Annotated in this window: 56 protein-coding genes, 2 tRNA genes and 1 riboswitch (1 of these 59 running past the window's edge); of the genes, 28 read left to right on the top strand and 30 right to left on the bottom strand. The window is 62.7% G+C overall.

All coding sequences use genetic code 11. The features are described 5' to 3' along the window. The 4 genes from IVA95_RS20970 to IVA95_RS20955 all read left to right on the top strand — a co-directional run. Nucleotides 1-2179 carry the 3' portion of an EAL domain-containing protein gene (locus IVA95_RS20970; protein WP_247512188.1) on the top strand. 527 nt of this gene lie to the left of the window's left edge, so the window shows 2179 of its 2706 coding nt (coding positions 528-2706); its start codon lies beyond the left edge, outside the window; its stop codon occupies nt 2177-2179. Nucleotides 2180-2585: 406 nt separating this feature from the next. Next, nucleotides 2586-4112, top strand: coding sequence for an ABC-F family ATP-binding cassette domain-containing protein (locus IVA95_RS20965; protein ID WP_247512187.1), 1527 nt, complete (start codon nt 2586-2588; stop codon nt 4110-4112). Nucleotides 4113-4227: 115 nt separating this feature from the next. Continuing rightward, nucleotides 4228-5688: a glycerol-3-phosphate dehydrogenase gene (locus IVA95_RS20960; RefSeq protein ID WP_247512186.1), complete on the top strand. Its 1461-nt coding sequence runs from the start codon at nt 4228-4230 to the stop codon at nt 5686-5688. Nucleotides 5689-5702: 14 nt separating this feature from the next. Further along, nucleotides 5703-6719 carry an adenylate/guanylate cyclase domain-containing protein gene (locus IVA95_RS20955; RefSeq protein WP_247512185.1) on the top strand — a complete coding sequence of 339 codons (1017 nt, stop codon included), beginning with the start codon at nt 5703-5705 and terminating at the stop codon, nt 6717-6719. Between the two features lie 23 nt (nt 6720-6742). Here IVA95_RS20955 and IVA95_RS20950 read toward each other — a convergent pair whose 3' ends face one another. After that, nucleotides 6743-8053 carry a tetratricopeptide repeat protein gene (locus tag IVA95_RS20950; protein ID WP_247512184.1) on the bottom strand — a complete coding sequence of 437 codons (1311 nt, stop codon included), beginning with the start codon at nt 8051-8053 and terminating at the stop codon, nt 6743-6745. Between the two features lie 175 nt (nt 8054-8228). Between IVA95_RS20950 and IVA95_RS20945 the strand changes: the two genes are divergently transcribed. From IVA95_RS20945 to IVA95_RS20935, 3 genes are read left to right on the top strand one after another with little or no spacing between them, the layout of a single operon-like run. Then, a complete protein-coding gene (locus IVA95_RS20945) occupies nt 8229-9380 on the top strand; it encodes an ABC transporter ATP-binding protein (protein ID WP_247512232.1) in 1152 nt (383 codons plus the stop codon). Beyond that, on the top strand, nt 9377-10291 hold the full coding sequence (locus IVA95_RS20940) for an ABC transporter permease subunit (protein ID WP_247512183.1): 915 nt from the start codon (nt 9377-9379) through the stop codon (nt 10289-10291). Before IVA95_RS20945 ends, IVA95_RS20940 begins: the two co-directional genes overlap by 4 nt. Further along, complete coding sequence (locus IVA95_RS20935; protein WP_247512182.1) at nt 10288-11106, top strand: ABC transporter permease; 819 nt, start codon at nt 10288-10290, stop codon at nt 11104-11106. The genes IVA95_RS20940 and IVA95_RS20935 overlap by 4 nt, the downstream gene beginning before the upstream one ends. Nucleotides 11107-11111: 5 nt before the next feature. On the opposite strand, the gene IVA95_RS20930 is transcribed toward IVA95_RS20935, so the two are convergent. The 8 genes from IVA95_RS20930 to IVA95_RS20895 form a co-directional block, all read right to left on the bottom strand. Then, nucleotides 11112-11963 (bottom strand): carbohydrate ABC transporter permease, encoded by an 852-nt coding sequence (locus IVA95_RS20930; protein ID WP_247512181.1) that lies wholly within the window; start codon nt 11961-11963, stop codon nt 11112-11114. Continuing rightward, nucleotides 11960-12832, bottom strand: coding sequence for a sugar ABC transporter permease (locus IVA95_RS20925; protein ID WP_247512180.1), 873 nt, complete (start codon nt 12830-12832; stop codon nt 11960-11962). The genes IVA95_RS20930 and IVA95_RS20925 overlap by 4 nt, the downstream gene beginning before the upstream one ends. Before the next feature lie 212 nt (nt 12833-13044). After that, complete coding sequence (locus IVA95_RS20920; RefSeq protein WP_247512231.1) at nt 13045-14421, bottom strand: ABC transporter substrate-binding protein; 1377 nt, start codon at nt 14419-14421, stop codon at nt 13045-13047. Between the two features lie 361 nt (nt 14422-14782). Next, on the bottom strand, nt 14783-15259 hold the full coding sequence (locus IVA95_RS20915; RefSeq protein WP_247512179.1) for a DUF2269 domain-containing protein: 477 nt from the start codon (nt 15257-15259) through the stop codon (nt 14783-14785). Then, a complete protein-coding gene (locus tag IVA95_RS20910; protein ID WP_247512178.1) occupies nt 15259-16512 on the bottom strand; it encodes an SDR family oxidoreductase in 1254 nt (417 codons plus the stop codon). The genes IVA95_RS20915 and IVA95_RS20910 overlap by 1 nt, the downstream gene beginning before the upstream one ends. A gap of 20 nt (nt 16513-16532) precedes the next feature. After that, nucleotides 16533-17027 (bottom strand): hypothetical protein, encoded by a 495-nt coding sequence (locus IVA95_RS20905; RefSeq protein ID WP_247512177.1) that lies wholly within the window; start codon nt 17025-17027, stop codon nt 16533-16535. An 88-nt stretch (nt 17028-17115) separates the two neighbouring features. After that, complete coding sequence (locus IVA95_RS20900) at nt 17116-17277, bottom strand: DUF2934 domain-containing protein (RefSeq protein ID WP_213253301.1); 162 nt, start codon at nt 17275-17277, stop codon at nt 17116-17118. Between the two features lie 303 nt (nt 17278-17580). Further along, entirely contained in the window at nt 17581-17760 is a 180-nt protein-coding gene (locus IVA95_RS20895) for a DUF3072 domain-containing protein (protein ID WP_247512176.1), read from the bottom strand. Nucleotides 17761-17977: 217 nt separating this feature from the next. Between IVA95_RS20895 and IVA95_RS20890 the strand changes: the two genes are divergently transcribed. From IVA95_RS20890 to IVA95_RS20875, 3 genes are all read left to right on the top strand, one after another. Beyond that, nucleotides 17978-18142: a hypothetical protein gene (locus IVA95_RS20890; protein WP_247512175.1), complete on the top strand. Its 165-nt coding sequence runs from the start codon at nt 17978-17980 to the stop codon at nt 18140-18142. After that, entirely contained in the window at nt 18132-18344 is a 213-nt protein-coding gene (locus tag IVA95_RS20885; protein ID WP_247512237.1) for a hypothetical protein, read from the top strand. Before IVA95_RS20890 ends, IVA95_RS20885 begins: the two co-directional genes overlap by 11 nt. 194 nt (nt 18345-18538) lie before the next feature. Continuing rightward, nucleotides 18539-19024: a hypothetical protein gene (locus IVA95_RS20875; protein ID WP_247512173.1), complete on the top strand. Its 486-nt coding sequence runs from the start codon at nt 18539-18541 to the stop codon at nt 19022-19024. A gap of 59 nt (nt 19025-19083) precedes the next feature. Here IVA95_RS20875 and IVA95_RS20870 read toward each other — a convergent pair whose 3' ends face one another. Next, on the bottom strand, nt 19084-21027 hold the full coding sequence (locus tag IVA95_RS20870; protein WP_247512230.1) for an AsmA family protein: 1944 nt from the start codon (nt 21025-21027) through the stop codon (nt 19084-19086). 265 nt (nt 21028-21292) lie between these two features. On the opposite strand from IVA95_RS20870, the gene IVA95_RS20865 reads away from it, so the two are divergent. Genes IVA95_RS20865 through IVA95_RS20855 form a run of 3 tightly spaced genes read left to right on the top strand, consistent with a single transcriptional unit; the run spans nt 21293 to nt 23338 of the window. Beyond that, on the top strand, nt 21293-22030 hold the full coding sequence (locus tag IVA95_RS20865) for a CoA transferase subunit A (protein ID WP_213253304.1): 738 nt from the start codon (nt 21293-21295) through the stop codon (nt 22028-22030). Then, nucleotides 22030-22680, top strand: coding sequence for a CoA transferase subunit B (locus tag IVA95_RS20860; RefSeq protein WP_247512172.1), 651 nt, complete (start codon nt 22030-22032; stop codon nt 22678-22680). The genes IVA95_RS20865 and IVA95_RS20860 overlap by 1 nt, the downstream gene beginning before the upstream one ends. Before the next feature lie 7 nt (nt 22681-22687). After that, on the top strand, nt 22688-23338 hold the full coding sequence (locus IVA95_RS20855; RefSeq protein ID WP_247512171.1) for a GNAT family N-acetyltransferase: 651 nt from the start codon (nt 22688-22690) through the stop codon (nt 23336-23338). A 205-nt stretch (nt 23339-23543) separates the two neighbouring features. Here IVA95_RS20855 and IVA95_RS20850 read toward each other — a convergent pair whose 3' ends face one another. The 3 genes from IVA95_RS20850 to IVA95_RS20840 form a co-directional block, all read right to left on the bottom strand. Beyond that, a complete protein-coding gene (locus tag IVA95_RS20850; protein ID WP_247512170.1) occupies nt 23544-25190 on the bottom strand; it encodes an iron ABC transporter permease in 1647 nt (548 codons plus the stop codon). A 194-nt stretch (nt 25191-25384) separates the two neighbouring features. Continuing rightward, nucleotides 25385-26410, bottom strand: coding sequence for a Fe(3+) ABC transporter substrate-binding protein (locus IVA95_RS20845; RefSeq protein WP_247512169.1), 1026 nt, complete (start codon nt 26408-26410; stop codon nt 25385-25387). Between the two features lie 182 nt (nt 26411-26592). Next, entirely contained in the window at nt 26593-27558 is a 966-nt protein-coding gene (locus IVA95_RS20840) for a threonine/serine dehydratase (protein WP_247512168.1), read from the bottom strand. Nucleotides 27559-27612: 54 nt separating this feature from the next. Here IVA95_RS20840 and IVA95_RS20835 point away from each other — a divergent pair, with 54 nt between their 5' ends. Beyond that, nucleotides 27613-27930, top strand: coding sequence for a metalloregulator ArsR/SmtB family transcription factor (locus IVA95_RS20835; RefSeq protein WP_247512167.1), 318 nt, complete (start codon nt 27613-27615; stop codon nt 27928-27930). 128 nt (nt 27931-28058) lie between these two features. Further along, entirely contained in the window at nt 28059-28544 is a 486-nt protein-coding gene (locus tag IVA95_RS20830; protein WP_247512166.1) for a cyclic nucleotide-binding domain-containing protein, read from the top strand. On the opposite strand, the gene IVA95_RS20825 is transcribed toward IVA95_RS20830, so the two are convergent. Next, the gene (locus IVA95_RS20825; protein WP_247512229.1) at nt 28483-29310 is read right to left on the bottom strand and encodes a metallophosphoesterase; all 828 of its coding nucleotides are present in this window, start codon (nt 29308-29310) and stop codon (nt 28483-28485) included. The two genes, IVA95_RS20830 and IVA95_RS20825, sit on opposite strands and share 62 nt — an antisense overlap. Before the next feature lie 297 nt (nt 29311-29607). Beyond that, nucleotides 29608-29670: riboswitch (Fluoride riboswitch) on the top strand. A gap of 28 nt (nt 29671-29698) precedes the next feature. On the opposite strand from IVA95_RS20825, the gene crcB reads away from it, so the two are divergent. Continuing rightward, nucleotides 29699-30082, top strand: coding sequence for a fluoride efflux transporter CrcB (gene crcB / locus IVA95_RS20820; protein WP_247512165.1), 384 nt, complete (start codon nt 29699-29701; stop codon nt 30080-30082). A 2-nt stretch (nt 30083-30084) separates the two neighbouring features. Then, complete coding sequence (locus tag IVA95_RS20815) at nt 30085-30522, top strand: EamA family transporter (RefSeq protein WP_247512164.1); 438 nt, start codon at nt 30085-30087, stop codon at nt 30520-30522. Nucleotides 30523-30655: 133 nt separating this feature from the next. Here the strand turns inward: IVA95_RS20815 and IVA95_RS20810 are convergent, their stop codons facing one another. Continuing rightward, entirely contained in the window at nt 30656-30979 is a 324-nt protein-coding gene (locus tag IVA95_RS20810; protein WP_247512163.1) for a YnfA family protein, read from the bottom strand. A gap of 60 nt (nt 30980-31039) precedes the next feature. Further along, nucleotides 31040-31759: a hypothetical protein gene (locus tag IVA95_RS20805; RefSeq protein ID WP_247512162.1), complete on the bottom strand. Its 720-nt coding sequence runs from the start codon at nt 31757-31759 to the stop codon at nt 31040-31042. Nucleotides 31760-31861: 102 nt separating this feature from the next. On the opposite strand from IVA95_RS20805, the gene IVA95_RS20800 reads away from it, so the two are divergent. Next, a complete protein-coding gene (locus IVA95_RS20800; RefSeq protein ID WP_247512161.1) occupies nt 31862-32329 on the top strand; it encodes a helix-turn-helix domain-containing protein in 468 nt (155 codons plus the stop codon). 173 nt (nt 32330-32502) lie between these two features. Here the strand turns inward: IVA95_RS20800 and IVA95_RS20795 are convergent, their stop codons facing one another. Genes IVA95_RS20795 through IVA95_RS20785 form a run of 3 tightly spaced genes read right to left on the bottom strand, consistent with a single transcriptional unit; the run spans nt 32503 to nt 35467 of the window. Then, nucleotides 32503-34002, bottom strand: a complete 1500-nt coding sequence (locus tag IVA95_RS20795; RefSeq protein ID WP_247512160.1) for a tripartite tricarboxylate transporter permease — start codon at nt 34000-34002, stop codon at nt 32503-32505. Further along, nucleotides 34002-34502, bottom strand: coding sequence for a tripartite tricarboxylate transporter TctB family protein (locus tag IVA95_RS20790; protein WP_247512159.1), 501 nt, complete (start codon nt 34500-34502; stop codon nt 34002-34004). Before IVA95_RS20790 ends, IVA95_RS20795 begins: the two co-directional genes overlap by 1 nt. Beyond that, nucleotides 34499-35467 (bottom strand): tripartite tricarboxylate transporter substrate-binding protein, encoded by a 969-nt coding sequence (locus tag IVA95_RS20785; protein WP_247512158.1) that lies wholly within the window; start codon nt 35465-35467, stop codon nt 34499-34501. The genes IVA95_RS20790 and IVA95_RS20785 overlap by 4 nt, the downstream gene beginning before the upstream one ends. 298 nt (nt 35468-35765) lie before the next feature. On the opposite strand from IVA95_RS20785, the gene IVA95_RS20780 reads away from it, so the two are divergent. Continuing rightward, nucleotides 35766-36485 (top strand): glutathione S-transferase family protein, encoded by a 720-nt coding sequence (locus tag IVA95_RS20780; RefSeq protein WP_247512157.1) that lies wholly within the window; start codon nt 35766-35768, stop codon nt 36483-36485. Between the two features lie 35 nt (nt 36486-36520). Here IVA95_RS20780 and IVA95_RS20775 read toward each other — a convergent pair whose 3' ends face one another. Then, the gene (locus tag IVA95_RS20775; RefSeq protein WP_247512228.1) at nt 36521-39562 is read right to left on the bottom strand and encodes a PAS domain S-box protein; all 3042 of its coding nucleotides are present in this window, start codon (nt 39560-39562) and stop codon (nt 36521-36523) included. Between the two features lie 299 nt (nt 39563-39861). On the opposite strand from IVA95_RS20775, the gene IVA95_RS20770 reads away from it, so the two are divergent. From IVA95_RS20770 to IVA95_RS20745, 6 genes are all read left to right on the top strand, one after another. Continuing rightward, the gene (locus IVA95_RS20770) at nt 39862-40245 is read left to right on the top strand and encodes a phasin family protein (RefSeq protein WP_213254155.1); all 384 of its coding nucleotides are present in this window, start codon (nt 39862-39864) and stop codon (nt 40243-40245) included. A gap of 258 nt (nt 40246-40503) precedes the next feature. Next, nucleotides 40504-40938, top strand: a complete 435-nt coding sequence (locus tag IVA95_RS20765; protein WP_247512156.1) for a phasin — start codon at nt 40504-40506, stop codon at nt 40936-40938. Nucleotides 40939-41166: 228 nt separating this feature from the next. Further along, nucleotides 41167-41243 (top strand) — tRNA-His (locus IVA95_RS20760). 130 nt (nt 41244-41373) lie between these two features. After that, entirely contained in the window at nt 41374-41730 is a 357-nt protein-coding gene (locus IVA95_RS20755) for a hypothetical protein (RefSeq protein WP_247512155.1), read from the top strand. Between the two features lie 97 nt (nt 41731-41827). Continuing rightward, a complete protein-coding gene (locus tag IVA95_RS20750) occupies nt 41828-42163 on the top strand; it encodes a hypothetical protein (RefSeq protein ID WP_213254151.1) in 336 nt (111 codons plus the stop codon). Between the two features lie 174 nt (nt 42164-42337). Further along, on the top strand, nt 42338-43018 hold the full coding sequence (locus IVA95_RS20745) for a ParA family protein (RefSeq protein WP_065743187.1): 681 nt from the start codon (nt 42338-42340) through the stop codon (nt 43016-43018). A 263-nt stretch (nt 43019-43281) separates the two neighbouring features. Here the strand turns inward: IVA95_RS20745 and IVA95_RS38820 are convergent, their stop codons facing one another. Beyond that, nucleotides 43282-43413 carry a hypothetical protein gene (locus IVA95_RS38820; RefSeq protein ID WP_256470245.1) on the bottom strand — a complete coding sequence of 44 codons (132 nt, stop codon included), beginning with the start codon at nt 43411-43413 and terminating at the stop codon, nt 43282-43284. Nucleotides 43414-43644: 231 nt separating this feature from the next. On the opposite strand from IVA95_RS38820, the gene IVA95_RS20740 reads away from it, so the two are divergent. After that, nucleotides 43645-43785, top strand: coding sequence for a hypothetical protein (locus tag IVA95_RS20740; protein WP_247512154.1), 141 nt, complete (start codon nt 43645-43647; stop codon nt 43783-43785). Between the two features lie 49 nt (nt 43786-43834). On the opposite strand, the gene dapA is transcribed toward IVA95_RS20740, so the two are convergent. The 3 genes from dapA to trxB all read right to left on the bottom strand — a co-directional run bounded on the left by dapA (nt 43835) and on the right by trxB (nt 47142). Further along, nucleotides 43835-44767 (bottom strand): 4-hydroxy-tetrahydrodipicolinate synthase, encoded by a 933-nt coding sequence (gene dapA / locus IVA95_RS20735; protein WP_247512153.1) that lies wholly within the window; start codon nt 44765-44767, stop codon nt 43835-43837. A 486-nt stretch (nt 44768-45253) separates the two neighbouring features. Beyond that, nucleotides 45254-46174, bottom strand: coding sequence for a LysR family transcriptional regulator (locus IVA95_RS20730; protein ID WP_213254147.1), 921 nt, complete (start codon nt 46172-46174; stop codon nt 45254-45256). 2 nt (nt 46175-46176) lie between these two features. Beyond that, on the bottom strand, nt 46177-47142 hold the full coding sequence (gene trxB / locus IVA95_RS20725) for a thioredoxin-disulfide reductase (protein ID WP_247512152.1): 966 nt from the start codon (nt 47140-47142) through the stop codon (nt 46177-46179). A gap of 276 nt (nt 47143-47418) precedes the next feature. Between trxB and IVA95_RS20720 the strand changes: the two genes are divergently transcribed. Next, the gene (locus IVA95_RS20720) at nt 47419-47898 is read left to right on the top strand and encodes an Lrp/AsnC family transcriptional regulator (RefSeq protein ID WP_028350193.1); all 480 of its coding nucleotides are present in this window, start codon (nt 47419-47421) and stop codon (nt 47896-47898) included. A gap of 180 nt (nt 47899-48078) precedes the next feature. Here the strand turns inward: IVA95_RS20720 and IVA95_RS20715 are convergent, their stop codons facing one another. From IVA95_RS20715 to IVA95_RS20695, 5 genes are all read right to left on the bottom strand, one after another. Beyond that, nucleotides 48079-48489 (bottom strand): DoxX family protein, encoded by a 411-nt coding sequence (locus tag IVA95_RS20715; protein ID WP_247512227.1) that lies wholly within the window; start codon nt 48487-48489, stop codon nt 48079-48081. Nucleotides 48490-49022: 533 nt separating this feature from the next. Then, nucleotides 49023-49496, bottom strand: coding sequence for a transcription elongation factor GreA (greA, locus tag IVA95_RS20710; protein WP_247512151.1), 474 nt, complete (start codon nt 49494-49496; stop codon nt 49023-49025). A gap of 220 nt (nt 49497-49716) precedes the next feature. Further along, nucleotides 49717-53181 (bottom strand): carbamoyl-phosphate synthase large subunit, encoded by a 3465-nt coding sequence (carB, locus tag IVA95_RS20705; RefSeq protein ID WP_247512150.1) that lies wholly within the window; start codon nt 53179-53181, stop codon nt 49717-49719. Nucleotides 53182-53484: 303 nt separating this feature from the next. Continuing rightward, nucleotides 53485-53560 (bottom strand) — tRNA-OTHER (locus IVA95_RS20700). 79 nt (nt 53561-53639) lie between these two features. Next, entirely contained in the window at nt 53640-54344 is a 705-nt protein-coding gene (locus IVA95_RS20695) for a class I SAM-dependent methyltransferase (RefSeq protein ID WP_247512226.1), read from the bottom strand. A gap of 123 nt (nt 54345-54467) precedes the next feature. Here IVA95_RS20695 and IVA95_RS20690 point away from each other — a divergent pair, with 123 nt between their 5' ends. Continuing rightward, nucleotides 54468-55001: a DNA starvation/stationary phase protection protein gene (locus IVA95_RS20690; RefSeq protein ID WP_247512149.1), complete on the top strand. Its 534-nt coding sequence runs from the start codon at nt 54468-54470 to the stop codon at nt 54999-55001. A 165-nt stretch (nt 55002-55166) separates the two neighbouring features. Here IVA95_RS20690 and IVA95_RS20685 read toward each other — a convergent pair whose 3' ends face one another. Then, the gene (locus tag IVA95_RS20685; RefSeq protein ID WP_247512148.1) at nt 55167-55700 is read right to left on the bottom strand and encodes a hypothetical protein; all 534 of its coding nucleotides are present in this window, start codon (nt 55698-55700) and stop codon (nt 55167-55169) included. Nucleotides 55701-55841: the final 141 nt, after the last annotated feature.

Below are 55841 nucleotides of genomic sequence, written 5' to 3'. Positions count from 1 at the left end.
ATCGGTATTGTCGAAGATCTTCCGCCTGCCCCATGGCGGGACGATCGGAACGCATGAGGATTGCACCGAGCAGCGCCAGTTGTCGCGCAAACTGGCATCGACCACCAAGTTTCTTGAATCGGTGCTCGATAACGTTCCGGTCTGCGTCGCCGCGAAAAATATCGAGGACGGCCGTTATATCTTCGCCAACCGCGCCTTCGAGCGATTCTCGCGCTTCTCCCGCGATCACATCATCGGCAAGCGCGCCGACGAGATCTTCAGCCCCGAAACCGCAAAGAGCATCGAGGCGGCGGACCAGGCGGCGCTGACCGCGCCGGAAGGCTATCAGCGCAGCGAATACGTCGTCGAACGTGGTGATGACAAACGCGTCCTCTCCTCCAACCGCGTAGTCGCGCGTAACGAGAACAACAAGCCGGAATTCCTGATCGCGCTGTTCGACGACGTCACCGACCGCCGGTCGCTGTCGCGCGAACTCGAAAACACCAAGAAATTCCTCGAGCTGGTGGTCGACAACATTCCGGTGTCGCTGATCGTGGAGCGCGTCAGCGATGGACGGTACCTGCTCGCCAACCGCAGCGCCGAGACCATTCTCAATCGCCGCCGCGAGGATGCCACCGGCCTGACCGCCGCCGACATCTTCAATGCGCGCGAAGCCAAGCTGATCATCGCGCGCGACGAGGCCGCGATCAAGAAACGCGGCCTGCTCACCGAAGAGCACCCGATATCCACCAAGGACGGGCTGCGGCTGTTCCTGACCCGCCGCATGACGGTGCTCGACGAGGCCGGCGAGCCGCAATATCTGATCAAGACTCATGAGGATGTCACCGATCGCCGCCAGACCGAGTCGCGAATGGCGCACATGGCCTATCATGATGGCCTGACGGATCTGCCGAACCGCGCCGCCTTCCTGCAGGCACTGGCCCAGATGATCGAGGCCTGCGCCGGCACGGACGAGGAATTCGCGGTGCTGTGCGTCGACCTCGATGGCCTGAAGGAAATCAATGACGTGTTCGGCCACGCAACGGGCGACAAGCTCCTGATCGCGGTTGCGGGCCGCATGCAGGCCTGCGCCCGGGGTGGCGTGGTGGCCCGGCTTTCCGGCGACGAGTTCGGCCTGATCATCGACGGCAAGCAGCCGGAGGCGGGCAAGGCGCTCGCCGAGAAACTCGCGCAAACGCTGTCGGACGAATTCGTGATCGACGGCAAGTCGGTGCGGACCGGGGTGACGACCGGCATCTCGGTATTTCCGCATAATGGTTCGGATGCGGCTTCGCTGCTGGCCAATTCCGGCGCGGCGTTGTTCCGCGCCAAGCAGAAGTCGCGTGGCTCGATCAGCATTTTCGAACCGGAGATGGACCAGCAGATCCGCGACCGCCGCGTGTTGCACCAGGATCTCTCGATGGCGATCAGGAACGGCGAATTGTCGCTGTATTACCAGCCGCAGGCCGCGGCGGGCGCGACGGTTGCCACCAGCAAGGTCATCGGTTTCGAGGCTCTGGCGCGCTGGATCCATCCGGTGCGCGGCTTCGTGTCACCAGGCGATTTCATTCCGCTTGCCGAAGAAAGCGGCCTGATCGTCGAAATGGGCGTCTGGATCCTGCGCGAAGCCTGCCGGGAGGCTGCCTCCTGGCCGGTGCCGATGCAGATCGCCGTCAACCTGTCGCCGGCGCAGTTCATGCATGGCGACGTGGTCAGCCTGGTGCATTCGATCCTGCTCGAGACGGGCCTCGCGCCCGACCGGCTCGAGCTCGAAATCACCGAAGGCGTGCTGATCGAGGATTTTGATCGCGGTCTGGCACTGCTACGGCGGCTGAAGGCGCTCGGCGTACGCATCTCGATGGACGATTTCGGTTCCGGCTATTCCTCGCTGAGCTATCTGCAGGCCTTCCCGTTCGACAAGATCAAGATCGACCGCACCTTCGTCATGAATCTCGGGCGCAATCCGCAATCGGCGGCGATCGTGCGCGCCGTCATCGATCTCGGCCATGGCCTCGAAATGTCGATCGTTGCCGAAGGCGTGGAGACCCAGGATCAGCTCGGCTTCCTCGCCGATGAGGGCTGCGATGCGGTGCAGGGCTACTTCCTCGGCAAGCCCCAGCCGATCGGGCACTACGCCGTCCTGGTCGGCCGCAGTGCCGCAAACGACGTCGAAACTGCGCGCAAGCTCGCCAGCGCCTGATACAGCGAAATCGCGCCGCGCTACATCGCGGCAGCAAGGCCCAGAGATGCGATGGCACGCGTGACCTCTCGGGCTCTTCGCGATCTGATTTCGACGAGACCCTGGCTTGCCTTCCCTCGAACGCCCGGCTATTTTTTTGCGATCGGGAAAGGGAGGGCTGTGCGGTGACGACATTTTTCCGGCACTATCGCCAGCGTGGCCCTGTCAATGCCCTGCAAATGCGTTTGCAGGGCTGACCAGAGACCCTTCGCAAATCTCTTCCTGGTCTGCCCCCGTGGCAAATGCGGCGTCGAACGTCTGATCGTTCGCGCCCGCATTTCAGTAGCTCGCCGCGCTCCAGCACGAACATCCGCTGATGGCTGCATGCCCCGGACATCGTGTCGGCCGGTAAGACCAGGGCACGATCATGACACTTATCAATATTCGTAATCTTGGCGTGATGCTGAACGCTCCGCTGTTTTCCCGGCTGGATCTTTCCATCAATGCCGGTGACCGCATCGGGCTCGTCGCAGCCAATGGACGCGGCAAGTCAACGTTACTTCGCTGCATTGCCGGCATTTCCGAACCAAGCGAAGGCGAGATCACCAGATCGCGAGGGCTGACCATCGGCTATGTCGAGCAGGATGTGCCGTCCGCGCTTGCGGATACGCCGTTCCATGCGGCGGTGCTCGACATGCTTCCCGTTGAACGACAGGCAAGCGAAAGCTGGCGGGTCGATGTTGCCCTGGAATCGCTGGAGGTGCCCGAGGCGCTGCGGGAGAGGCCACTCAAGCAACTGAGCGGCGGCTGGCAGCGGCTTGCGATGCTTGCCCGCATCGTGGTGGCCGAGGCAGATGTGCTGTTGCTGGACGAGCCGACCAACCACCTCGACCTCGCCAGGATTTGTCAGCTCGAAGCCTGGCTGAACGCGCTGCCCCGGGATATGCCGGTCATGATATCGAGCCATGACCGCGCCTTTCTCGACGCAACCACAAACCGCACGGTATTCTTGCGGCCCGAGCGGTCGCAGATATTTTCGTTGCCCTATACGCGGGCGCGCGCCGCCCTCAGCGAGGCGGATGCCTCGGATGAACGGCGCTACCGGCGTGACCTGAAGGCTGCCGAGCAGCTTCGTCAGCACGCTGCAAAGCTCAACAATTTCGGCGTCAATTCCGGTAGCGATCTTCTGTTGCAGAAGACGAAGCAACTGAAGCAGCGGGCCGAGAAGCTGGAAGATGCGGCAAAGCCCGCGCACCTGGAACGATCCGCGGGGACGATCAAGCTGGCCAACCGCGGAACGCACGCCAAAGTCCTGGTTACGCTGGATGAGGCCACTGTCTCGGCACCGGATGGCAGGTTGCTGTTCAAGACCGGAAAGCAGTTCATCTGCAGGGAAGACCGTATCGTGCTGCTGGGGCCGAACGGGGCAGGCAAGACCCGGTTCGTGGCGATGCTGCGTCAGGCGATGCAAAACCCGGTGGCCGCGCAAGCCGGCATCAAGGTCTCGCAGTCACTTGCGCTCGGCTATTGTGAACAGAATCTTGCCGATTTGTCCGATGCCGATACGCCGATGCACACGATCGTCAGCCGTCTCGATGTCGGCGATCAGCGTGCGCGCGCATTGCTTGCCGGCGCAGGCGTGCCCGTCGCGATGCAGAGCCGTCCGATCGGCCGGCTTTCCGGCGGACAGAAGGCGCGCCTCGGCATGCTTCTGCTGCGGCTTGCCCAGCCAAACTTCTATCTGCTCGATGAGCCGACCAACCACCTGGATATCGAAGGACAGGAAGCGCTGGAAGACGAATTGCTGGCGCATCAGGCAAGCTGCCTGTTGGTTTCCCACGATCGTAACTTCGTGCGAACGGTGGGAAGCCGGTTCTGGCTGATCGAAAAGAAGAGGCTGGTGGAACTGGAAGGACCAGAGCGCTTCTTCGCGTCCATCGGCGCAACGAGCTAAAGCGGCGGTTGCCGGCTCTTCCCCGGGCTTGATTCATTTCCAGGAGCGGCATCCACTTTTGGCCATCATGCACTAGTGTAGTGAACCGAGGTTCTCTGCAAGTCACCCATAGCGTATGGCGGACTACGATCTCGCGATCATTGGCGGCGGGTTGAACGGCGTCAGCATCGCGCGCGACGCCGCCGGACGCGGCTTGCGCGTCATCCTGCTGGAGCAGGGCGATCTCGGCGCGGGCGCCTCGTCGGCCTCGCCGCGGCTTATTCACGGTGATCTGGCGAGCCTTGAGCGCCGGCATTTCTTGCGGGTTCGCACGGCGCTGGCCGAGCGCGATATCTGGCTCAGGATCGCGCCGCATCTGGTGCGCCCGATGCGCTTTGCGATTCCCGCCCATTCGGATGAACGCCCGGCCTGGCAGTTGCGCTCATGGCTTCTGTTGTACGACAGGCTGGCCTCGCGCAGCGGTCTGCCGGCCTCGGCCACTGTCGATGTCACGCATCATCCGATCGGCAACGCGCTGAAACGGCCGTTCGGCACCGCCTTTGAATATTCCGACTGCGTCGTGGACGATTCCCGGCTGGTGGTTCTCACAGCCGTCGATGCGGCGGTGCGCGGCGCGGTGATTCGCACCGGTGCCCGCTGCACCCGGGCCGAACGGGGCAAGGAATGGCGGCTGGTGACGATCGATCGCGGCTTTCGCCAGGTGATCACGGCAAGGGCGATCGTCAACGCCAGCGGCGCCTGGACCTCGTCCGTCGCCGAAACGGTGTTGCGCGTGCCGCCGCCAAAGGTTGCCGCCGAGCAGATGGACCAGATCGTGGTCCGCCGCCTGTTCGACAGCGACAACATCTATGTGTTTCAGAACAGCGACGGACGACTGATTTTCGCCAGTCCTTATGAACGCGACTTTACCCTGATCGGCACCGCCAGCCATGCCTTCAAGGGCGATCCCGCCATCGTTGCGATGGCGGCCGGTGACGTTGCCTATCTCTGCGATGCGGCGAACCGCTATTTTCGCGAGCGGATCGAGACGGTCGACGTGGTGCGTACGCTTTCCGGGGCCAACGTGGTGCGGAACACCGCGAGCGGGCGCGACGGGGCGATGACGCTCGACGACGGCCGCGGAAGAGCACCGCTGCTCACGGTGTTCGGCGGCGATGTCACGACGTCGCGGCTGCGCGCGGAGCAGGCTGTCTCGAAGCTGACGCCGTTCTATCCGATGTCGCCGCGGTGGACCGCGACGGCGCCGCTGCCCGGCGGCGATTTTGCCTGGGATCGCTTCGATAACGAAGTCGACGATGCGCGCGAACGCTGGCGGTTTCTCGGCGAGGAGGAGGCGAGGCGGCTGGTCGGCGCCTACGGAACGAACGCCAAGGAGATCCTTGGCGACGCCAAGGAACGCGGCGATCTCGGCCCTGCTTTCGGACCGGAATTGACGGGTGCCGAAGTGCGCTATCTCATGCAAAAGGAATGGGCGCGCTTTCCGGACGACATTTTATGGCGGCGCACGAAGCTTGGCCTCACCATGACGCCCGCGGACCGCGAGGCACTGGCGGCGTTCATGGCGGCGGCCGTGTGAGGAATGGATCGGATATGTGGGGCGTTGTCAGGCCAACTGTTTTCCTGGCGATCATCGGCTTGCTCGGGGGAATAGCCTATCGCTATTTCATCGACGATCCGACTGAGGCAACGCCGTTGTACTATCTCCGGAGCAGCTTGCACGGGATGGGCATAACGCTGGCCGCCTGGGGCGTTCACCTCTACTTCACGTCGCGACGAAGTGAGTGGATCGGCAAATGGCCGCTGCTGATGGATCTGGCGGTGCGCTCCGCGACCATGGCCATCGTGGTCGCGAGCGCGGCGCTGGTCTTGCAGGTGGCGCTGTACTGGGAATGGATCGAGACGAAGTGGCTGATTGACCAGTTTCCCATTGTCGTTGCGTTTAGCTTCTTCGCGTCCCTGGTCGTCCTGTCAGCCTTCGAGCTGACGCGCCTGGTCGGCAGCCGCGTGCTGTTCAACGTGGCGCTCGGGCGATACCGAACTCCGGTGCGGGAAGCGCGCGTGCTGATGTTTCTCGATCTTGCGGGTTCGACCTCGCTCGCCGAGACGATGGGAGAGTTGCGCGTGCAGGGCCTGCTCACCCGATTCTTCTTCGACATCGATGGTGCGATTGTCGCGCATGGCAGCGAGGTTCACGCCTATGTCGGCGATGAGGTCATTGTGACATGGCCGCTCGATGACAGGATGTCGGGGGCACGCTGCATCGAATGCTTCTTCGCGATTACCGACAGCATAGCGGACAAAGCTGACTTTTATCGGCAAGAGTTCGGCATAGTGCCGAGCTTCCGCGCCGGCCTGCATGCCGGTTACGTGGTGATCAGCGAGTGCGGCAGCTCACGCCGCCAACTTGCCTATTTCGGCGATACCGTGAACGTGACGGCGCGGCTGCAGGAGCACTGCAAGGAGGTTGGCCGGAACTTGCTGGTGTCTTCCGACCTGCTGCGACACATGAAGCTCAAGCCCGTCTTCGCTGCCGAAGCGCTTGGCGAGGTTCGCCTGCGGGGAAGGGCGGCGGCCGTCGAGGTGTTTGCCATCGAGCGACGTGGCTGATTGTCGCGGCGAGCTTGCCTAGCCTAGTTTTGCTGCACTTGCCGCGACCAGGCCTCGTCACGCGCCGAAGGCCTGCGGTCAAGCCGGGCCGAGATGCGCCGTGCCGCCTTGTCTGCCTGGCCGGCGCGCAGGCAGGCGACGATCAGCGTGTCCTCCCACAATTCGCGCTGGGCGTGGCTGCCGCCGATCCGCGTCAACTCGGCAACAGCCGGTTCGAGCAGGCGTATTGCATTGTCATTATCGCCTTCCGCAAACGCCCGGATGCCGCGACAGAGGTCGATGGCAGCCTGCCCCGGCAACAGCTTGCCGTCGGCTGCCCGTGCTTCGAGCTGCGCCAGTCGCGTCTCCAGCGCATCGCTGCCGGTCATCGCCGCGGCAAGCGCAAAATGAACATCGGCAAAGTGGGCTCCGGCTTGCGGAAAGTATTTTTCGCCATAGGCCGCAACGTCCCTCCAATGCGCCTCGAGCCCGCTCTGGCCGGCCAGCGCAAGCCGCCACAGCAGCGAGGCGCTGTCGGTGAAGATGTTCAGCGGCGGATAGGGCCGGCCCGCCGGCTTGATATGCTGCTCGTAGATCGCAAGCGCGCCGTCGAGATCGCCGGCGTCGAGCAACGTCAGCGCGACGTGCCAGGCCAGGTGCCCATGCAGAAAGCTCTGGCGGTCATGCGCGGGCATCCATTGCGAAAGGAAGCTGCGCCCCGCCTCCATGTCGCCCTGCTCGAACATCGCATGCGAGAGGCCATGTGCCGCGTTGGCGTTGGCTGATCGCAACCCCATTGCGCGCTCGGACAGCGTCCGCCCGGTGGAGAGATTTCCAGCCTCGGTGTGCGACCAGCCGAGGTAGCTGACAAACCACCAGTCCTCGCCATAATGGCGTGCGTGGCGTTCGCAGATCGCGAGCTTGGCCGCATCGTGATCGGGACGGCCCGAGAACGCGTAGAGACCGAACGCGCCGAGCAGCAGCGACAGCACCTGCGCATCGCGAGGATATTCTTCCAAATGTGCCTCGGCGCCGCTGACGGCAAGCTTTGGCTTGCTCTCGATCACCGCGGCGATGATCTCGACGTGATCGCTTTCGCGCGGCGTTGCGCCAGCGACGAGCTCTCGGGCTTGCGCCGCCATGGCGCGCGCTTTGCCGCCCTCCATGTTGAGCTGATGCAGCCGCGCGCGGCCGATATGCGCCAGCGCAAAGCCGGGATCTTCCGCAATCGCCTTGTCGAAGGCGTCCTCTGCACCATGCCAGGCCGACAGCATGCAGTCGACGCCGTCGCGGTAATGCGCTGCGGCGCGATCCGAGGTGGTTGTCAGCGGCAGGTCATATCTGTCCCGGTTCATTTCTTGTCCTTGGGCGCCGTGGGGTCGCGCAAGCCTAGCAGAGACGAGACACGGGGCATCCACAATATTGTGGCTGCCTGCATCCGGCCGGTTGAGCGGATGCCGATCCGCCGCTAGCGTGCGGCTACGATGGGGTTAGGCAGGTGACATGACCGAGGAATCGCCTGATATCGACATGCCGAATATCGATGCGCCCGTCGGCTACTCCGACGCAGGCGCCGCCGACGCGCCGCTGCTCTGCATCGAAGGAGTGTCGAAGAAATTCGGCGATTTCCGCGCGGTGGACCGGCTCTCGCTCGACATCAAGGCGGGCGAGTTCTTTGCGCTATTGGGCCCGAGCGGCTGCGGCAAGACCACGCTGCTCAGGATGCTTGCCGGGTTCGAGACCCCGGACGAGGGCCGCATCCTGCTTGACGGCCGCGATATCGCGCCGGTGCTGCCGCATGAACGGCCCGTCAACATGATGTTCCAGAATTACGCCCTGTTTCCGCATCTTTCGGTGCGGGACAATATCGCATTTGGCCTGAAGCGCGCCGGGATGGCGCGCGCCGCCATTGATACCCGCGTGCGCGAGATGGTTGCGCTGGTCAAGCTTGAGGGCATGGAGAAGCGCAGGCCGGATCAGCTTTCCGGCGGGCAGAAGCAGCGCGTGGCGCTGGCGCGCTCGCTGGCGCGGCGGCCCAAGGTCCTGCTGCTTGACGAGCCGTTGGCGGCGCTCGACAAGAAACTGCGTGAGAGCACGCAACTCGAGTTGATGGAGCTGCAGCGCCGCCTCGGCATGACCTTCATTGTCGTTACCCACGACCAGGAAGAGGCGATGACGATGGCGAATCGGATCGGCGTCATGGATGCCGGCCGGCTCGAACAGGTCGCCACCCCGCGCGATCTCTACGAGGCGCCCGCCTCGCGCTGGGTCGCCCAGTTCGTCGGCGACGTCAACCTGTTCGATGGCGAGGTCACCTCGCACGAAGACCATTGCCTGACCATTGCGACCCGCGACGGCGGGGGTATTGTGGTCGCCGAGCCGCGCGATCCCGTCGGCAAGACGGTGGTCTCGGTTGCGATCCGCCCCGAGAAGGTCAAGCTGTCGCGCCGCGGCCCGGCGTCGGACGCGGTCAACGCACAGGCGATCAACCGGCTGGAAGGCGTCGTCACCGATGTCAGCTATCTCGGCGGCTCGACGGTCTACAAGATCAAGCTCGATTCCGGCGCGGTGGTGCGCTCGTCGATCGCCAATACTGCGCGGCTTGATATCGACACTTTGAGCGCCGGCCAGCGCGTGGTGGCGTGGTTCACGCCCGACGATTGCGTGGTGCTGGAACGATGAGCGCGCGCCGCATCTTCGCGCAGCCGGCCCGGTATGCCGCCATCGCGCCCTACCTGTGGATGGTACTGTTCTTCCTGGTGCCGTTCGGCTTCGTGCTGAAAATCAGCCTGTCGCAGACCGCGATCGCGCAGCCGCCCTATGTGCCCGTATTCGATTTTGCCGAAGGATGGAGCGCGATCAAGGCGGCGTTCGCGCAGCTGTCCTTCGATAATTTCAGGCTGCTGATCTCGGACAGTCTCTACATCAGCTCCTATTTGCGCAGCGTCGTCGTTGCCGTAACCTCGACATTGATCCTGCTGTTGATCGGCTATCCGATTGCCTATGGAATGGCGCGGCTGCCGCAGCGCTGGCAGGCGATCGCGATGATGCTGGTGATCGTGCCGTTCTGGACCTCGTTCCTGATCCGCATCTATGCCTGGATCAATATTTTGCAGCATGACGGACTGCTCAATAAAATTCTGCTCGCGCTGCATCTGGTCTCGTCGCCGGTGGTGTGGCTCTCGACCGACAGTGCGATGTATCTCGGCATCGTCTATTCCTATCTGCCGTTCATGATCCTGCCGCTGTACGCGACCCTTTCGAAGATGGACCCGTCGCTCTTGGAAGCCGCAAGCGATCTCGGCGCGTCGCCGCTTCAGGCGTTCTGGCTGGTGACGTTTCCGCTGTCCTTGCCCGGTGTCGGCGCCGGCGCGCTTTTGTGCTTCATCCCGATCATCGGCGAGTTCGTGATCCCCGATCTTTTGGCCGGCTCCGGCTCGATGATGATTGGCCAGACGCTGTGGCTCGAATTCTTCACCAACAAGGACTGGCCGGTCGCCGCCGCCGCGGCGGTCGCCCTGCTGGTGCTGCTGGTGCCGCCGCTCCTGCTCTACGACCGGCTGCAGCGCCGCACGTTGGAGGGCGGTCGATGATAGCGCGACATGTCGGCAGGATATCGCCATTCAACATCACCGCGCTCGCGCTGGGGATGGCGTTCCTGTATCTGCCGATCGTCATTCTCGTCATCTATTCCTTTAACGCCTCGCGGCTGGTCACGGTGTGGGGCGGCTGGTCGCTGCGCTGGTACCATGAATTCTTCAACGACCGCGCCATGCTGGATGCGGCATGGATGAGCCTGCGGGTTGCTGCAGTATCGGCCACGATCGCAACGCTGCTCGGCACGCTCGCGGCGGTGGGGCTGGTCCGCGGCGAACGCTTCCGGGGGCGGACGCTGTTTTCCGGCATGCTCTACGCGCCGCTGGTGATGCCCGAGGTGATCTCGGGGCTGTCGCTGCTGCTGCTGTTCGTGGCGCTCAACGCCGAGCGCGGCTTCTGGACCGTGACCATCGCGCACACCACGCTGACGATGTGCTTCGTCACCGTGGTGGTGCAGTCGCGTCTTGCCTCGCTCGACCGCAGCCTGGAAGAGGCCGCGATGGATCTCGGCTGCGATCCGGTGCAGGCGTTTGTTCGGGTGACGCTACCGCTGATCCTGCCTGCCATTGCCGCAAGCTGGATGCTGGCCTTCACGCTCTCGCTCGACGACGTCGTGATCGCAAGCTTCACGACCGGCCCCGGCTCGGCAACGTTGCCGATCCGGATCTATTCCGAAGTGCGGCTGGGGGTGAAGCCGGAGATCAACGCGATCTGCACGATGGTAATCGCGCTGATCGCGGTCCTGATCGTGATCGCCTCGCTTGCCTCGAAACTGTCGGGCGCGCGAGGCGAGAGCGCGGCGCCCCTATAGCCGCGTCACGACTTCACGGCGCCCGCGGTCAGCCCGCCCACCATGTAGCGCTTGAACGCGTAGTAAATCGCGGCCGGCGGCAGCGCGTAGATGAAGCCGGTGGTCATCAGCAATTCCCAGGGCGAGTCGTCGGCGGCCAGGAAATTGCCGAGCGCTACAGGGAGCGTGATCTCGGTATCCTTCGACAGCAGCAGGAACGCGTAGAGATATTCGTTCCAGGCGAGCAGGATCGCGTAGGTGCCGATCGCGACCAGCGAGGGCATCATCAGTGGCACATAGACCAACCGGAACAATTGCAGCGTGGTGGCGCCGTCCATGGTGGCAGCTTCATCCAGTTCGACCGGCAGCTTGTCGGACGCTTGCTTCAAAACCCAGATGGCGTAAGGGGATGCGATCGTCACCATCGCGAGAATCAGCGACCAATGATTGTTCAACAGGCCGTAATTGCCCATGGTGCGGTACATCGGCACGGCGAGGAACGCCGCCGGGATGAAATAGGTGAACAGCGCCAGATTCATCACCCAGCGCCCGCCGGGGACGCGCAGCCGCGAGATCGAAAAGGCGGCTGCGGTCGCGATCATCAAGGTCAGCGCGCCCGCTGAAAGCGCGATCACCACGGAATTGAAGAACTGGATCCAGAAATCTCGCAGGAAGTAGTGCTGCTGGTGGAACACGATGCTGAAATTATTCAGCGTCGGATGATCAGGCCAGAGCTTGCCGGAGAACGCGTCCTCCTTCGGCGAGATCGCGAACAGGAACATGTGATAGATCGGTACCATGGTCCAGATGAACACGGGAATGCCGATCAGCAGCAGTTTGGCTTCGGTGCCGACTTCGCGGAGTGTGGGCAGCTTCATCGCGACAACCGTTTCATCATGAAATAGACCAAGGGCAGCACCAGCGGCAGCGCGCAGACAATGGACGCCATTGCGAGCGAGAGCTGGTCGAGCCGGAGATAGCGGATACCGAGCGTGGCGAGCACATGCGTGAGGTCGGCGGGGCCGCCGCCGGTGAGCAGATACACGCTGTTGAAGTCGCCCAACGTCCAGATCATCGAGAGCAGCGTGCAGGTGATGTAGAGTGTCTGCATCGACGGCCAGGTGATGTAGCGGAATTTCTGCGACCAGCTTGCGCCATCCACCTCGGCGGCTTCGTAGAGATCGTGCGAGATCGCAAGTCGCCCGGTCATCAGAATCAGCGTCCAGAACGGCAGCGATTTCCAGATGTGCACGGCGATTGCCATGGCCAGCGCCACTGTCGGATCGTTCAGCCAGTTCGGGCCGTCCTCGGCGGTGAACTTGAAGATCAGTTGGTTGATCACGCCCCATTCCGGATTGAGCATGAAGCGCACGGAAAGAATTGTCGGAATCGACGGCACCGCCCAGGGCAGGATGAACAGCACCGACAGCCATTTGATCCAGGTGCGCTGCTGGGCGAAGAAGCCCGACAGGAACAGCGCGATCGCCATTTTCAGATTGATGCCGACCAGGAGGAAGATCAGCGTGTTGACCGCAGCGCGCGCAAAAATCGGATCGTGATAGAGCGCGACATAGCTCGCAGGATGCCGCGCCAGCCAGAGGCCATAGCCGACCGGATAGACCACGAAGGCCAGGAACACCAGCAGATAAGGCGTGAGCAGCACAATGCCCCAGACTTGCGGGGTGGTCAGCCGGGCTGATAGCGGCGGGCTTGCTATCGCCTGATCACCGGAAAGCGTGATTGCCATAGTCGTCCGTACTTACAAAAATGAGGCGGCCGCAAGCTGCGGCCGGTGTGTTCGTAACCTCTCCCCGCTTGCGGGGAGAGGTCGGATCGCTCTTGCGATCCGGGTGAGGGGTACAGGACTTTCCGCGGGTTGCGCTCGCGGAGGGAGCCCCTCACCCCAACCCTCTCCCCGCGAAGGGCGGAGAGAGGGAGGAGTGGCCTGTGCTGTTCGTATTAACCCGCGACCTGCTTGATGCGGGCGATCAGTTCGTCGACGGCCTTGTCGACCGGCACCTTCTCGCTCACCACGCGGTTCATCGCCTTGGCCCAGACGTTCTCGTTGTTCAAAATCGTGAACTTCCAGTTCTTGGTGAAGTCGAACGGCGTGGTGCCGCCGGTGAACTGGTTATAGACCGCCTTGCGATGCCGGTCAGCCTGCCAGAACGGGCTCTGCTGGCTGGCCGTCGTCACCGGGAACCAGCGGCCGAGCGCGCCTTCGATATAGGGCCGGATGTTCTCCTCCTGCAGCAGGAACTTGATGAACTCCTTGCCCTCGGCCTTGTTCTTGGCGACCGTGAACATCAGGCCGGTCTTGACGTCGGAGCGATACTTGATCGGCGTGCCGTCCGGCTTGTTGGGGAACGAAGCCGTGATGATGGTCTCATCGTAATTCTTCTTGCCGAGCGCGCGCTGCTCCGGCGTCAGCGCCGGGTTATTGGCGTCGTCGAGCCATTTCGCGGCGATCGAGATCGTGAAGTTGTGCGTCATCACGATCGTCTTGTTGTGGAAGGCGACGTTGTTGTCCGGATCCTTCCAGGTGGTGGAGGAGGGCGGCGTGCAGCCCTTGATGTAGGTGTCGGTGTAATCCTTCATCGCCTTGATCAGGTTTTCCCGCACCTTGGGATCGTCGACCAAGAGCTTGCCGTCGTCGTCGACCAGCTTGACGTTGTAGGCGTCCATGAAGGTGTAGAACGACTGGAACGAGTCGGTGGATTCCACGCCCATCGGCTGGCCGACGGCATAGACGCGCTGACCGGTGGCCTTGCGGATTGCCGGTTGCACCTTGTTGCACCAGAACGACCAGTAGTCTTCCCATTTAGTCGGGATGTCGCTCTGCTTGAAGCCGGCCTGCTCCAGCATGTCCTGCCAGATCTGGACGTGCATACTCTGCTGCTTCAGCGGGAAGCCGTAATAGGCCTTCTTCTTGGCGACGTCGTTATAGAGCAGCGCGGTTTCCAGCGTGTTGGGCGCGAATGCGGACTTCATCGGCGTCAGGATGTCGCCGAGATCCTCGAGCTTGCCCTCGAATGCCCACTTGCCCTGCGCCTGCACGTCATAGCTGTCGGAATAGGCGACGTCGGGCACCGTGCCGGAATCCAGCGCCGCCACAGTCTTCGGGATCATGTCCTGAATGGCGTATTGCGAAAGCTCGACCTTTATTCCGGTCTTGGCCTCGAATTTCTTGATCGCCTCTAGAAGCGCATCGTCTTCGGACTTGTAAAAGCCCTTGCCGAACCAGACCGTGATGGTCTTCTGCTGGGCGAGCGCGGGCGCCGTGGCGTAGAACAGGCCGACGGCAGCGACCGCGAGTGAAACTGATCTCCTGGATATCACATTGTTCTCCCTGAAAACGCCGGCTTGTTAACCGGTTGGATAAAAGACTAGCCCATGCGCGCGGCGCGATCCAGATGGGGCGATGCAAACTTCTGTAGGGGGATATTCAGGGCGCAAATGCGGCAAAGATGTCTGCGCAAGGCTGCGCGTTTTGGTTCAATCATTTTGGTTCAATCATTTTTGGGTCGTTGGATGCCGGAAGCCAGGAGAGTTTGGCTCAGCGCCTGGCGTCGAAAGGCTAGCTAGGTTCAGCGAGTAGCCTGCATGAGCGAAGCGATATGCGGGGATGAGGGTCCCCGGATATCGTTTCGCTCATCCGGGCTACGCCTGCTATGTCCTCATCGATTGCCGACGCATCTCAGAAAACCCCGATCTGCGGTTTGGCGATCATCAACCACATTATGATCGCAACCGCGGTGAACGCCGGAATGCCGAAGGCAAACCATAGCCAGAAAATCCGGTGATATTCGTTCGGCAGCGGCTTGCCCTCTGCCGCTGCGATCACGGCGAGGTCGCGCAGGCGCATTTGCATCCACACCACCGGCAGCCACAGCGCGCCGGTGATGACGTACAGCACGATCGACCAGACGATCCATCCGTCCCAGAACGAATAGCCGACGTTCAGCACGAGCAGGGTGCCGGTGATGGGCTGCACGACGACGGCGGTCGCCGTGAAGATGAAGTCGGCAATCACGACGATGCGGGCGACGCCGGCGATCACGGCCGGCTTGCCGCCGAGGTGAGCCGCCAGCATGAAAAAGGCGATGCCCGCGCCGGTGCCGAGCAGCACGGCGGCGCCGACGACATGGAGATATTTAAGGACGAAATACAGCATCACCGGTCCTCGAGCACCGCCAGCGCCGCGAAATGCAACACGATGATCGGCCAGATCTTCAGCATCGGTCCCAGCGGATCGGCCCAGAGCCGCGGCACCAGGATGGTGCCGATGATCGCGTAAGCGAAGGAAATGGCGATGGCCGCATAGAGGCCGTAACGGCTGGTCGGCCTATAGGCGATCGCAAGTCCAATGACCAGATCGGCCAGGGCGCCCGCGATGACCGTGAGCGCGGCAGCCGTTCCTTCCACGCCGCCTTCGCCCATGAGGCCCATGCCATACCCCCAGCCCGGCCCCAGCGAGACGAACGCGGTCGAGAGCCAGAACAGGGACAAGACGATAAATATCGCGGGCTTGACCAGGTACATGCCGGCAAACCAGCGTTCCTGCACGGAAGCCGGTTCAGCGGCGAAGAATTCCGGAAGGCTTTTGGGCTGCAGCCCGAGCCGCTGCATGTCTTCGAGATTGCCAACGGCGCCGCGCACCATCTCGCGCTCGGCCGTGCTTCGTACGGGAGGCCGCCAGCCGAGATACGAAATCATGTCGCCAAGCTTGTACATGAGGCTGGAAGCGAACTGCGGCAGGCGAATTTCCCGTGCCGGCGGCCAGCGGCACCAGCGGCGGATCAGCGCGACGACTTCGCCGAAGGAATAGCGCTGCGGGCCGACCAGCTCGACAACCTGCCGTGCCGGCGTGGCGGGGTCGAGAAAATGCTCCACGGTCCGTACGACGTCCTCCAGCAGGACGATCTGGAGCTGTCCCGTGTTCGGCATCACGGGAATGGCGGGCAGCGCGGCCAGGCCTCGCATCAGCGCGCTGGCGCCATAAGCCGGGCGGCCGATCACCACTGCGGGCCGCAAGATGACCCAATCGAGATCGCGCTCCATCAGCGCCTTGTCGCCGGCCAATTTCGATCGGGAAAATTCGCTCGGGGTTTCTCGGTCGACGCCGATTGCAGAAAAATGGATGACGCGACGGATCTGGAGCTGCTCGCAAGCGGCAAAGAGGTTCGCGATGCCGTGATGATGCACCATTGAGGTGGAATCGCCCGGGCTGTCCTGGAGCACCCCTGCGCAATTCACGACCGCCTCGACGCCAGCGAGATGCGGCAGCCAGTATGCTGGCGACGTCGCCTTGGAGATATCGACGTTGCCGCTCCTGCTCATCGAAACGACGGAATGACCGCGCGAAGACAGGTGAGCCACGAGTGTCGATCCGATCAGCCCGGTCCCTCCTATAACAGCAATTTTCATGACCGGCTCCGCATTGAAAGTCACGCCTGCTTCCGCGAACGCAGGCTCCGAACGAATTCCTCCAGAAAGGGAAGCACCTCAAACAACACGGAAGCCGACAAGAAACCGGCGACGAATTGCCAGGGCAGCGGGTGCTGCTTGAGAACAAGGTCATAGCGCGCAGCCTCGGGGCCAAGTCCCCACAGGCTGAGAAACTGCGGCCAATTTAACGCGGTGACGATGAGCATGGCCGTGAGAGGCATCAGCTCGAGAAAACTATGCACATGCTGTTCGATGGGCGGGATGGTTCGCTTTTGGCTGGCGAATGTTGTGTCCCACCACGCCGTCAATTGATGCAGAACGAAGCAGACAATCATGATCGCGATGATGAGCGCGTTGATCTCAAAGAACATCGCCGCCATGAGGGGAATGCCTATCTCTGCCAACATCAACAGATGAAGCAGCGATTCCTTGTAGCCGCTCGTCAATTCGATCCGCGTAGCGCGATGGCAGAGGTAATCGGCAAACCCGGCCAATAGCCAAACCGGCAGGACAAAATACAACAATATCGTTTCGGCCGCGGCGGGATGAGACATCGGCTTTCCGGCTAAGCGGTCCTGTCCATCACAGCGTATCGGGAGTGCGGACGGGCGAGGACTTGTCCTCATTTCGCAACTCCTGCTCCGCCAGGCGCCAGAATTCGTCTTCCTTGCCTTCGGGCTTGCCGTTGCGCTCCCAGATCTCATAGGCGCGCTTTTTAATTTCCTGTTCGGTTGGCTCGGTCATCAAGGTCTCCTCCTTCCATCTCTGCACGGTAGCTGTCGCGCGGCTGATCTCAGCGATTGGGACGTCACGTCGAAGCTTGCGACCGTCGCGAGGCTGCAACCTCCTTCCTGACGCATGCAGTCGCCATCGCGTCTACGCGCAGCGCTGCATGACGGCTTGCCTTGCACTTCGGGATAAGCGCGCAGCGAGGAGCAAGGTTCCTGGATGAAACCGGGCTTAGGTCGGTTTTGGAATAGAGGTAGCGCAATCGACTAGGGCTGTGGCAGCGCGCGCCGGCTTCCTATCGCCCCGGTTAAGGACGGCTCAGAACGAATTCGCCAATTCGATCTCCGCCTTCAGCGCCGCGATCCGTCGCTCGGCTTCCCGTGCCGTCAGGTTGTTCTCAAATAGTTTTGGCTGATAGGCCTCGGCGCTGAGCATGCGCAGCGTCGCCAATTGGCGCGGCGTCATCGGCGCATCCACCTGGTCCGGGAGACGGGACATTCTGGAACCCCAAAGAATCTTCGATTCGATCCGAACTCTTAACTTGAAATTTGTTCTTTATTTGTTCTTATAGGGCTCTACCGCAGCGAGGTGGTCCATGGACAACAAATTGAATGAAATTCGCAGAAAAATCAGGTTCTTACGGTCGGAGATGCTGAGCGCGGAGGATAACATCCGCAAACAGGTCAACCGGGATGAGGACTGTTCGGAAGCAGCAATGCGTCTGATGGCCATGCGGGCCACCATGGTCGGCCTCATCGGCGAACGGAACCGGCTTGGCGGCGAAGAGCGGCTGCTCAATGTCGATGAGCGGCTGAAGCTGGAGGTCCGTGCGGTCAGCAGGAAGCCCGCGATCGGGGCGCCTGGCCGCCGTGAGCGATGATCCCATTCAAGCCCTGCGCCGGCGGATTGCCGAACTGGATCAGCTTGCTCGTCAGCTCAATCAATCCGGCCTGGATAATGCGCGGGCGCAGCTCCTGCTCGCGCGCAAGCGGGCGGAGTTGGAAGATTTCATCAACAGAGGCGGGCGATGTCAGCACTACTCAGATGGTACGACCCCAACGCAGATAACCCGCCGTGGCTAAAAGCCCTGGCGGAGGTTCGGATCAGGGCGACGCGGGAAGGATGGTGCCATGCCCACGTCCAGGCAATCGTTGTCGCGATCGATCAATATGCCGAAGCGGCGCTGGGCAATCGGGATTACTTTCTCAACAGGCCGCATAGCATCGGTGATCGGCGCAGCGATAACATTCCATGAATTAATTTCGGAGGAGGTTGCATGCTTGAGCGATGCGGCTACAGGGCGGCGCTTTATCTTTTAGCTTTGATCGCGGCCGTAAATTGCAGCTTTTTCATCTATTCGCAGTGGTATCTGCCGCGCCTTGGGGATGGTCTTGCGATTCACGCGGTGGCCGCGCTGGTCGTTTTGCTGGGCCTCTGGCTGTTCAGCAAAATTGCGCGATATGCAGGTGCGGCATTTTATTTTCTTGCTGCGGGATCTACCGCCTTTGCATTTTGGGGCTTTTCTGGCCCGGTGCATGTCGGCGTCATCTGGGCCGCGATAATAGGCGTTCTGAGTCTGGCTGCCGCATTGCTCCTCGTTTTCTCAAAACCGTTCGCAAGAGAATTTGCGGCCGAGCGCGAAAAGCGACCTGCGTATAAAAAGTATCTCCTTCACGCGTTCACGTTGGTGATCGTCGTTGCGGCGGGAGCTGCCACATTGGTCGACGTCGTCGCTTTGTTTTCCAGCTACCAAGCCCAGTAAGCGGATTAGCTAAGGCGTAATCCGTCAACCCGGGGTCGTTAAGGCGGATTACGCTGACGTTAATTCGCTTTCGCCGGTGCATTGGCCGGCGCGTCCGCCGCCGCCTCCGGTACCGCCTGCCGCGATCCTCCACCGGTAAACCGCTCGATCACCGAGCGCACCGCATCGCGCGTCTTGCGGTCCTTCACCGCATCGAGCAAGGGCGCTGCGCCCGGCGAACGGCGAATCAGGCTTTCCGGATCGGGAAACACCAGCGGATCATCCCATGGGCCCTGCACCACGAAGGGCAGTTCAAAGCCCTTGTCGCCGCCGGCCGCGGTTGAGGTCAGGCTGGCGACGCCCTTGAGGTCGTATTCGCGAGCCGGCACCGAGGCGGTGCCGGTGAGCGTCAGGCGCGTGGTCGGTCCGTCGACGCGGATATCTTCGACGGTGGCGATGCCGTCGTTGAAGTGCACCGAAACGGTGAGGTTGTCGTAAGGTGTCGTGCCCGAGCGGAAATTGCCGCCGCCGGATAGCGGCCGCCGCTCCAGCCGCTTCAAGAGCTGCTCGACATTGAAGCCGGCGATCGCGCCGTCATGACCGGTGAGCGTGGCGGTGCCGTCGAGCGAGGAGGCGAGGCCGAACGGGCTCGAGCCGGAGGCGATGAGCGAAACGTTGAGATTGCCGCGGCCGGACAGCTTGTTGGTGCCGAACAATTCGCTGGCACAGGCCTGCAGGTCGACGTCGGTGAACTGGAGCTGCGCCTTGACGTCGGCCACCGTGTCGGAACGCGCGATTCCGAACGAGCCCTTGGCAATGCCGCCATACATCTGCGCCTCGCCGACCGAGAGCGCCAGCGCGCCGCCGCGCAGATTGGCGCCAATGGCAGTGCGGCCGAGTTTGGTCCCGCCGACCGTCACCTTCGCCGCCGACAGGCGCATGTCGAGATCGGTGGCGGAGAGCGAGGTGAGGTCGAACAATTGCCGGTTCCAGTCGCGCGCGCCGCTCGCAAGCAGGCGGACGGTCGAGATATAGGGCGTGAAATCCAGGTTGCCGGCAGCCAGTGTCGCCTGCAGCGTCTGGCGGCCGTTATTGGCGACCGTCATCACGCCTTCGGCGACGTTGCCGTCGAGTTCGACATTCACATTGGTCAAGGCAACCGAGGCGCCGACGACGTTGGCGCGGGCCTTGAGCGCAAAGCGGCCGAACCCGCCGCTGCCGGGCACCGGCTGTCCCATCCAGCGCAACGCGTTGCGCAGTGACACGCTGTCGACGGTAACCGTGCCATCCATCATCAGGCTGGTACGGTTGGCGACCGAACCGTCGAAGGCGAGCTTCAGCGGCGCGCTGACCAGCCGCGCCTTCAGACCCGAGCGGTCGCCTGAGAGCATCGCGACGAAGTCGCTGGCCGAGATCGAGCCGTCAACGCGTTCGCCGCGCCAGTCGAATTGTCCGGTCGCGGCGAACGAGCGCGAGATCGACGGCCAGGCCAGCGAGAGATCGATGTCGCCGAGCTGTTCGGTGACACGGTTGGCGGCATCCTCGTATTTGAGCACACCGTCCTGGATCCTGATTTCCGAGAATGACACCTGGTTTTCGGCGCCGGGCTTCATCGTGCGCGCGATGCGTTCGACAAACGGCGTCCAGTTGCTCTGGCCGCTGGCCTCTCTGACGACGTGGATATGCGGCCGCAACATCATGACGTCTGCGATTTCGAAGCGGCGCAGCAACAATGGCAGCAGGCGCAGATTTGCGGTCAGCACCTCCACCTGCAGCGCGGGGTCGGCGGTGCCGCCGCCCTTCAGCCCGACATTGTGGAACGAGACATAGCTGCCCGGAAACACCGATACGTCGATCGCACCGGTGACCACCAGTTCGAGCCCGGTGACGGCGCGGATCTGCGCCTCGACTGCCTGCCGTAGCGCGTCGCGGTTGATGAACCAGGAGGTTCCGATCAGGGCGAGCACGGCCACGCCGAACAGCGCCGCAACCGGCATCCCGAGGCGCTTCATTCCTTGGGCCATCGTCAGTGACATATCCGGATCTGGCTAAACCGAACTCGGTTGATGCTAAAAGGTCTATGTTGATTAGGGCAGGCGGCGCAAACGTTAAGCCCGTGCCAACCCACGCAACTTGAAGGCTTTTCTTGACGCTTTCAAGGCCGACATGGCACTCGGTGGGCAGTTCGGCGGCATAATCCACCCGTCATTGACGCACCGCGAAGAATTCGCCTAATAATCCGGAGATAATGCCCGGCTTTCAGCCGTTCCCTCCATCAGGTCATATTACATGAACAAGGTTTACCCCGACGCCAAATCGGCACTCGACGGTGTTCTCAAGGACGGCATGATGATCATGTCCGGCGGTTTCGGTCTGTGCGGTATTGCCGAAACCCTGTCGGACGCAATCCGCGATTCCGGCGTCAAGAATCTGACCGTCGTTTCCAACAATGCCGGCGTCGACGGCATCGGGCTGAGCCGGCTCCTGGAGACCCGGCAGATCAAAAAGATGATTTCCTCCTATGTCGGCGAGAACAAGCTGTTCGCGCAGCAATACCTCGCCGGTGAACTGGAACTCGAGTTCAATCCGCAGGGCACGCTGGCCGAGCGCATCCGCGCCGGCGGCGCCGGCATCCCGGCCTTCTATACCAAAACCGGCGTCGGCACGTTGATCGCCGAGGGCAAGGAAGTGAAGGAGTTCGACGGCGAGAAATACATCATGGAGCGCGGCCTGTTCGCCGATCTCGCCATCGTTCACGCCTGGAAGGGCGACACCGCGGGCAACCTGATTTACCGCAAGACGGCACGAAATTTTAACCCGATGATGGCGACCGCCGCGAAGATCACCGTCGCCGAGGTCGAGCATCTGGTTCCAGCCGGCGAACTAGACCCGGACTGCATCCACACGCCGGGCATTTTCGTCAAACGCATCATCGAAGTCGGAACTGGAAAGAAGCGCATCGAGTTCCGCAATACCCGGCCGCGCCCGTCGAGCGCGTCCGCGGCCGCAACGGGAGTAGAAATCTGATGGCCTGGACCCGTGAACAGATGGCGGCGCGCGCCGCAAAGGAACTGCGCGACGGCTATTACGTCAATCTCGGCATCGGCATTCCGACGCTGGTTTCAAACTACATCCCTGAAGGCATCGACGTCAGCCTGCAGAGCGAGAACGGCATGCTCGGCATGGGCCCGTTCCCCTACGAGGACGAGGTGGACGCCGACCTGATCAACGCCGGCAAGCAGACGGTCAGCGAATTGCCGTCGACCAGCTATTTCTCCTCGGCGGATTCCTTCGGCATGGTGCGCGGCGGGCATATCGATCTCTCGATCCTCGGTGCGATGCAGGTGGCGCAGAACGGCGATCTCGCCAACTGGATGATCCCCGGCAAGATGGTGAAGGGCATGGGCGGCGCGATGGACCTTGTCGCCGGCGTCAAGCGCGTCGTCGTTGTCATGGAGCATTCCGCCAAGGACGGCCCAAAACTCCTGAAGAAGTGCACGCTGCCGCTGACCGGCGAACGCGTGGTCGACATGGTCGTGACCGATCTTGCGGTCTTCACCATCGACAAGCACGGCAAGGACGGCATGGCGCTGATCGAGCTCGCCGACGGCGTCACGCTGGACGAGGTGAAGGCGAAGACCGAAGCCGAGTTTCGCGTCGCGTTGAAGAACGCTTGAACCGCTAATGGGGCGATCGGCAGTCACTGTCCGCCCCGCGCGTCCCGAGGATGCAGGCTTCATTGCCCGCAACATCCTGTCATCGCAGCGCGGCCCGTTCCGGCGCGGCTGGTTCGACATCGCGCTTGGCTGGGACGAGCCGCAATGCCTTTCGTTCGTCGAATGTATCGCGATCGCGCCAGCGCAATCGTGGTGGCACATCACCCGATTCATCGTCGCTGAGGTCGAAGGTGAGCCGGCGGCATCGCTCTGCGCGCTGCCCGCTGAAGGCACCGAGGCCGCCGCGCGGGCGGCGATTCGGGAGGTGGCGACCGCGATAGGGCTGAGCGCCACCGATCTGAAGGCGATCTTCCGGCGTGGCGCCTATGGGGCGAATTGCTGGGTGCAGGGCGGCGAGGGCGAATGGCTGATCGAGCATGTCGCCACGCTGCCGGCCTATCGCGGCCGCGGGCTGGTGCAGGCGCTGATCGATCACGCGCTCGCGGCCGGAAGGGCCGCGGGATTCGAACGGGCGTCGATCTCGTTTCTGATCGGCAACGAGGCCGCCGAGCGATGTTATGCCAAGGCGGGCTTTGCATTCGCCGAAGAAAAACGCGACCCGGCGTTCGAGGCGATTACGGGTTCGCCGGGATTTCGGAGATTTGTGAGGGCGATGTAGGACGCTCCTGCTTTGCGATTTTGGGACATAGGCTGTGCTGTCAGACCTCATCCTGAGGAGCCGCCAACGGGTCGCGCGAATGCGCGCCCGATGACAGGCTCAGCGGCGTCTCGAAGGATGAATGGCACCAGCGCGGCCTCGTGGTTCGAGACGGCGCTAAAGCGCCTCCTCACCATGAGGATCTAATAGTTGCTACGACGTCCACTCACGCCGGGCCTGCCGGTACGTCCGAAAACCGCGTCAGCCACGCCACCGGGCCGATACTGGCGGCGACGATCAGGAGCGCGGCGAGTGCGCCTTCCTCGAAACTGCCGCGGCTGGCGTACTGGTAGATCGAGGTCGACAGCGTTTCGACGTTGAGCGGCCGCAAGAGCAGCGTCGCCGGCAATTCTTTCAGGCAATCCACGAACACCACGATAATCGCGCCAAGCATTGCGGGGCGCAAGAGCGGTAGATGAATTAGCCGCATCGTCGTGGTCTGGCCGGCGCCGGCGGCGCGCGCGCTGTCGTCGTAGTCGCGCGGGATTCGCTCGAAGCCCGCCTTGATGAATCCGGTCGGCACCGCCAGAAACCGGATCACATAGGCGATGACCACGGCGGCGCCGGAGCCAACGATGATCAATCCCGGCAGCGAACGGCCGAGCCATCCGGCGAGCGCGTTCAGTCCGTTGTCGATGGCGAGCAGGGGCGCGAGCAGGCCGAGCGCCAGCACCAGCCCGGGCAGCGTGTAGCCGGTTTGTGCGATGTTCATCGCGACAAAGCGCAGTGTGTTCGGCCGCCACCGCCAGGCCAGGATGGTCGCAAATCCGAGTAGTAGCGCGCTCAGCGTGGCGATGCTTGCAAACGCGACCGAATTGAAGGCGTCGCGCCACAACGTCATGTCAAAATTCGCAAACAGCCCGCGCTTGAAGCTCTGATGCGCAAGAAACAATAGCGGCACCAGAAATCCGAGGCAGACCGGCAGCAGGCAGGCGGCGAACGCGCAAATGCCCTTGATGCCGGTGAGCGGCGTCCGTTGCGTGAGCCGGGGGCTTTCGGCGGAAAATTCCGTCGTGACGTTGCGGCGTCCGTAGCGCTCGATCGCGATCAGCCCGGCTACGATCGCCAGCATGAAGCAGGAAAGCTGCGCGGCGCCGGCAAGGCTGCCGCGGTTGAGCCAGGTGGTGAACACCGACACCGTGAGCGTACGAACGCCCAGATATTCGCTGGCGCCGATGTCGTTCAGCGTTTCCAGCGATACGAGCGCGACGCCGACTGCCAACGCCGGTCGCGCCATCGGCAGCGAGATGCGCCAGAAGATGGTCCAGCGTCCGGCGCCAAGAGTCTTGGCGGCTTCCGCGAATTCCGCGCTCTGGAACTGGAACATCGTGCGCGCCGAAAGATAGACGTAAGGGTAGAGCACCAGCGCGATCACGATGATGGCACCGGGCAGCGAGCGCAGGTTGGGAAGCAGGCGCACCGCATCTCGCAGCGGCATCCAGTCCGCGAGGGTCCGGTGGACCAGGCCGAGCGGCTCGAACAGGTCGACGTAGACATAGGCCGCGAGATAGGTGGGGATCGCGAGCGGCAGCGGCAGCAGCCACAGCAGCATTTGCCGGCCGGGGAATTCATGCAGCGAGATCGTCCACGCCGTGCCGGTGCCGATCGCGAGTGACAGCGCGGCAACGCCGCCGAGCAGCAGCGTGGTGTCGAGCAGGCTTCGCGGCAGCACATATTCGATGAGCGGCTGCCAGACGTCAGGCGCAGGCTGCATCGCCAGCGCGATGATGGAGATGACGGGAGCGGCGACAAGAATGGCGGTCGCAACCGCAATGGACGCGGCGATGCGGCCCGAGCGGGTGGTCCGGGTCACGCTGGCACACGAAGCGGGCTAAGGCGTCTCAGCTTGCGCAGGTCTGCTCCCTCCCCCCTCGCGGCGGAGGGGGGTAAGCCACGAGCACTGCCGTTGCCGCCACCCCTCTCCCTAACCCTCCCCCGCAAGGGGGGAGGGGACGCAGTTGTGTGCGGGGAGCGATCACGGATTTAATGCTTCGCCCACACAGCCGCTCAATTATCGAACCCGACCTTGTCCACCAGCGTCGAGGCCGCCTTGCGGTTGGCGACGATCTTGGCGATCGGCATCGGATCAGCGGTGAGCTTGCCATAGCCCGCAATGGTTGGGTTGACGGCGACGCCGGCGCGGATCGGGTATTCGTAGTTGGAATCGGCGTAGATCTGCTGCGCCTTCTCACCGGCGAGCCACTCGATCAGCTTCACGCCATTGGCCTTGTTGGGCGCGTTCTTCGCGAGCAGGACGCCGGAGAGATTGACGTGGGTGCCGCCGCCTTCGAAGGTCGGCAGGATCACCTTGGTGGCTTCCGCCCACGGCTTCTTCTCGGGGTCGTTGTTCATCATCAGCGCCCAGTAATAGGTGTTGCCGATGCCGATATCGCACTTGCCCGCCGCCACGTCGCGCGCGGCTTCGCGGTCGCCGCCGGAGGGCTTTTGCGCCAGGTTGGCCTTCACGCCCTTCAGCCATTCCTCGGCCTTGGCCTCGCCGTACTTGGTCACATAGGCCGCGAACAGGCCGTTGTTGTAGATGTGCTGGCCGGAGCGGATGCAGATCTTGCCCTTCCACTTGGGATCGGCGAGCTCTTCATAGGTGATCTTGTCCTGCTTGACGCGGTCCTTCGAGGCGTAGATCACGCGGGCGCGCATGGAAATGCCGGCCCAGTGGCCGTCCGGATCGCGATACTGCGCCGGCACGATCTCGTCGATCACCACCGACTTGATCGGCTGGGTGACGCCGGCCTGCACGGCATCGTCGAGGCGGCCGAGATCGACCGTGAGCAGCACATCGGCGGGGCTGTTGGCGCCTTCCGCCTTCATGCGCTGCTCGAGACCAGAGCTCGCCGAGACGACGTTGACTTTGATGCCGGTGTCCTTGGTGAAGGCCTCGAACAGAGGTTGGATCAGCTTGGTTTCGCGGTAGGTGTAGACGTTGACCTCGCCGTCGGCGGACGCCGGCGAGGCTCCGAACGCGGTAAAACAAAGCAACGCTGCGGTTGCGGCGGTAGCGCGAATATTCATCATGAGAGCTGCCCGACAAAGCTGGTGAAGATGCCAGTCTCAGTAGCGCAGCGGCTGCGATGTCGTCAGCGACTGGATGTCGCGAATGGCTCGATTTAGAAGGATTCCACGCTATAGTTTAGAGCGATTCCAAACACGGCGCGCCATCGCGCCATGCGACATACGAAGCACGGCGGGGACGCGACCTATCGGCTGCCATTAGCGAGGTCGAAATTGACTGCCGCGGTATTGCCGCCGCTGATGACGACAGCAACCCGTTCGCCCGCGGCGGGCTTATAGGCGCCCGACAGGATCGCGGAAAATGCTGCCGCGCCGCCCGGCTCTGCCACGATGCGCAAGGCGCGCCAAAGCATCGCCTGTGCATCGGCAATCTCGGCATCGGAAACCAGCACGGTTTGTCGTGCGTATTTCTGTACGATCGGGAAGACCTGTTCGCCGACACGCCGTGGCGCAAGCGAATCCGCAGCCAGCCCGCCGGCTTCGGCATCGATCGGATGGCCGGCTTCAAGGGCCCTGGTCAACGTGGGCGATGCAAGCGGCTCGACGCCGACGACCTTGATGCGGCCGGCATACCAGGCCGCGATCCCGGCGATCAGCCCGCCGCCGCCCACAGCTACGAGCAGGGTATCAATGTCAGGTGCCTGCTCCGGGAGCTCAAGGCCGATCGTTCCCTGTCCCATGATGGTCTCTTTCTGATCGAAGGCCGGCACCGGCAGTGCACCGGTTTGCTGCGCCCATGTCTCGCTGGCGGCGAGCGCATCGGCATAGCGGTCGCCTTCGATCGCGAGGTCGGCGCCATAGTCGCGGATGCGTTGCAGCTTCGCCGGCGAAGCGACGCTCGGAACGAAAATCTTGGCTGGCTTCCCAAGTTTCATCGCGGCATAGGCGACTGCCGCGCCATGGTTGCCGCCCGACGCCGCGACGACACCGGCCCGCGGTACATTGCGGGTCAACAGATTGGCAAAGGCGCCGCGCGCCTTGAACGAGCCGGAGTGCTGAAGAAGCTCGAGCTTGAGCGTCAGCGTACGGCCGGGAAGCCCAAACTCGGCGCCATCGACCTCGACCACCGGCGTCCGCCGGATAAAGGGCCGAATGAGCCGCTCGCATTGTAAGATCGTCTCCGAGGTTACGGCATCCACCGGCGCGGCCATCACAAGGCACTCCCCACTCATTGACAGGAATTAGTCATTTAGCTAATTAGCAATATGCCTTCTTTGCAAGATGACGTCGAGTCTGCTTTTCGCGCGCTCGCCAACGATCGGAGGCTTTTGATCCTGGAGTGGCTGAAGCGCCCTCGGGCGCATTTTCGCGAGCAGATCGACGGCGATCTCGTCAAGGACGGCGTGTGCGGGGCCTTGATTGCCAAAAAGCTCGGCGTCAGCCAACCCACCGTGAGCGAGCACCTGAAAATACTGTCGCAAGCGGGACTGGTGAGCGCCAAGCGCGTCAAGCAGTGGACGTTCTACAAGCGCGACGAAGCACGCATCGCAAAGCTGAAAGCGGCCATGCTCGCGAGAATCTGAAGTTTCTGCCTTGCTCTGACGGTGCCGTCTGTGAACGCCGGCATTGCCGATATTTTGAGCAACCAGACGTGCCTTACCGTTCGACCTTGGCATCATCAGTGCCTAGTCTTGACCGACAAGGAGATCTAATGCGCGCGGTGCTGGACTATTGTACCGGAGGGACGGAGCAGAAGGTGCCGGCGGGCACGCTCGTGCTCCATGAGGGCAGCAAGACCGGACATCTGTTCGTACTGCTCGAAGGACGGCTGGAGGTCATCAAGGGCGATAGCGTCGTCGCCGTCCTGACCGAGCCCGGCGCGATGCTGGGCGAAATGTCGGTGCTACTCGAGCAGCCGCATACCGCGACCGTGCGCGCCGCCGCCGATTCCGTCGTCTACGAGTTCGACGACGCCGCGGCGTTCCTGCGCGATCAGCCGGCGATGGCGCTCTTGATCGCGCGCTTGCTGGCGCAACGCCTCAACGTCGCCAACACCTATCTGGCCGACCTGATGCATCAATATGCCGGTCAGGGTAACCATCTCTCGATGGTAGGCGAACTCTTGCAGAGCATGATCAACCTGCCGCCGACGCAGGTTTCTCCAGGCTCGGATCGGCAATCCGACCCAAGGATTTGAGCCACGCTGGAACGATCGTGACCGGCGCAGCCGGCCGTTGCAGGGGCGCCTTGAGATCGATGTAGTGCGCCTCGCCCGCCGGCAGCCAGTACGCTGTGCCCTCGTTGAGATCGAGCACGATATAAACCGGCGGCCGACCCGGCTGCAGCCCGGCATTGAATACCCAGGTTGGGCCCAGCCGGTCGAACCACGAACCATCCGAAATGAACGGCGACTGATGCACATGGCCCGAGATCACCATCGACGGCTGATACTGCGCGATCCACTGCACCAGTTCGACGTCGCCGAAGAACCGCTTGCCGCCCCAGCTCGTCGGCGAATTCGCCGGCGGCGCGTGATGCACCCAGATCCAGCGCGGCGCCCGTGCTGCCGCGGCGTCGCGAAGCTGGGTTTCGATGCGGCTCTTGACCAGCGGCCCGTCCCACCACGGACACACCGTGAAGCCGACGTCGCCGACGGTCAGGCTGTCGCCATCGCAGGCGATGCCGAGCTCGCGGACCTCGCCGATCCAGCGCGCGATCTTTTCGCCTTCCGCGCTGCGCTCGTCGAGATCGTGATTGCCCGAGCAGAGAATGACGCGCGTCGTTTGGGAGAGCAGCGACAGGTATTTTTTCACGACCAGAATCTGCGCTCGGAAATCGACGAACGAGGAGATATCGAGCGCGTCACCTGCGAAAATGACGACGTCGAATTCAGGAGCTGCCGCGAGCAGCCAGTCGAACTGCGGCAATGAATAATGCAAATCGGCAACGACAAGACAGCGCATAAAAATCAAAAAATGTCCGGGAAACAGGCGATCCGCAGGCGGACGTATTTCAGGCAGATCAGATTCGAGCAAGAATTGTGCCGGTCGTGGATTCAAACGGGATCCATCACGCCGCTGGAAGGACCAAGGCTTGCAACCCATAAAATCGAGCTTGATGGCTGCTCGATATCCGATATGCCCCGATAGCGAACCAAATTCCGCATCGCAGCGAACGATGCTAAATGCCAATAGGCGAACTCGGACGCCCGCCGGTTGTGGTTGGCTTGTCGAGGCAGGCTACTTCCGGTAATACCATTCTATAGTGATGGGGATGGGGTTCCCCCGATAACCGCCATGTCGGCTGATGACTCCTACCAATGCGCGAGAGCGCGGGTAGGAGCGTGTCCAAATGACCCCTCAAATCATTCTTGCTGTAGCCGCTGGCGGCGCGCTTGGATCTGTCGCGCGATATTTGGTCGGCGTCGGATCGGGAAAGCTGTTCGGGACGGAATTTCCGTGGGGCACGCTTATTATCAACGTGACTGGCTCATTTCTGATCGGTGCATTTGTCGGAATGTTCGCCGCCAAATGGGACTTGTCACAGACAATGAGGATATTCTTAACGGTGGGCATCTGTGGCGGCTTCACGACGTTTTCCACGTTTTCTCTAGACGGCTACTACTTGTTCGAACGCGGCCAGACGTTAGCATCGTTTGCTTACATGGTAGCTTCGGTAGCGCTGTCCGTGGGAGCACTTATCGCCGCGCTGCGGCTCGTGCGGGCGCTTCCCTGACCATGAAAAATCTCCTGCTCTCTTGGGTATTTTGGGCGCTGCTTTCCGCAGGATTCGCAGCCTTGACGGCCATCTTCGCAAAGGTCGGCGTCGAGAACGTCAACTCGGACTTTGCAACGTTTATTCGCACCGTGGTCATCCTGTTGGTGGCCGCACTGATCGTCTACGCCTCGGGAAACTGGCAACAGCCGTCCAGCGTATCCACGAAAACGTGGGTGTTCCTCATCCTCTCGGGTGCCGCGACCGGCGCTTCTTGGATTTGCTACTTTCGCGCCTTGAAGCTCGGGGATGCCGCGCGTGTTGCTCCGATCGATAAGCTCAGCGTGGTCTTCGTGTCCGCTTTCGCGGTGCTCTTCCTCGGTGAGCGGCTTGCGCTGCCAAATTGGCTCGGCGTGATTTTGATCGCGTGCGGTGCCGTTCTCGTTGCCTACCGAGCATAGCAACGTCTCAGACGGTCGCTAACTGACATCGCTGTTCCCCGACCAGCGGACATTTCTAGGGATGGCGTCGTGGGCCGCTTAGGGAAAAGGTGACCAGGCACCCGCGGCCGCTCGCACTCTCCTCCGTTCACTTCTACCCGCGTGGTCCCCAGAGTATGACGGCCGCGCCGATCAGGCATAGCGATGCGCCCGCGACGTCCCAGCGATCCGGACGCATGCTCTCGATTGCCCAGAGCCAGAAGAGCGACGCGACAATGTAGATGCCGCCATAGGTGGCGTAGGCGCGTCCGGCGGCGTCGGTCTCGACGAACGTCAATAGATAGGCGAACCCTACGAGCGAGAGCAGGCCTGGAAGCAGCCACCAGACCGGTTTGCCAAGACGCAACCAGCCCCAAAACGCAAAGCAACCGGCGATTTCGGCGATGGCGGCGCCAACATAAACAGCAGCAGTTTTCATGGTTCGAACGTGTCACAGCATCCGCTGCCGTTCAAGGAAGCGAATCAAATGGTCGCGCGGTCAGGCCCGTAACACGCCTATGAGAGGCGTCTCTATCAACGGCCACAGCACGGCAATCGCCAACAGCACGGTCGATGCCGACATCATAACGAGCGTAGACATGGCTGGCCTGCGTCCAGTGCGACGCGATTGCCAGGCGATCCAACCCCATGCGCCCACGACCGCGACGATGGCCAGCAGGGTCAGCCATAGATGTGCGCTGACGAGCCGCGCCAAAAGAGTTCCGGTACTGGCGAGAACGGTGGCCGGTAGTGCAAACGGCAACACGCAGCATACGCCGCACGCAACCGCACCAGTCGAAAGCGTCACGGCCATCACTCCGGCGGCCTTGGCGCCGGGCGGCTCCTTCGAAAGAGGAGTCCCCACCGGGGAGGGCGATGTGGCGCACGCACATGAAGACGTCGGCGCTTCCGCGACGAACTCTTCAAACAGGGCTGCTGCCGCCTCGCGCGCTGCTTCCGGCGCAGTGATGGTGAGGCGGATTTCGCCTCCTCTTTCGTCCAAGTCGAAGGCCAGGAACCCGCAACATGCCCGTTCCTTGCGAACCAACTCGAGCACGCGGTCGCGCGCCTCGCGCGCGTACCGTAGTTCCAGTACGAGATCGCGACGCGCGTGACTGCGGAGCGCGTCCCTATTCAGAGCGGCGATCCAGGAAAGCCGCTCCTGATGCGCTCCGGGGGTCAGGGTGCAGGCGATGGGGGCGGCCTCAACGATCAACATGGAAGTCTCTCGTACAAGATGTTTGGGATCGAACCTTGCGTTGACCGTACTTCCTCAAGTAACTTGAGGTTCAAGCGAAATATTTGCAGGGAACTCAAATAGATGAGCGGCATGAAGATCGGTGGCCTCTGGAGGCGAACAGGCACCAATGTGCCGACGATCCGCTACTATGAGGAGATTGGACTGCTCCGTTCGGCGGATCGTCAGGCTGGCGGCCAGCGCGTCTACGGAGATGCCGATGTGAAGAGGCTGACCTTCATCAGGCGCTGCCGCGAGTTCGGATTTTCAATCGATCAGGTGCGATCGCTTGTGGCGCTGGTGCAGGACCCTGCGCTCTCCTGCGTGCATGCCCGCGATCTTGCGCAGGAGCACCTTTTCACCGTGCGCGCGAAGCTCGCAGAGTTGAAGGCATTGGAGCGCAGCATCGCCGCTTTCGTCGCAAGCTGCGACGCATCATGTGCAGGCGGCCCAGGCCCTGATTGCGTAATCCTCGATGGTTTGTCGAAGTGGCCTAACGCGACGGCGGCTGCGTCCCGAGCCCAGGCGTCGAATTGCAGCGCGTGTTCTTAGGGACAGGCGCAGACTTGCTGGCCAAAGCAACAGCGCAGGATGTCTGGTATGGGTCGTTCGCTACAAGGGCAACCCAGCGGCAAGTTCAGCCATGTCTGCTGCGATGCCGAAAAGCGGAAGTCATTCAAACTCGCGTCAATCCGATTTTGGGAGCGCGCTGACGAGTCCACGCCCTAGTCCTCGCTCGCCCTGAATCGATCGAGTCCCTTCAGCACGAACGGCGCCACTAGCGCGATCAGCGCGATGCCGAGCAGCGTCGCTGACATCGGACTCTGCAGCAGCACGATGGGATCGCCGAGGCTGATCGCGAGCGCACGGCGCAACTGGCTTTCGGCGATCGGCCCCAGGATAAGACCGACGACGACAGGCGCGATCGGAAAATCGAAGCGGCGCATCAGAAAGCCCAGCACGCCGAAGGCTGCCAGCATCGACAGCTCGACCACCGACGGCTTTGCCGCGATGGTGCCCATGGTCGCGAATACGAGAATGCCGGCGTACAGCCATGGCTGCGGGATCGCGAGCAGTTTTACCCACAGCCCGACCAGCGGCAGGTTGAGCACCAGCAGCATCACGTTGGCGATGAACAGGCTCGCAATCAGGCCCCACACGAGATCAGGCCGCTCGGCGAACAGCAGCGGTCCCGGGTTCAGCCCATATTGCTGAAAGCCCGCCAGCATCATCGCAGCCGTGGCCGAAGTCGGAAGCCCGAGCGTCAAAAGTGGCACGAGCGTGCCGGCGGCGGAGGCGTTGTTGGCGGCTTCCGGTCCCGCGACGCCCTCGATCGCGCCCTTGCCGAATTCCTCCGGATGCTTCGACAGCCGCTTCTCGGTCGAGTAGGACAGGAATGTCGGAATTTCCGCGCCGCCTGCGGGAAGCGCGCCGATCGGAAAGCCGAACATCGTCCCGCGCAGCCACGGCTTCCACGATCGCATCCAGTCCTGCTTCGTCATCCACAGCGAGCCGCGCACCGGCTCGATCTTTTCCTCGGCGTGATGGCGGCGCGATGCCACGTAAAGCGCTTCGCCCAAGGCGAACAGGCCGACCGCAAGCGTCGTCACCTCGACGCCGTCGAGCAGTTCGGGGATGCCGAAAGCAAGCCGGGCCTGTCCGGTGAGCTTGTCGATGCCGATCAGCCCGAGCGTCAGCCCGATGAACAGGCTGGTCAGTCCGCGGATCGGCGAAGCGCCGAAGGTTGCCGACACCGTGATAAAGGCCACGCACATCAGCGCGAAATAATCCTCGGGCCCGAAGCGCACCGCGAAATCGACCAGCCACGGCGCGAGAAACGCCAGGCCGATCGTGGCGATGGTGCCCGCGACGAACGAGCCGATCGCCGATGTCGCCAGCGCCGGACCGCCGCGGCCGGCCTTGGCCATCTTGTTTCCCTCGAGCGCGGTCGCCATCGACGCGCTCTCGCCGGGCGTGTTGATCAGGATGGCGGTGGTCGATCCGCCATACATGCCGCCGTAATAGATTCCGGCGAACATGATCAGCGAGCCGCCGGGATCGAGCTTGTAGGTCACCGGCAACAGCAACGCGACGGTGAGCGCCGGACCGATGCCGGGCAGCACGCCCACGGCAGTACCGAGGAACACGCCGATCAGCGCATAGAGCAGGTTCATCGGCTGGACGGCGACAGCCATGCCATGCGCAAGCGCAGCGAAGGTTTCCATTACAGCAGTCTTTCCAGAGGCCCGGCGGGCAGGCTCAACGTCAGCAACCGATCGAAGGCGAGATAGATCAGGGTCGTCATCACGAGCGCGATGACGAGGTCGGCGAGAAGTGCACGCCGCCCGAACGCAGCCGAGGTGGTGACGAACAGCGCCGATGTCGCCAGGATAAAGCCGCCGCCAAGGCCGATGACGGCGATAAGCAGCGCAAGCCCGCTAAGGATCAGCAGCACAGGCTTGGGATCGGCGCTCTCGCGCGGCGGCAGGTTGCCGCGCAGCGCGTCGATCAGGTTGCCGATCGCGAGGATGCCGAGCCCGATCGCGACGACGATCGGCATCGCCTCGGGGCCCATGCCGTACATCGTGGTGGATGCCAGCTTGCTTGCGTCCCACACCAGCACCGCAGCAAGTACGGCGAGCGCCGCGGCAATGACGAGACCCGCGGGATCGATGCGTCGAGAGACTGGCCGCTGCGGAAGATCGCTGGGCGCGCTGTCCGTCATGATTTGACGAGGCCGACCGACTTCAGCACGTCGGTGACGCGCGTCGTCTCCTTCTTCAGGAAATCCGCGAACGCATCGCCGGAAAGATACGCGTCATCCCAGCCCTTCTGTTTGAGGATGTCCTTCCAGGCGTCGGACTTGACCATCTTCTCGACCGCCTCGCTCAACGTCTTGCGCTGTTCTCCCGTGATGCCGGGAGGCGCGACCACCGAACGCCAATTGGCGAGTACGAGGTCGATCCCCTGTTCCTTGAAGGTCGGAATATCGATGCCGGCGATACGCTTTTCCGACGTCACGCCGAGTGCGCGCAATTTGCCGGACTTGATCTGTCCTTCGTATTCGCTCAGTCCGGAAATGCCTGCGGTGACCTTGCCGCCGAGAATGGCCGACAGCGACTCGCCGCCGCCCGAGAACGGAATGTAGTTGATCTTCTTGGCGTCGGCGCCGATCGTTCCCGCAAACAACGCTGCCATCACGTGATCGACGCCGCCGGCCGAGCCGCCGGCAAAGGTCACCTTGGCGATGTCGGCCTTCACGGCCGCGGCCAGATCCTGCGCCGTCTTGATCGGCGAATTCGCCGGCACCACGATCACCTGGATTTCCTCGGTCAGACGCGCAATCGGCGTCACCTGTTCGAGCGTCACTGGCGATTTGTTCATGGCGAGCGCGCCGACCATGACGAAGCCGTTCACCATCATCTGGTTGCCGTCGCCCTTGGCGCCATTGACGAACTGCGCAATGCCGACGCTGCCGCCGGCGCCCGCCACATTGGTGACCTGGACGCTGCGGGCGATCTTGGCGGCGACCAAAGCCTGCTGCATCGCGCGGGCGGTCTGATCCCAGCCGCCGCCGGGGGCTGCGGGCGCCATGATCTTGAGCTCGAGTTGCTGCGAGAGGGCAGGGCCGCCTGCAGCAAGCGTCAACGCGACGACCGCGCCGAACAGGCGCGCATGAAACGGCATCATGGGATTTCCTCCAGGCTCGCGCGGAGCCGCTGTGTGTCAATTCGTCGCATATCAGCCGGAAAACCCGCCGCTGTCCAGAAGGACCTTTGCGTGGCGGACCAGATCTTTCAGATTTTCGCTATGGCTTTGCAGCGCGCGCGTTGGCCTCGGCATTCGTCTCGACCGCAAGTGAGACGCCGATTGCTCGGCACACGTCCGAAGAGGGCCTGTACTTTGTGCGCCCTGGCTTGGGCTACCGCGCCCGAATAAGATGCCATGACGAAAGTGACCAAGGCCGTTGGTGTGGGATAAGCAATCGATGCCCGAAAACGTTCACTCCAGTCGAGAAGCCGATCGAAGCAGCGACCGCAAGATGCGGCTGTTCTCCGGTCCACTGAGCATGTTCGGTGCCAAGGTTCAGATCGCCCTGCACGAGAAGAACATCGATTTCGAACTGATCATGGTCCCCTTCACCATGAAGGAGGGCTACGCGCCAAAGCATCCGGAAGTCCTGCGCATCAATCCGAAGCGCCAGGTCCCGGTGCTGATCGACGGTGATCTTGAGATTTTCGATTCCACTCAGATCTTCGAGTATCTTGAAGACATCAAGCCGGATCCTGCGCTGTGGCCTGCTGCTCCTGCAGCACGGGCCTGGTGTCGCCGGCTCGAGCATGAATCGGACGAAGTCTACTTCCCTCACATCATCAAATTGATGCAGCTCTGGAAGACGCCGCTCGATCCCGCCGCGGAGCTCGCGCGCGAGGGCGCTGCGGCCTATTATCGGACCATGGAGCGCGTGCTCGATGACCGCGAGTTTGTCGGCGGCGCCTATTCCTTTGCCGATATCGCGTTCTATATGGCCCAGCTCTTCGGCGCGCGCTGGGGCGCCGACATGACCGGCGAAACGCCGAGACTTCTGCAATGGCGCCAGCGCATGACGGCAAGACCGGCCGTCCTCAAGGTCATCGGACCGATGGCCGATTACTTGCGCAGCCAAGGCCTCAGCGTTCCAGCGTTTCTGCCGTCAAAAGCAACGTGATCGATACGTAGCGACGCGCGCCTGTTTGTCTCCGGTCAGGCCCGCGCCACCGCGTGCGGAAACACGATCTCGATCAGCGTGCCGGAGCGGCCGCCGGTCTTGATCTGGAATTTGGCGCGGTTGGCTTCGACGAGCGCCTTGGTGAGCGACAGGCTGACGGCCGCACTCTCGGACTGATCCGAAGGCGCCCGCGTGCGGAACGGCTCTAGCGCAGCGGCAACCTCGTTGTCGTTGAGGCCGTGGCCGGTGTCGCGGACCCGCAGCATCACCTCGCCGAAATCGGATAGCGCGGTCGAGACGATGACCTGGCCGCCGGCGTTGGCGAGATGGATCGAATTGCCGATCAGGTTCAGCGTGATCTGGCGCAACGCCCGCGCGTCCGCGATCACGGGCGGCAGCGTGTGCGCGAGCGAAGTGCGGATGATGATCCGCTCGCGATTGGCCTGCGGCTGCATGACAGCCACGCAGCTCTCGACCAGCTCGTTGAGATTCTGGTTGGTGAAGGCTAGATCGAGCTTGCCGGTTTCGATCCGCGAGAGATCGAGCAGGTCGTTGACGATGGCGATCACGTGTTCGCCGGCGGCGCGGATGTCCTTCATGTATTCGCGGTAGCGCTCGTTGCCGAGCGCGCCGAAACGCTCGCCGATCATCACTTCGGCAAAGCCGATAATCGCGTTCAGCGGCGTCCGCACCTCGTGGCTGATCCGGGCCAGCACGTCGGCCTTGGCGTTGGCGGCGCGCTCCGCCAGCCGCCGCGCCTCGCGCAATTCGCTCTCGGTCTTCTTCGCCTGCGAGAGATCGCGGAACACAGCGAAAAAATTCGGCCCGTCGGGCCGGGTGCGGCCGATGGTCATCGACAGCGGGATGATGCCGCCCTTGCTTTCGCGGCCGAGCACCTCGCGGCCGTGATCGAGCAGGCTTTCGACGCCGGAGGCCTTGATGCCGGCGAGATATTCGAACACGCCGTGCTGGCTTTCGGGCGCAAAGAGATCGGCGAGATTGCGTTGGATGAGTTCGTCGCCGTCATGGCCGAACAGCGCTTCGGCGCTGCGGTTGGCTGCATGGATGTTGCCTTCGGCGTCGAACATCAGGATGCCTTCGGCCGTGGTGTCGAGGATGGCAGCGAGTTCTTCGGCATTGGCATGGCCGACATCGGACGGTTCGGAGATGTCCAGCTCCGCTACCGGCTCGGCTTGCGCGATGGCGGCCGCGATCGCCGCGCCCTCATGGCGCGTGGTCGAGAAGATCAGCGCCAGCGCCGAATCGCCGTCCCATGAAATCGTGTAGAGGCGGGCCTCGGCGGCCGATGACGGCGCATCTGCATCCGCAGGCCCGCTCGCGGAAATCGTCACCGGCCTGCCGGTGTCCGATGTCGAGGACGCATTCGACGTGCCGGGCTCGACATAGAGCGCGTCGAGGCCGCCAGCATCTTCCAGCGCATGCAGGCTGGTATAGCCCATCTGCGTCAGGAAGGCGGGGTTGGCATAGAGCAGGCGGTCGAGGCGGTAGATCAGGATGCCGATGGGTAAGAGATCGAGCAGCGCCTTGTCGCGCGCGGTTTCGCCATGCGCGGGCGGTTCGGGCGGCGCTAGCCATTCGGGCGGCTCGCCGGCTGGTTCGCGCGCGAACAATGCGACGGTCGGTTCAAAGATCGTTTCACCGGTGACGTTCGGCACCGCCTCGCTGCCATTCTCGGTGTCGAGCCGCGCCGACAATTGCCGCGCGAGTTCGTCGAAGGCGCTGTTCTCGACCGGCGTCAGCGATAGCGGCCTCGCCTCGCCGGGGGCGCGGAATGGCACCACGTTGGGAGCGTCTGCGGGTAATTCCGTCATGTTGCTCTTCGAGGCTTCGTTGGCGCTTTCCCCGGCGCTTTCCTTGACGGTCTCCTTGGCGCTTTCCTTGGGAGGTTCCACGGGCGTTTCCAAATCGTTTTGATGTGAAGTCTCGGCAGCAATCGGTTCGGGCAATTCGTCGACCAAAGGCTGTGCAACGCCTGTCGGCTCGGGAAATTCCGGGGCGGGCGGTTCTTGCGGCATTGCCATCTCGCCGGACAATTCCGCCAGGCGCAGGGCGGCGAGCCGGGCCAGCGCGTCGAAATCGCGGCAGACGCCAAAGCCGCGATAGCCGATGAAATTCCGCTGCCCATCGAAAATCGGCGAGCCGGATAGTTCAACCGGCAGAGTGCTGCCGCCATCGACCGGCCAGTTCAGCACGATGCCGCTCCAGGTCGCGCATGTGGCGAACGCCTTCATCACCCGGCCCTCGGGATCGAGCGCAAATTTCTCCGCGATCTCGCGCCATGGCCGGCCGAAGCCGGCCGTGGTGCGCGGGCCGATCAGGCCGGTGAATTCGTCGGTGCCGAGCGTGAATCGGCCTTCCCGATCCATCTGCCAGGTGAAGCGCAGCGGCAGGCGGCGCGTCGGCTGGCCGGCAAATGCTTCGAGCGCAGGTATTGGCGTGCGTGGAGCGGGTTCAGTCGCAGCCGGCTCATCCGCGGCGGCAGGTTCGGCAAACGCATCTAACAATGCAAACTCGGCGGGCGCTTCGCCCGATTGCGCCGGCTGTTCGTAATCGGGAGCCGGCTGCGGCGCGACCGGTTGCTCGATGACGGGCGCGCTCGGCTGCGGGGCTGGCGTTGACGCTGTGGTGTCGGGCTGCATCCCGTTCTGGGGCGGCTCATACGCCCGCGCCGGCCGTGGCGCGATCAGCGCGATGTCGCCGGCGGCGATCAGGACACCATGACTGCCATAGGGAAAGTCGAACCGCGAACAGCCGCAGGTCGCAAGCATGCCGGGCGCCGCGCCAAATCCCTGTAGCCGCTCCAGGCGGATGGCGCCGTTGGCGAGCAGCCGTCCTGCGAGCCGCGCGATCTGGCGCCGGTGCCGGTCGGCCGGTCCGAAAGTCTTCGCAGTAAGGGCTGCGGCGCTGGCGGCGCCGAACACGCGGGCGCCGGCCGGATTGGCCCACAGGATCCGCCTGCCGTCGGCGGTCCACAGCCATGCGGGCAGGCGGCTCGCCGCATAGGCCGCCAATCGCGGATCGCTCTGCGCCCGCCACTGAAATTCCGCGTCCTTCATCGCAACTACATGACCGTCCGGCGTCGCGATCGGCAGCCAGAATGCCGACAGCGTTAATGGATCGTTACTATCGCAAGCCGGCGGCGGCAGGTCCACGGCCCGGCGGGCCGGCAGTGGTTTAAGCGGCGGATAACCTTAACCCCGCTGAACCCTAGGGCCGCCGGTCGCGTTGGGTGGTTGCAAATGCCGTCAGGGGTCCCCTGAGTAACCTCCCGGGCGCCGCATCGGTTCCGGGCGCGACCTGTACGACCCCTTGGCGGCATCCGGACGCAATCCCTGCCCGTGCAAAGGAGCGCACCATGAGCGACGACGTGCGAGACCGTTTCGAGATACCCAAGGAAATGCGATCGATGGCGGAAGCGAGCCTGGAGCAGGCCCGCAAGACGTTTGAGAAATTCGTCGCCGCCGCGCAGACCACCGCCGATACCATCGAGGAGCGCAATGCCACGGTGCGCGAGGGCGCGAAGGATGTCAGGCAGAAGGCTGTCGCCTATGCCGAGAAGAACGTGCAGGGCTCGCTCGATTACGCGCAGTCACTTCTCAAGGCCAAGGACCTGACCGAGGTAATGCGGCTGCACAGCGAATATGTGCAGGGCCAAATGCGCGCGCTGACGGAGCAGGCGAGCGAAATGAGCCAGATCGTCGGCAAGGCCGCCATCGATGCGGCGAAGCCGAAAGCCTGACCCGCCCGCAGCGGGGTAGTATTGCAAGCGCGAAGTGGACCGGCTGGAACGCGCATCCGGTGCGGGTTGCCCATGCGGCGTCGCACCAGAAATTGCAGTGCGTTGCACAAATTTGACACGATATGGGTGCTTATTGGGCGAGCCCGTGGATGGGCACTTCCGTGAGTGCGTGTGTACGTGATCCCTTTCGGTGTTCCGGTCATCCGCCCGGCACCCGCCAGGGAACATCGATTAACCCCCTTGTGAAGGATGCAAGCCTTGACCAGCTCCACCGATCCCTTCTCCGCCTCCATCATTCCCTTCGAAGTTCCCGAGCAGATGCGCGCGCTTGCTGAAAAGGGCGTCTCGCAGGCCCGTGACAGCTACGCCAAATTCAAAGATGCAGCCGAAACCCACAACGGCACCATCGAGGCCGTGTTCACCACGGCCAGCAAGGGCGCCAGCGAGTACAACGCCAAGCTGATCGAGTTCTTCAAGGCCAACACCTCGTCCTCGCTCGATTTCGCGCAGGAGCTGCTCGGCGTGAAGACGCCGGCGGCGGCGCTTGAACTGTGGACGGCGCACGCCAGGAAGCAATACGAGACCTTCACCGCGCAGGCCAAGGAGCTTGCCGAGCTCGGCCAGAAGGTTGCGACCGAGACCGTCGAGCCGATCAAGGCCTCCGCCTCGAAGTACTACAAGCCCGCCGCCTGATCGGCCCGCATCGCCAACGAAAAGCCCGGGCGAAGCGGCCCGGGCTTTTTGATGCCCCAAGAGAGGCCAGTTTTCCAGGCCTCGCCGGGCTCCGGCGCGACCCGCACATGAACGCAACACGCGCCCGAAACGACTATATAATTGGACGCTTCCCGGCCTTGCCAAAGGCCGGCGTTGCACCTAGTTTCCGGCCCATTCGCGACCCCCTTTTTGGGGCCCGCGCAGGATGCAGTTGTAGCTCAGTTGGTTAGAGCGCCTGTCTGTGGAACAGGAGGTCGGTGGTTCGAGCCCACCCAACTGTACCAGTTCTTCACTCTGTTGAATTAGCTGCCGAACTGCCGTGACACTTGCGCTATGGCGCGTCGTCCAGCCGTGCTTGCCAAGCCCCACCCGTTCACCCACTATTCCGCGAAATCATTGCGGCTTGGGGGATTAATGTCGGTTTTTCGGATCGGAAACTTTCAGCTCGGATTGTTGCTTGCTACCGCCCTCGCGGTTTCGATCTCGCCCGCCGTCAGTCAGACCTACACCCCCGAACAGGAGCAGGCCTGCACTGGCGATGCGTTCCGGCTGTGTAGTTCGGATATCCCGGATGTCGGCCGCGTCACCGCCTGCATGGTGCGCAACAAGTCCCAACTCTCGCCGGCTTGCCGGGCGCACTTCCGTCCCGAGCCCGATGAAATCAGGGCCCGGCCGGTAGGCCGGCCGACGGTCATCCGGCCGGCGGCCCCGCGCAAGGCCGCCGCGGCCAAGCCACGCAACGTCAAAAAGCCGAAAAAGCCTGCGACCTGATGGCGGCGCACCATTTCAAGACCCGCTCGCGTGACAGACTGACACTTGCCGGCGGCCACTCCAATGGACATCTCGTCGGACAAGAGGAGAGGGTTCGTTGAGTAAGCATCAAAAAGAGCTCGACCGGCATTTTGCCTGGTTCGAGAGGAAGCTGCCGCCGGGGCCGGCGAAGTTCGTCGGCTGGGTGCGCAAGCCGTCGTCGATCTACGTCCGAGTACCGCTCGCCATACTGCTGGTCGCCGGCGGCTTTCTCAGCTTCCTGCCGGTGCTCGGGCTCTGGATGCTGCCGCTCGGACTCCTTTTGTTCGCGCAGGACGTGCCGCCGCTGCAGAAGCCGTTGGCGCAGGGGCTTGGATGGATCGAACGCAAATGGCTCGAACGTCAGCGCGCAAAGCTCGAACGCGAGCGCGAGCGCGCAAAAAGCGCGCAATGAATCAAGCAAGCCGGCCTTTCCGCTTCCTTTGGGTGACCGGGGTTGCACGGTGTGACTCAAAAACCAGCCTTCTTGGCAATTAAGTGGCTTCATCGCGGCGCGTGATAAATTTTTCTTTCACGAATCAGCGCGCTGATTCATTTTCGGCTTCTGGGGTCAACTGGAGGCCAAGGTATGAACGTAATTGTTTTCGCATCACGTAAGGGGGGCTCGGGAAAGAGTACCCTGGCTGCTCACCTCGCTGCCCATGTTCACAAGGCAACGAAGCCCATCCTGCTCGTCGATGCCGATCCGCAGGGATCTCTTACGCTCTGGCACAAATTGCGCGGCACCAACGAGCCGCCGATCAAGGCCGCGGTGAATTCCGTCAGCGGCATCGTCGCTGCCGCCAAGCGCGACGGCATCGAATGGGTGTTCATCGACACGCCGCCGAATTTGTCGGCCGTCGTCGACGATGCGATCCGTAACGCCACCATGGTCATCATTCCGGCGCGGCCGGGCGTGTTCGACGTCAACGCGGTGCAGGAAACCATTCAGACCTGCCGCTCGGCGCGCAAGCCCTACGCGGTCGTGATCAACGGCGCGCCTGCCGAACGCGACGGCGCCGAGAGCCGCATCGTCAGCATCGCGCGCGAAGCGCTGGCGAAATTCCGTGCGCCGGTGTGGAGCGGACAGATCACCAACCGCGCCGATCTGATCATGGCGCTGAGCCAGGGCGAAGGTGCCCGCGAATATTACGCGGAGGGCCGGGCAGCAGCCGAGATCAGCAGGCTGTGGGGCGCGATCGAACGTTCGATCAAGGCGATCCGCGGAACGGCGTCGGCATCGGGCGCCATGCACAAGCAGGCGGCGTAACAACGCCGCTCTCGATCTGCCGGACCGATAAAGAACGCGCGGGCTCCGCGCGTTTTTCTTTTGGTGGGACTGCAAAATTGTTTTCCCCGTCATTGCGAGGAGCCAACGGGTCCGGCCTTTGGCTGGCCCGATGATAAACTCCGCGACGAAGCAATCCATCTATCCCCGCGCGGAGAGATGGATTGCTTCGCAGAGCCTGTCATCGGGCGCGCATTCGCGCGACCCGTTGGCTCGCAATGACAGATAGAGCGGCGATGGCCGCCTTACGCCACCATCAGCACGTAGAACACGACGACCGGCGACAGCGTCAGGATCACGGACCAGATGCCGACGGCCCACAAAATGTCCTCGGTCGAAAAGCCCTGTTCAGGAATGTTGTTGTTCTCGAAATGCACGACGCGCCCCCGCGTTTTTCTGTTGTATGGGGATCTTGATACGCGAACGGTTTTAAAAACCCGCTTGCCATTTCGCTTGCATTTGACCGCACCTGCTACCGTCGATTAACCACCGCCATGTCTGGTTAACTTTCCCTGATCGCACGGCGTCAAACTCGAGCGAAGCCTCGCCCGCAATATTAGAATTTTAAGCGTATTGATCTTCCTCCAAGAGAAAGACGGGGGATGGCGATGAGCACTCACGACAAGAAATTTCCGATGGCTGAGTACGCCCAGAGCATGCACGACGTTCTTCTGGTGTCGTCATTCGCCGCCTGGGCGATGCTGCTCGGCTTCGCGCCCGTGATGACCTATCGCCTGCTGGTGAGCTGATTCCATTTTCTCCCTCCCGCCGTCGGGGCGAGAGGGAGCGATGCCATCCCTAAGCTTGCCGCAAAAGCTGTGGCCTGCGCTGCTCGATTTCCTCGTCGAGCAACGCCGCCAACTCCGCGCTTATCTCCACCATCGGCAGGCGAACCTCGGCGCTGTCGATCAGTCCGTTGCGCGCCAGCCAGTATTTTGCGGGCGCCGGGCTCGGCTCGGCAAACAGCAGCCGGGTCAGCCGGGAGAGCTCCTTCCAGCACGTTCGCGCGCCGTCGCGGTCGCCCTGGCTCAGTAGCAACCGCAGCGATGCGAAGGCCTCGGTCTCCAGATGGGCCGACAGAAGGATCGCGCCGTCGGCGCCGTCGGCGAGCGCATCGTGATACTCCGCGTCTTCGCCGGTCAGCACGCGAAACCCCGATGGGCGTCTCGCCAGCAGATCGATCGACTGCGCGCGGTCGGCGCCGCAATCCTTCATGCCGACGATGTTCGGATGCTCCGCGAGCTGCAGCAGCGTCTCATTGGTGAGGCTGACGCCGGTCCGGTAGGGAATGTTGTAGAGCACGACCGGCCATGAGGCGTGATCGGCGAGCGCGGTGAAGTGCTGCACGAGGCCGCGCTGCGACGGCCGGATGTAATAGGGGCTCGCGATCAGATAGCCGTCGATCGGCCAGGTCGCGGTCTCATCCAGCGCATCCTTCATCTTCGCGGTGGAGGCGCCGGACAAGCCCAAGAGGATCGGCAGGTGGCGCCGGCTGGCGCAGAGCTCGCTGCGCGTCACCGTCACCAGCCGCTCGAGTTCGCCCGGGCGGAGCGACATGCCTTCGCCCGACGTCGCCGCGAGAATGAAGCCGTCGACGGGTGCCGCCGCATAGTGCCCGACGAGCCGGCGCAGCGACGCCTCGTCGAGTTCGCCGTCGCGAAACGGCGTGATCAGCGGCAGCCACAGGCCCTGCAGCCGGCTTGCCAGGTCGTTGGTCGAAAGGGCAGTCATCGTTCCATCTCCTCTTGGGGGTGAGCCGGAGACGGGACCAAATAAAAACCCCGTCCAGACGGCGGGGCTTCGGGATCGTGGGTTCGCGGCTGTCTAGCGCGCGCGTCGATCTCGGGTCCCCGGATGGGGACCTTTTTTCGACGACAGGGCTGCGCACGAACTCGTGATCATGTGCGGATGATGGAGGCCGAGAATCTCACTGTCAATCTGTGCGGGAACACGACGCGGAGGTGAAAAAAAGCCGGGCTCGAACGAGCCCGGCTTGAGGTATTGGCCACGTGAGGCCGACACAATCACCTTCCAAGAGGGATTACTGAACCGCCGCGTCACTGGAGGAGGGGGACATATGCGCAACGCGACCGCTCAGCCTTTGAGCACTATGATCCTCATCAGTGCCTGGCAGCAAGCGTCCGAGCCGCATGTCAGTCATGCGGTGAGCGCGCCCTCTATAAAATAGGCTAATCCGCGAGCGGAACGCGACCGCCTCTAGGACGGCCAGCGCTGCGCCTTGCTGACGACGAAGTCGCGGAACACCTGCACGCGCGCTACCGTCTTCAGCTCTTCGGGATAAACAAAATAGGTGTCGAGCTGGATCGAATCGGACTCGCCGAACAGCTGCACCAGGCGGTTGTTCTCTTCGACCAGATAGTCGGGCAGGGCGGCGATGCCGAGCCCCTGCTGGCAGGCGCGGACTAAACCTAAGATGTTGTTGACCTTGAAGTAGGCCTCGCGCGGACCCGAGCCGTTGCGCCCGGCATCGATCAGCCAGCTCCGGTTCTGTAGGTGCGACGGCACCTGCGCGTCGCCGAGCATGATGATGCGGTGCGAATCGAGGTCGTCGAGCGTGCGCGGCGTGCCGAAACGCTTGATGTATTCCGGCGAGCAATAGGCATGGAAGCCGATCGAGAACAGCTTGCGCTGGATCAGGTCGGGCTGGGTCGGCTTGCGGGTCCGGATCGCGACGTCGGCCTCGCGCATCGACAGGTCGAGATCCTCATCAGTGACGATCAGCGAGATGCGGATGTCCGGGTAAAGCGCGGTGAACTCGTCGAGCCGCGGGATCAGCCAGTTGATGCCGAGCGCGGGCGGCGTCGTGATCTTGAGGTCACCGCTCGGCCGCTCGCGGCTGTCGGTAAGTTTGGCGCGCGCCGCCTGCAACTGCATGAACACGTCATGCGCAGTGCGGAACAGCAGATCGCCCTGCTCGGTGAGGATGAGCCCGCGGGCGTGGCGGTGGAACAGCGACACCGCAAGCTCCTGCTCCAGCGCGCTGACCTGCCGCGACACCGCGGACTGCGATAGTCCTAATTGCTCACCGGCATGGGTAAAGCTTCCCGCTTCAGCCGCCGCGTGAAAGACCTTCAGCTTGTCCCAGTCCATGTCAAATCCGTCCCGTGATCTAGCCATGACTATTCAGCCGCCGCGCGATCGCTCGCGCGCAAAGCCAGGAAGCGTTCGGCCTCAAGCGCTGCCATGCAGCCAAGGCCGGCAGCCGTGACCGCCTGCCGATAGGTTTCATCCGCGACATCGCCCGCGGCGAACAGGCCGGGGATCGAGGTTGCGGTCGAGTTCGGCGCCACCTCGACATAGCCTGATGGTTTCAGCTTCATCTGGCCTTTGACGAGGTCGGTTGCGGGCGCATGCCCGATGGCGATGAAGACGCCGTCGGCCGCAACATCCCTGCGTGCGCCGGTCTTGACGTTCTTCAGCCGCACATGGGTGACCTTGCTCGGGTTCTCGGCGCCGCAGATCTCGTCGATCGCCGAGTCCCACACCACCTTGATCTTCGGATTCTTGAACAGGCGGTCCTGCAGGATACGCTCGGCGCGGAAATGATTGCGGCGATGCACGATCGTTACCTGCGAGGCAAAGTTGGTCAGGAACAGCGCTTCCTCGACCGCGGTGTTGCCGCCGCCGACCACGATTACTTCCTTGCCGCGGTAGAAGAAGCCGTCGCAGGTTGCGCAGGCCGAGACGCCAAAGCCCTTGAACTTCTCTTCCGAGGGAATGCCAAGCCAGCGCGCCTGCGCGCCGGTGGCGAGGATCACGGTTTCCGCCAGATAGACGTCGCCGCTGTCGCAGGTCAGGCGGAACGGCCGCTGCGCCAGTTCGAGCTTGGTGACGAGATCGGTGACGAGTTTAGTGCCGACATGTGCCGCCTGCTTCTCCATCTGCTCCATCAGCCACGGACCCTGGATGACGTCGGCGAAGCCCGGATAGTTTTCCACGTCGGTGGTGATGGTGAGCTGTCCGCCGGGCTGGATGCCCTGGATCAGCACCGGCTCCAGCATCGCACGCGCCGCGTAGATCGCCGCGGTGTAACCGGCGGGGCCGGACCCGATAATGACGACCTTGGCATGGATAGGCGCGGGCATCGGCGATTCCCTCTCTTTGGAGGATTTTGATGAGGACTTGTGCGGAAAGCGCTCAGGCCGGCATCGCGGCGGCGCCAAAAGTGTCAAATCCAAGTCTATCTGGGTAGCTATGCAAGAATTGCAATTCATCCCAGCGAATTTTCCCCGGAACTGAAGTAACAATCGCGAAATATGGCGATAGCCGCGCAATAAAATTGCGCAAGGCGCGCGGCGTGCGCTAAGAGAGTTGCCAGTAAGGCCAGCCCATGCGGCCAGAAATTAGGGAACCCGACGCGCGTGTCGAAGAATCTTGACGAAATCGACCTTCGAATTCTTGCCGAAATCCAGGCCGACGGCCGAATCACCAACGTGGAACTGGCCAAGCGCGTCGGTATCTCGCCGCCGCCCTGCCTGCGCCGGGTCCGCACGTTGGAGGAAGAAGGCTACATCCAGGGCTATCGGGGCCTGTTGGATCCACGTCGGCTCGGCTTCGACGTCACCGTGTTTGCTTCGGTCCATTTGTCCAGCCAGGCGGATGCGGATTTGCGCGCGTTCGAAGATTTCGTGCGCGCCGAGCCTCTGGTGCGGGAATGCTGGATGCTGTCGGGCGAGGTCGACTTCATCCTCAAATGCGTCGCGCCGGACATGGCGACGTTTCAGGATTTCGTCACGCACCTGACGGCCGCGCCGCATGTACGCAACGTCAGGACGTCGCTGGTGCTGCACAATTCGAAATATGAAGCGGCGGTGCCGCTCGATGTGAAGGTCGCGGGGTGAGGTGCTCCGGCCTATCCCCGTCATTGCGAGGAGCTCGCGACAATTGCAAAGCAATTTTGCGCTGAAGCGACGAAGCAATCCATTCTTCCCACGCGGAGAGATGGATTGCTTCGCGGAGCCTGTCATCGGGCGCGCATTCGCGCGACCCGTTGGCTCGCAATGACGAGGCGAGACCTCAGCTCACTTCTTCCGCATCGCGTCGACGCTGTAAGGGCCGCCGCCTGCAGTCGAAAGATAAAGGCAGGCGAAGCAGAACAGGATCGCAAGCGTGCCGCCGTTGATGAGCGGAAAAAAGCTCCTCGGCGCATGACCGATGAAATAGGCAAAGGCCATCTCGCCGGCAAGAATGAAGGCGACGGGCCGTGTGAACAGTCCGAGCAGCAAAAGCCCGCCTAGAATCAATTCAATCGCACCGGCGGCTCCCGATAGCGACATCAGTTGCACCTTGTTGAGGAAGGCGTAAGCGTTACCCTCCGGAATTGTCGGAAACTTCAGAATCTTTGCGACGCCGAATTGAAATAGCAATAGCCCGGTGATGAAGCGAAACAGGCTCAGCGCCGGCGGCTCCCATTTTGCGAGCATCTTGTCGATTTGGTCCATGTCATCGTCCCCATTGTTGGCACGCTACAAACTAGCGTGACGAGATTACACAGTGTTGGCGGATTGCCTGTGATGCCGACACAACACCCGTGAAATTGAATCATTCCCCCTCAAGTCGCCGCTCCGCGATATTATCGCGATTGCAGCGCAACAAGATGCCACCCCGGCAGACGGCGCCTGCTGTCTATCGGCGCGAACGAAGAGGTTTCGTCGCGCCGGCGCCGCCGATCCACTTAGTTATAATCAATAAGCATTGTCCGCGATTCGGATATTCTGAAATCTGCCGCACCACCACTCACAATCCTGTCAGCAGCGCGGCAACAAAAAAGCCGCGTGGGAAACGCGGCTTTGTCGCAACAGTAACTTGCAGGTGACTACAGCATGATCCGGACCCGAAGGGCCGCGTCAGCGCAAAGTGGATACCGGTTTTCCCTCGCGACAAACGCGGAACGCGTTTGTCGCGGAGATCATGCTCGAATAAATGAGATGGAGCGGGATGACGATTCGAAGAACGTCATCGGGCTCTATCGCCACTCGACCTTAGTGATCTCGTAGGCTTTGGCGCCGCCGGGAGCCACGACCTCCACGGTCGACCCCTTCTTCTTGCCGATCAGGGCGCGAGCCAGCGGCGAGGTGATCGAGATGCGGCCCTTCTTGGCGTCGGCTTCCGGCTCGCCGACGATCTGCCACACCGCTTTCTTTTCGGTGTCCTCGTCGATCAGCGTGACGGTCGCGCCGAACTTGACGGTGTCGCCGGACAGTTTCGAGATGTCGATGATGTCGGCGCGCGCGAGCTTGTCCTCGAGCTCGGCGATGCGGCCTTCGTTGTGCGACTGCTCTTCCTTGGCCGCGTGATATTCCGCGTTCTCGGAGAGGTCGCCATGCGAGCGCGCCTCGGCGATATGCTCGATGATGCGCGGACGCTCCACCGACTGGCGCTGCTTCAATTCGACCTCCAGGGCGGCATACCCGCTAGCAGTCATCGGAACCTTGTCCATCATCTCTTTCCGTCCTTCCCTCGTGCGAGCCGCCAGAAGCTAGCGCGCACGAGCTACGCTTACGATTTCGATCAGGCCCTTGAGCTCGACACACACGAACCCGCCGGCCTATTGATGTTAGGCCCCGTTAGGGGCCTTACAACATCCAAACGGGCGGTGGGTTCCAGCCATGCCGGCTTTGTTGCCGATCGTTTCGCGGGCATTTTCGCCCGCCGAACGATCAGTTTTCGGAAAAATAGCTCTGTAGCGTGCGGACCTCAAGGTCCCCGCCCAGATAGGCGCGGATGCCCTGGGCGGCGGCCACAGCACCTGAAAGAGTGGTGTAATACGGCACTTTATGCAAGAGGGCAGCCCGCCGCAGCGAACGGCTGTCGGCCAGCGCCTGCGGCCCTTCGGTGGTATTGAAAACGAGCTGAATGTCACCATTGGTGATGGCATCGACGATGTGCGGCCGCCCTTCCAGTACCTTGTTGACCTTTTCGGTCGGAATGCCCTTGTCGGCGAGGAAGCGCTGGGTGCCCGAGGTGGCCATCACCTTGAAGCCGAGGGAGTGCAAGAGCCGGACCGCCTCGGCGATACGGGTCTTGTCGGTCTCGCGCACCGAGACGAAGACGGTGCCCTTGCGCGGCACGCGGGTGCCGCCGCCGAGTTGGCTCTTTGCGAACGCCACCTCGAACGAGCGGTCGATGCCCATCACCTCGCCGGTCGAGCGCATCTCCGGACCGAGCACGGTATCAACGCCGGGGAAGCGCGCGAACGGGAAGACGGACTCTTTGACGCCGACATGGCCGAGCTGCTTTTTCTTCAGCTTGAAATCGGCAAGCTTCTCGCCGGCCATGATCCGTGCCGCGATCTTCGCCACCGGCGTGCCGACGACCTTGGCGACGAACGGAACGGTGCGCGATGCCCGCGGATTGACCTCAAGCACGTAGATCTCGCCGTCCTTGATCGCATATTGCACGTTCATCAGCCCGACCACGTCGAGGCCAAGCGCGAGCTCGCGGGTTTGCCGCTCGAGCTCCTCGATCATCTTCGCATCCAGCGAATGCGGCGGCAGCGAGCAGGCGGAATCGCCGGAGTGAATGCCGGCTTCCTCGATATGCTCCATGATGCCGACGATGAAGGTGTCCTTGCCGTCGCACAGGCAGTCGACGTCGATCTCGGTGGCATCAGACAAATAGCGGTCGAACAGCAGCGGGTTCTTGCCGAGCACGGTGTTGATCTGCCCGGTCTTGTCGTTGGGGTAGCGCGCCTTGACGTCGGCCGGCACCAGCTCGGGTAACGTCCCGAGCAGGTAATCGTCGAGCTGGGTCTCCTCGCGGATGATCTGCATCGCGCGGCCGCCCAGCACGTAGGAGGGGCGCACCACCAGCGGCAGGCCGAGATCGGCCGATACCAACCGCGCCTGCTCGACCGAATAGGCGATGCCGTTTTTCGGCTGCTTTAACTTCAGCTTGTCGAGAACGCGCTTGAAACGGTCGCGATCCTCGGCGAGGTCGATGGCGTCAGGCGAGGTGCCAAGGATCGGCACGTCGGCGGCTTCCAGCGCGCGCGCCAACTTTAGCGGGGTCTGGCCACCGAACTGCACGATCACGCCGTGCAGCGTGCCGTTCTGCCGCTCGGTGGCGACGATTTCTAGCACGTCCTCGGCAGTGAGCGGCTCGAAATACAGCCGGTCGGCGGTGTCGTAGTCGGTCGACACCGTCTCCGGATTGCAGTTGATCATGATGGTTTCATAGCCGGCATCGTCGAGCGCGAAGCAGGCGTGGCAGCAGCAATAGTCGAATTCGATGCCCTGGCCGATCCGGTTCGGGCCACCGCCGAGAATGATGACTTTGTTGCGGTCGGAGGGCGCGCTCTCATCCGCCAACGCGCCCGCAAACGGCGCTTCATAGCTCGAATACATGTAGGCGGTGGGGGAGGCGAACTCGGCGGCGCAGGTGTCGATGCGCTTGAAAACGGGGCGTACGCCAAGCGCGTGACGCTTCGCGGTGATCTCGGCTTCGGTGGACTCGGACAGCACGGCAAGCCGTGCGTCGGAAAAGCCCATCGCCTTCAGCATGCGCATGCCATAGCCGTTCGGCGGCAGGCCGTGCCTCCTGATCTTGGTTTCCATGTCGATGATGCCGCGCATCTCGGCGAGGAACCACGGATCGATTTTGCAGGAATTGAAGATCTCTTCATTCGACCAGCCGAGCCGCATCGCCTGCGCCACCTGCAGGATGCGGTTCGGCGTCGGCGTGCCCAATGCGGCGCGGATCGCGTTCTTGTCGTCGCCGCGGCCCAGCCCCTCGATTTCGATCTCGTCGAGCCCGGTCAGTCCGGTCTCGAGCCCGCGCAACGCCTTCTGCAGGCTCTCCTGGAACGTGCGGCCGATCGCCATGACTTCGCCGACCGACTTCATCGAGGTCGTCAGCGTGGTGGAGGCGCCGGGAAACTTTTCGAATGCAAAGCGGGGGACCTTGGTCACGACATAGTCGATGGTCGGCTCGAACGAGGCGGGCGTCGCGCCGCCGGTGATGTCGTTGGCGATTTCATCGAGCGTGTAGCCGACGGCGAGCTTGGCGGCGACTTTTGCGATCGGAAAGCCGGTGGCTTTTGATGCGAGCGCCGAGGAGCGCGACACGCGCGGATTCATCTCGATCACCACCATGCGGCCGTCGTCGGGATTGACGCCGAACTGCACGTTGGATCCGCCGGTCTCCACGCCGATCTCGCGCAGCACTGCGATCGAGGCATCGCGCATGATCTGGTATTCTTTGTCGGTCAGCGTCAGCGCCGGCGCCACGGTGATGGAATCGCCGGTGTGCACGCCCATCGGATCGAGGTTCTCGATCGAGCAGACGATGATGCAATTGTCCTTCTTGTCGCGCACCACCTCCATCTCGAACTCTTTCCAGCCGAGCACGGATTCCTCGATCAGCACTTCGTTGGTCGGGGAGGCGTCGAGGCCGCGTTCGATGATGTCGAGGAATTCCTCCTTGTTGTAGGCGATGCCGCCGCCGGTGCCGCCCATGGTGAAGGAGGGGCGGATGATCGCCGGCAGCCCGATTTCGGACAGCGCCATCAGCGCCTCGCCGAGCGCATGCTCCTGGTAACGCTTGCGGCGTTCGTTTTCGCCGAGCGTCCATTGCCGTTCGAGCTCATCCAGCGCGTCGCCGGACAGCTTCTCGCGTTCGGCGAGGTATTTGTCGCGATAGGACTTTTTCAGCGCCGAGGCATTGGCGAGCCGCGATTTCGGCGTCTGAAGGCCGATCTTCTCCATCGCGTTGCGGAAAAGCTGGCGGTCTTCGGCTTTGTCGATGGCGTCAGCGGTGGCGCCGATCATTTCGACGTCGAATTTGTTCAGGGTGCCCTGACGGCGCAGCGACAGCGCACAGTTCAGCGCGGTCTGGCCGCCCATGGTCGGCAACAGCGCAAAGCCGCCGGGGATGACGTAGCGCTCCTTCTCGATGATCTTGGCGACGATTTCGGGCGTGATCGGCTCGATATAGGTCGCGTCAGCCAATTCCGGATCGGTCATGATGGTGGCCGGATTGGAATTGACGAGGACGATACGGTAGCCCTCTTCCTTCAGCGTCTTCACCGCCTGGGTGCCGGAATAATCGAATTCGCAGGCCTGGCCGATCACGATGGGACCGGCGCCGATGATCAGGATGGTGGAGATATCTGTTCTTTTGGGCATCAGCTCTCAGACTGGATTTTGGGCACAAAAAAAGGGCGCGCAGCCGCGCGTCCCCTAAGCCAAGAGCGCGGGTCACCCTCGCGCGCGGGTGGTCTTTAGACCAGATTCCGCACCCGCGAAACCCCCAAAAACGGGCCATCAACGGGGAAATTCAGAGTTTTGGCGCTCGGTCAGCATTCGCTCTACGAGCTTCGATGGCGCCCAGTCCGTCTACGCTTTCGCTTTGCTCAAGCTACGCCGGACACGCTTTGCCCCGCGGTCTCCTGCGTGGCTGCGCCACGCGTAGCCCGTCAGGGCGAAACGTGGAGGCCCGGCCTGGATTTGAACCAGGATAAAGAGCATTGCACTGCTCCCGCGTCGACGCTTCCGCCACCGGGCCGTGGCAATCATTGCCCATCAGGGTGCGGTGAACCATCCTTACCGTGCTTTAGGGTTAACAACCTTAACGCGCGTGGAACTCAACTGTGTTGGAATGCGTGCCGCGCGACGAACGTCATCCGCCACGGGTTGTGGCCGATGTTCTGATGCGCGCGCGAGGCGGTGAAGCCGGCGGCGGCGAGCTTCTCGATCATCTCGTCTTCGCTGTAGCGCTGCAGCCCGACGCGGGTGCGTAGCTGCCGGTAGTCCGACAGCGCCGTGCTCGCGAGGCCGTACAGGGCGTCTTTCAGGAAGCCGTGGGAGGCGGCGAATTTCAAAAGTGCCAGCACGTCTCTGGCCATGCCGATTTCCGGCCGCAGGATGTCGCCGAGCACGAGGCGGCCCTTGGGCTTCAGCAATCGGCGAATGACGCCAAGCGCCGAATCCAGCTCCCCTGGCGTCATGTATTGCGCGACCGAATTCATCACGACGAGATCGACCGAGTGTTCCGCCATTCGCGTGAGATCCTCGAGCGAGCGCACGCGGATCTTGGTGTTCGGCGCAAAACGCGCGATCAGCCGGCCGCGAACGCCGGGCGCCGGTTCGGCCAGATAGAGTTTTGCGCAGGCATCCGCCACCTTGGCAGCCGACAGCGCTTCGCCGCAGGCATAGTCCAGCACGACGGCGTCGGGCGAAGCGATATAGCCGATGATATCGCGCGCGATGATCTGGAAATGCAGGTCGCGATGCAGCTTGCTCGCATAAATCGTATGCGTGGAATCGTAGTAGTCGATCCATTCGTCCATCGCAGTCAGGTCCGGCAAAACTGGGGGTTCCGGCAACGGAACCGTTACTTAGGTGGGGCGTTAGACGGCCCGGCGTTCCCCTGCCAATGCCGTCGTGCCCAATTCCTAACAGGAAGGTTCAACGTGAGCAAAACCAGCAATAAATCCGATAAGGTATCCTCCAACCTCGATACGCCGACCGACCTGCCGCTGGCCGCCGTAGACAAGATCTCGGCCTCGCTCAATACGCTGCTGGCGGACGCATTTGCGCTCTATCTGAAGACCAAGAACTTCCACTGGCACGTCAGCGGCCGTCATTTCCGCGACTATCACCTCATGCTGGACGAGCAGTCGGAAGCGATCTTCGCCACCACCGACCAACTCGCTGAACGGGTGCGCAAACTTGGCGGCACCACGCTACGCTCGATCGGACAGATTGCCAAGCTGCAGACCATCAAGGACAACAACGAAGACTACGTGCCGCCGCGCGAAATGCTGCGCGAGCTGATGGAAGACAACAAGCATGTGGCGGCGGCGATGCGCAAGGCGCACAAGCTCGCCGATGAGCACGAGGATTCCGGCACTGCGGGCCTGCTCGAGACCTTCATCGACGAGACCGAGCGCCGCACCTGGTTCCTGTTCGAGGCCAGCCGCCAGGAAGGCGCCAACGTGGCGTAAAGCGGCTGGAGTAGGGCGGGTTGGCGAAAGTGTAACCCGCCATGTCCCGCGTGGATTACGCTGTGCTAGTCCACCCTCCGATTTCTTCGGGTGCCGCAGCGGCAGTTACAAGAACGGGCGCGCACAAATATTCCGATTGCCAGGCGCCGATAAGAGGCGCCCATTTCATCGCGTGCCACGCTTCCATAGCCGGACCAGCGGCCCGTCTTCGCCCTGCACCGGATCGGTCTTCGGCAGCTTCACTTCCGGGATCGTCTTCAGCGCCTTGGCGTGGTTCTCCGGCGTGGGGCGCGTGATCTGCATCGGCGGTCCCGGCGGGTAGGCGCCGACGACGCAGAAATCGGGGCTGGCGAACACGCATTGATGCCCGGTGCCGGCGGGAAGAATCGCGACATCGCCGGGCGTGATCTCGAGCTCCTTGCCGCGGTTGCCGCCGAAGCGGACGCACGCACGGCCGCGGGCGACGCCGAGCGCCTCATGCACCGTGGCGTGGTAGTGCACATAGTCGTAGATGCCGTTGCGCCACATCGCGCCCCAGCCATTGGCGCCGAACAGCGCCTCGATGGTCTTTTCCGGGTGATCGTTGGCTATATAGACCGCGCCCTTGTAAACCAGCAACGGCAGGGGATTGTTGGGCACGAGGCCGTCATCCTCGAACACGAAGGTGAGCGGCTCAATATCGGCGCTGACGACGGACATTGTTGATCTCCGCGAGTGGCAGCAACCACTAGACCCTCATGGTGGAGACCTTTGCACGGATGCGGAAGTAATGATTCACTTAGGCGACTGAATCGGGAGGTCGCTGATGGGACGGCGTCGTATTGGCCAGTTGGGCTTTTT

It is taken from the genome of Bradyrhizobium sp. 157 (assembly GCF_023073815.1).
In the GTDB taxonomy this organism is placed as follows: Bacteria; Pseudomonadota; Alphaproteobacteria; order Rhizobiales; family Xanthobacteraceae; genus Bradyrhizobium.
Note: the sequence above shows the minus strand (reverse complement) of the source record. Positions and strands in the feature narration are given on the sequence as shown.

Coding starts and splice junctions, on each gene's coding strand:
- IVA95_RS20855 (WP_247512171.1), top strand. CDS start 22,688: ATGGGGCGATCGGCAGTCACTGTCCGCCCCGCGCGTCCCGAGGATGCA.
- IVA95_RS20835 (WP_247512167.1), top strand. CDS start 27,613: ATGCCTTCTTTGCAAGATGACGTCGAGTCTGCTTTTCGCGCGCTCGCC.
- IVA95_RS20810 (WP_247512163.1), bottom strand. CDS start 30,979: ATGAAAACTGCTGCTGTTTATGTTGGCGCCGCCATCGCCGAAATCGCC.
- IVA95_RS20685 (WP_247512148.1), bottom strand. CDS start 55,700: ATGTCCGTCGTCAGCGCCGATATTGAGCCGCTCACCTTCGTGTTCGAG.
- IVA95_RS20910 (WP_247512178.1), bottom strand. CDS start 16,512: ATGAAAATTGCTGTTATAGGAGGGACCGGGCTGATCGGATCGACACTC.
- IVA95_RS20695 (WP_247512226.1), bottom strand. CDS start 54,344: ATGGACGAATGGATCGACTACTACGATTCCACGCATACGATTTATGCG.
- IVA95_RS20830 (WP_247512166.1), top strand. CDS start 28,059: ATGCGCGCGGTGCTGGACTATTGTACCGGAGGGACGGAGCAGAAGGTG.
- IVA95_RS20900 (WP_213253301.1), bottom strand. CDS start 17,277: ATGACCGAGCCAACCGAACAGGAAATTAAAAAGCGCGCCTATGAGATC.
- IVA95_RS20840 (WP_247512168.1), bottom strand. CDS start 27,558: ATGGCCGCGCCGGTGGATGCCGTAACCTCGGAGACGATCTTACAATGC.
- IVA95_RS20870 (WP_247512230.1), bottom strand. CDS start 21,027: ATGGCCCAAGGAATGAAGCGCCTCGGGATGCCGGTTGCGGCGCTGTTC.
- IVA95_RS20815 (WP_247512164.1), top strand. CDS start 30,085: ATGAAAAATCTCCTGCTCTCTTGGGTATTTTGGGCGCTGCTTTCCGCA.
- IVA95_RS20860 (WP_247512172.1), top strand. CDS start 22,030: ATGGCCTGGACCCGTGAACAGATGGCGGCGCGCGCCGCAAAGGAACTG.
- crcB (WP_247512165.1), top strand. CDS start 29,699: ATGACCCCTCAAATCATTCTTGCTGTAGCCGCTGGCGGCGCGCTTGGA.
- IVA95_RS20780 (WP_247512157.1), top strand. CDS start 35,766: ATGCCCGAAAACGTTCACTCCAGTCGAGAAGCCGATCGAAGCAGCGAC.
- IVA95_RS20890 (WP_247512175.1), top strand. CDS start 17,978: ATGCGTCTGATGGCCATGCGGGCCACCATGGTCGGCCTCATCGGCGAA.
- IVA95_RS20805 (WP_247512162.1), bottom strand. CDS start 31,759: ATGTTGATCGTTGAGGCCGCCCCCATCGCCTGCACCCTGACCCCCGGA.
- IVA95_RS20825 (WP_247512229.1), bottom strand. CDS start 29,310: ATGCGCTGTCTTGTCGTTGCCGATTTGCATTATTCATTGCCGCAGTTC.
- trxB (WP_247512152.1), bottom strand. CDS start 47,142: ATGCCCGCGCCTATCCATGCCAAGGTCGTCATTATCGGGTCCGGCCCC.
- IVA95_RS20955 (WP_247512185.1), top strand. CDS start 5,703: ATGTGGGGCGTTGTCAGGCCAACTGTTTTCCTGGCGATCATCGGCTTG.
- IVA95_RS20960 (WP_247512186.1), top strand. CDS start 4,228: ATGGCGGACTACGATCTCGCGATCATTGGCGGCGGGTTGAACGGCGTC.
- greA (WP_247512151.1), bottom strand. CDS start 49,496: ATGGACAAGGTTCCGATGACTGCTAGCGGGTATGCCGCCCTGGAGGTC.
- IVA95_RS20785 (WP_247512158.1), bottom strand. CDS start 35,467: ATGATGCCGTTTCATGCGCGCCTGTTCGGCGCGGTCGTCGCGTTGACG.
- IVA95_RS20915 (WP_247512179.1), bottom strand. CDS start 15,259: ATGCTGTATTTCGTCCTTAAATATCTCCATGTCGTCGGCGCCGCCGTG.
- IVA95_RS20790 (WP_247512159.1), bottom strand. CDS start 34,502: ATGACGGACAGCGCGCCCAGCGATCTTCCGCAGCGGCCAGTCTCTCGA.
- IVA95_RS20745 (WP_065743187.1), top strand. CDS start 42,338: ATGAACGTAATTGTTTTCGCATCACGTAAGGGGGGCTCGGGAAAGAGT.
- IVA95_RS20950 (WP_247512184.1), bottom strand. CDS start 8,053: ATGAACCGGGACAGATATGACCTGCCGCTGACAACCACCTCGGATCGC.
- IVA95_RS20800 (WP_247512161.1), top strand. CDS start 31,862: ATGAGCGGCATGAAGATCGGTGGCCTCTGGAGGCGAACAGGCACCAAT.
- IVA95_RS20965 (WP_247512187.1), top strand. CDS start 2,586: ATGACACTTATCAATATTCGTAATCTTGGCGTGATGCTGAACGCTCCG.
- IVA95_RS20895 (WP_247512176.1), bottom strand. CDS start 17,760: ATGTCCCGTCTCCCGGACCAGGTGGATGCGCCGATGACGCCGCGCCAA.
- IVA95_RS20775 (WP_247512228.1), bottom strand. CDS start 39,562: ATGAAGGACGCGGAATTTCAGTGGCGGGCGCAGAGCGATCCGCGATTG.
- IVA95_RS20925 (WP_247512180.1), bottom strand. CDS start 12,832: ATGGCAATCACGCTTTCCGGTGATCAGGCGATAGCAAGCCCGCCGCTA.
- dapA (WP_247512153.1), bottom strand. CDS start 44,767: ATGACTGCCCTTTCGACCAACGACCTGGCAAGCCGGCTGCAGGGCCTG.
- IVA95_RS20755 (WP_247512155.1), top strand. CDS start 41,374: ATGTCGGTTTTTCGGATCGGAAACTTTCAGCTCGGATTGTTGCTTGCT.
- IVA95_RS20940 (WP_247512183.1), top strand. CDS start 9,377: ATGAGCGCGCGCCGCATCTTCGCGCAGCCGGCCCGGTATGCCGCCATC.
- IVA95_RS20795 (WP_247512160.1), bottom strand. CDS start 34,002: ATGGAAACCTTCGCTGCGCTTGCGCATGGCATGGCTGTCGCCGTCCAG.
- IVA95_RS20740 (WP_247512154.1), top strand. CDS start 43,645: ATGAGCACTCACGACAAGAAATTTCCGATGGCTGAGTACGCCCAGAGC.
- IVA95_RS20935 (WP_247512182.1), top strand. CDS start 10,288: ATGATAGCGCGACATGTCGGCAGGATATCGCCATTCAACATCACCGCG.
- IVA95_RS20770 (WP_213254155.1), top strand. CDS start 39,862: ATGAGCGACGACGTGCGAGACCGTTTCGAGATACCCAAGGAAATGCGA.
- IVA95_RS20875 (WP_247512173.1), top strand. CDS start 18,539: ATGCTTGAGCGATGCGGCTACAGGGCGGCGCTTTATCTTTTAGCTTTG.
- IVA95_RS20945 (WP_247512232.1), top strand. CDS start 8,229: ATGCCGAATATCGATGCGCCCGTCGGCTACTCCGACGCAGGCGCCGCC.
- IVA95_RS20865 (WP_213253304.1), top strand. CDS start 21,293: ATGAACAAGGTTTACCCCGACGCCAAATCGGCACTCGACGGTGTTCTC.
- carB (WP_247512150.1), bottom strand. CDS start 53,181: ATGCCCAAAAGAACAGATATCTCCACCATCCTGATCATCGGCGCCGGT.
- IVA95_RS20845 (WP_247512169.1), bottom strand. CDS start 26,410: ATGATGAATATTCGCGCTACCGCCGCAACCGCAGCGTTGCTTTGTTTT.
- IVA95_RS20730 (WP_213254147.1), bottom strand. CDS start 46,174: ATGGCTAGATCACGGGACGGATTTGACATGGACTGGGACAAGCTGAAG.
- IVA95_RS20930 (WP_247512181.1), bottom strand. CDS start 11,963: ATGAAGCTGCCCACACTCCGCGAAGTCGGCACCGAAGCCAAACTGCTG.